Source organism: Methylosinus sp. PW1, assembly GCF_000745215.1.
Lineage (GTDB): Bacteria > Pseudomonadota > Alphaproteobacteria > Rhizobiales > Beijerinckiaceae > Methylosinus.
The window spans coordinates 1-56,542 of sequence record NZ_JQNK01000002.1 but is presented as its reverse complement, the minus strand read 5'-3'; the positions used below and the strand labels follow the sequence as shown (position 1 = coordinate 56,542).

Below are 56,542 nucleotides of genomic sequence, written 5' to 3'. Positions count from 1 at the left end.
ACGCCTCATCATATCGATCTCGAGCCTGCGCGCTTGGGCTGCGGTCGGTCCAGGTCCATGCGGAGAGATCGTCGGGCCACACCACCAGTTGAAGACGTTGAATCAATCCGTCGTCGCGCTCGCCGGTCATAGCGCCCTTGACGAGAGGCGCGATGCGCGCCGGCTGAACGCCGCCGATCATGGACAATGTGGCGCTTGCGATGTGGATCGTCCCGCGGCCGATGCGGTCATAGGTAAATGCGCCATCGCCGTTGAACGCCTCGAGGTAGAAGGCGCGTTCGGACTGGAATTCTTCCGACTCCATGCGGGCGAGGAAGCCCGGCAATTCGTCGCGGATCAGCAGCAGCCCGCGCGGGTTTTCGTTCAGCAGTTCGCCGAGCTTTTCGACCGTCGCATCATTGACGATCAGCCGCGGGCAAGGCGCATCCTCTTCGTCGCCTTTCGAATGTTCCGCCAGCAGGCGCTTGGCTTCTTCGCGGTCTCCGGCCTTGACCGCCTTCGCGGCTTTCTTGCGCGCATCGGCCGCGTCGAGATCGGACAGCGCATCCTCGATATCGGCCTCGCGCTGCGCCGTCTCCCATTCCTTGCGCAGAGTGTCCTGCAACGCATAGACCGGCGCGAGAGCCGAGCGCATCGCCGGGGACTTCATCGCGCTCGGCCGGCCGACGATCGCGCCCCACAAATTCGGGACGACTTCCCAGTCGTCATGCTGCTTCGGGCGGACGCGGGAGGCGTTGCCGATAATCGATGCGAGGCCGCATAGCGCCGCCACAGCCGCGAAGTCAGGCGGCGCCTGTTGGCGGTCGGCAACATCCGTCACATAGTCGCGGATCGCCTCGGGCAATAGATCAGGGTCGAGCGGTGCGACGCGCGGGAGAGACGATTCGATCGGCTTCGGCGCGGGCCAGGACGCGCTCGGCAACGTGGCCGGCCGTCCATCGGCCCGCGCCGCCGGCTTCGACAATTTGAAAGCTTCCGACGCGGCGCTCTTCTTCTTCTCCGCGTAGTTTCGATATTCCTCCGCCGACCATGCGTTTCGCTGCTCTTGCGTCCAGGTTTCGAATCCGACAGGTCCAGCCATCAAGCGGCCTCCCCATCGATGATGTCGCGAAAAGCAAGAGTCGCCGCGCGGGCGTGTGCGGCGAAGCGCTGGACGTGGTAGCGGCCGGCGATGATGTTCTTGTCGCAGATTGCATCCGCAGCAACCGCCGCCTCGCGCGCGGCCTCGTCGAGACTAACGACGATGAAGCTCAGCGATCCGATCAGTTCGGCGATCTCCATTTTATCCTTGCATTTGTTGGCATCCATGGTGATATGCAGATCGTGGTTATCGATGATTTCTGCGCCGCCGACTGTGCAAGAGTTGGCGGCGTTTTCGTGAATGTTCATGCACGCCCCCTGAAGGAAATGACGCGACGCTCGGCGCGGCGCTCGAGTTCAGCGATGATCCAGGCGCGGCCGCCGGCCGTGAGCCAGCTCGTCACAGTCTCGCGCTCGAACGTCGGAACAGGCTCGCGGTCACCAAAAATCTGCAACCAGACGAGCCCGCCGAAATAGGCCGTGAAGCGAGCGAGGTCGTTTTGCACACGTCGCCGAAGCCGATAGCGGTAGCGATATTTCGGCGCGACGAGATCGATCACCTGATACGCCGTCATCGGGGACGGCGACTCGGTCAGGAGCGAACCGATCGGGTAATAGGACGCGCCCGGCGGAAGCGACGGATCAGGCGCGCGTGTGAACGAATATTCCTCGCGCGATTCTGCGAACTGGCGTGCTTGCGCCTGCCGATGAAAGGCTGCGAGCAATTGCTCGAGGGCGCCATCTTTCTCGGCGCCTTCTTCGTCGAGGATTTGCGCGGCGACTTTTATCGCGGCGATGTGCCGGCTGCGGTCGACTTCGACGAGCAGCTTCAGCAGGTGGTCGAAGGTCTCGCTTTTCATTGCGCCGCGCCCTCCGTGTCGGACGTGCTGCTCTTCAGTTTGCCGAGGCGCGCGAGCGCCCATTCATCGGCGGTCTGCGTCGGATAGAGCGGCGTGCAACTCGGCTTGTAGAAAGGCGGCCCGCCGCCAACGCTGCGCCACTTCGCCAATGTCGCCGGCGCGACCTTCCATCCGAATTTTAGCGACAGATACTCGGACAACTCGGAGCCGGTGAGATTCGGCTTACGCAAACGCACGGGAAGGTCGACGGGCAGGCAAAAGCCTCCCGTTCCCGCCGAAGCGGGTTGAATTTCGTTCGCCATCTGTGTGGTCTCCTACGGAAAGGAAGTCGCCGTCTCACGACGGGCGATTAGGAGGTGTCGGAGGTGCGCCTCTCGATGTGGACGAGCGAGCGCGGCGAAGCCCGGCGCGCGAACTCGTGCCCGATCTCTTCGAGGACTAGGACTTTCACAGCTCCGTAGAGCTTTTCGGGCGTCGCAGACGGAATAGCGTCGGTCGCAGACGAGACGACCTCGGACGTTCCGTCGGCCCAGATTATTAGGTCTCCCCCTGCAATGACCCGCGAGCGGCTAAGGGCAATGCTTCGCGCGTAGGATGCGCCGTGCATCGCGAAATATTCCGCGTCATCTCCCTCGATTGCCCCCGGCCGGCTCAGGGCGTGCATGATGATCGCCGCAGGAACGAAGGGGACCCAGCTCTTGGCCGACTCGAGGCTCATGCCGGCGTCAGAGCACATTTTGAGAGTCAGCATGTCCGCGAGGTCATGCAGGTCGAAACGGGCGTGCCCGTCTCGCTTCGGCATAATTTCACGACGGCGCCAGTCGCGTTGCAGAGCGACCGAAACGCCTGTGATGTGTTCCGCCTCGGAGGGCGTGAAGACCGAGAAGGTCGAGTTGAAGGTGAAACTCATTTCGTGATATTCTCACGTTTTGTATGGCGTGTCAATCTCACGGTCTTCAGTGGGCGTGTCGAAGGGTGGCAACCCAAATTCCAGCGGCGCGCCTCGCAGCGCGTCCCCGATCCGGGACAACGTGCGGTAGCCGATCGTGGTCGAGTCCTGTCGATCGGCCGCACACCACGCTCGCAACCGGCCGTCTTGTTCAGCCGCCGTGAAATCATCGGCGTGAATCGCGAATTCGACTTTCGCGATCGGCCCTCCGACAGTGGATATTTCCAATATCGCGGAGGGGAGAGGGCGATTGAAGGTAAGCGCGAATTGAATCGTCAAGCCGGCCCTCAGCGCCAGCTGCGCCCTCTCGATGAGCGCATGAACGCGAGCCGGCTCGTCCGGATGCTCCCGATTCATCGCATCGAATTCGCGCTCATGGAGCGTCATCATCGCGCGCATGAGAAGGAATTTTTCCAGGTCTCCGCTAACGAAGCCATCGATGATCTTTTCGAGGGCTTCGCCGAGAGTCGCATAATCGCTCAGGAACGCGATCGGCTCGTCCTCGATCGCGAAATACTCGCGATTCACTCCCCGCGCCTCGACCTTCCGAAACCCGCCATTGGTCGCAAGCCGTCGATAGAGCGCGACCGCCTCGGGCGCCTGCCGCAGCACGCAGCCGCCGGCATTGGCGGCGATGATCAAATTCACAGCGTCGGTCACCGTGGCAGGAGGGGCGTTTCTCCCGCGCGCGCCCGTCGTCAGATAGCCCGCCTCTCTCGCATGGCGAGCAACCACGTCCATCGTCTCGGGGGGGATTCCCTCGACCTCCGCTATTGCCCTCACCAGATCGCTCACCAGCGCCATGATTCGCCCTCCTCACGATATCTGTATAGAACTCAGATAGGAGGGCGTCAATTCTAAATGTGCTGAACACTAATAGAAATCTTCCGCCGAGGCGCAAGGCCCCGGCGGCTCAGGTTCAAGATGTGATCCTCGCGAGATAGAGACGCCAGCGGGCCATCTTCACGCGGGCGAGAAGGCGCGCCAGTTGCCACAAGGTCGGCGGACGATCGGCCCGCTCAACCGCAGGAGCCGACAAATCGACACGGCGGGCGAGCCATAGGAGCGCGCGAGCGGCGAGAAGACGGGGGAGAGAGGAGCGAGTCGTCATTGGCTCGGCTCCTCGGCGCCGCTATGGGGCCGCGAGGCTCTTACCAAATCATGGATACCATTCGCGATTTTTTCCAAATCGTCGCAAAAGTGATCCATCAGCGCGGCGGTTCCCCGATTCAGACAGTCGTCGTGGTCGACGATGTGAGAGATCGCCGCGTTGATTCCGAAGGCGCGAGTGGACGCTTCCAGGAGCCGATTTGCGAGGCGGTCGAGTTCCGAAATAGTTTGCTCGCTCATGAGCGCGCCTCCTCTTCGGTCGGGACGGGACGAGCAGCGCGTCGGAGATCATCCTCGCGGTAGAGCGCGTAAAGGGTCGCACTGGCATGGTCGGAAACTGCGCCCGCCAATTCGTAGAGTGCCATTTTGTCCCGCTCGTCGATATCGCCATCTAGCCCTTCGATCGCATTCCATAGGGCGCGCGCGAGGCCGGCGGCTTGGCAGGCGTGTTGCTCGACGGATTGCAGGAAATGAGCGCGGCCGGGCCAGTGGAGCCGATCCGCGTTGGCGATGGTCGTATTCGGCATGTCTTTTCCTCCTTCAGGCAAGCCGGGAGCGCTCGCCGAGACTGGAATGTCCGGCGTGGTTGCGCTCTAAGCTGTCGAAAAACGACGGATTAGACGCTAATCGATGTTTTATGACGTTTCAAGCTTTTTTCGATGTTTCTGGTGTTTTGATATGGCTCATGATAAAAAGTCACCATGAATCCCGCCCAATGCCGCGCCGCGCGCGCTCTTCTCGATTGGTCACAGCAACAGCTCGCCGAAGCGGCGCGCGTCGGTGTGGTGACGGTGAGGCAGTTCGAAGCGAGCGCGTCTCAGCCAAGGAATGCGACGCTCGACGTGCTTCAACGCGCCCTCGAGGCCGCTGGCGTGATCTTCGTCGACGAGAACGGCGAGGGCGCGGGCGTGAGGTTGCGGAAGGGTCGGTAGGCTTTTGAGCGATTATGCGCAAAAGTGCGCGAAATCTCCGCATGAGGTTGGAAGGCGCTCGATCGAATGGCCCTACAGTTCCCGCCCAAAATTGGCATGATAGTTATTTGCGACTACACGACGGGATTTCGTGAACCAGAGATGGTGAAAGAAAGGCTTGCAGTCGTAATTTCCCCGCGGCTTCCATATCGAGACAGACTTTGCACTGTTGTCCCGCTAAGCATGACACCAGCGCGCGCGGGCATTCACTACCAATGCCGAATTGAATTGCCTGTCGACGCTCCTCCACCTTACGAAGGACGTATAAAATGGGCAAAAGCGGACATCCTTGCTACGGTCTCGTTTGACCGGCTCGGCCTGCCCTATACGGGCAGAGACAGAGCGACGGGCAAGCGCAAATATCTTCAAATCATTGTTTCAAATGAAGAATTAAAGCGAATTCACCGCGCTGTCCTCTTTGCGATCGGGCTCGATTCATTGACAAAAAGCATGTCTGAGCCTAGATAGACGACGATTGCGCTCGCGGAAACGTGGTGCGCCTCAAGTCCGCCTCCGGGTGGCGGGTCCACATTGACGATAACAAGTCCGCAGGACCGACAACCCCGCCTTCCGAGGCGGGGTTTTCTTCTTTCGCCAGCGCGTCCAGCTCTACGCCCTTGTCGAGCGATGTGCCTGCAATGGCTTTCATGTCAGGGCCGAGCGCGTCGCTGCGGCGTGAAGGCGGCGAAGGCCGGCGGCGGCGGATGTGCCAGTGGGGCGCTCGGTCGTATCCTCAACGTGTATATTATCCACATTGAGGCGGTTGCCCTTCGGAAGGAGCCGCCCGGTCTCCGGATCGCGGTTCGGATTGTTCGCCCCGCCCGCCGGCCTCCCGATCGCTACCTGCCACAGCGCCATCACGTCGGGCCGATCGCCGAAAGATCGCCGATGTTTTGGGGGGTTTGGGGGTATCGCCCCCGGCGCTTTCGCGGAAATTTTTCTGCCGCCGGGAGGTTTCGTCAGTTTTGTCAGTTCGCCGAAGTGGCGTTTTCAGAAAATTTTCGGCCTCGCGGATCGGCTCAAACCGTAGCAACTGTAGCAGGGGAGTGGCGCGAAAATGCGCCGCTCCGTGTTCCGATCGCGCCGGAACACTGGAACACGAACGGAACAGCTAAATCATTGAATAATAATATTTGTTCCGATGTTCCACTTCGCAGCCCCCTCCGGGCGAGGAATGTAACCGTAACCGGCCGGAGAAATCCGCCACTCCGCCGGTTACAGCAAAAGTTACGGCTACCACGCTGAATTTGAACGATTGTAACCGAGTAACCGACGAAACGCCCCTCCCGGCGAAAGAAGAGCGATCTCAGCCCGCGCCCTTCCTCCCCCGTTTCGGCAGTTCGACCACCTTCGCCTCGGCTCCCGTCATATAGCCATCGATCGCCCGCGCCACCTTGTCCGCCGCAGCGACCAGGACGCTATCGAGATGGTGGACATATCGGCTCGTCACGCTCCCGCCGGCATGGCCGAGCATGGCCTTGATAGTCGATTCAGAGAAGCCGAGATCGCCCGCCACGCTGGCGAAGGAATGGCGCATCGTGTGCCGCGTGACGCCCTCGAGCCCGGCTTTCTTGGCGAGCCGTTCAAATGCTCCCTCGAGGCCACCATATGAGCCATCGCTGCGCACCGCCGGGAGAACATAGGTCTCGCCATCCTCCCGCTCGAGGCCGGAAAGCAGGTCCAGCGCCGGCCGGCCGATCGGCCGTGTCGACGCCCCTTCCTTTGAATCCTCGAGACGAAAGCAGCCGCCCGCGTTGTCGACTTCAGTCCACTTCAGACTGACGATCTCCCCGAGCCTGCAACCCGTGAGCGCCAGCAACCGGGAGCCGGCGACGCCTTGCCATGTCTCGCGGGCGTCTTCGGCCTGCCGCAGCGCGTCGCCGAGCTTGCGATATTCCTCGGGAGTGAGCCGGCGGGTCCGCTGGCCATCGGATGGACGCTTCACTCCCCGCGCCGGATTGTGTTCGATAACCCCCTCGCTCGCTGCAAAAGATAGAATGCCGCCAAGCAGCCCGGCCGTCCGCGCCGCGGCTCCTCTCCCGCCCTCGACGACGGCTTTCCCACGAAGCTTCGTCTTTTCGACAACGGCCGTCTTGCCAGCGGTAACGTCCCGGATGAACTTCGCTACGTCGGCCCGCGTGAGATCGCGAACGAGCCTCTTGCCGAGTAGCGGGACGATATGGCGCTGGACACGGCCTCGGTCGGTCGCGAGCGTCGAAGCTTTCTTCGCCCTGCCGCCCTTCCCCATTATGAGGCCGTTCTCGGCCGCCTTCAGATAGTCGGCACAGAGTTCCGCGACCGTGAGCGAACTGCGGCGCGTCTGCCGCTCGGTTAGAGGATCATCGCCACTGAGCGCGACGCCGCCGAGCGTCTGCATGGCGAGCTTGCGCGCCTCTTCGCAGGTGATGACTCCATGCCGGCCGAGCGTCATCCGCTTCCGGCCGCCGTCCTTGTTCCGATAGTCGACGAAATAGGCCCTCTTCCCGCTTGGATACACGAAGACGCCGAAGCCCTTCAGGTCCGAGCACCATAAAGTGAACTTCTCCGCTCGAGGCTCGGCGGCCTCGACGATAGATTTCGTCAATCGCGTCATGGAACCGCTGCCTTTCAAATCCAGGTCACCACCAGGTCACCATAAAATCGGAAACGGGGGAATAGGCGGGAATAGGCGAGCAATGGGAACGGACCATGAAACATGCGGTAATTCAGACTATTAGAGTAGGACAGAATATTCTGGAAAAGCGGAGAATATTCCTTAGGTCAGCCCTCCGAAGGCAGAGGTCAGGGGTTCGAATCCCTTCGGGCGCGCCATTCCTGAACAGTAGTGGGCACCATGCCGCCGTCGAACGGCGAGCCGCCGGCGACGCGGGAACGCAGCCGGTCATTGCGGCCGCGGATCAGGGCGACTTCCTTCCCGACGCGGATTTCGTCGATGAGAAGGCGAAGATAGGTCTTCCGGAACGGAATCTCTCCCGCCGTAATGGCGTCGCGCATCACGGAGCCAAAAGCCACGACCTTGTCCGGCGTGATATCGATGCCATGGACGCGCCGGGCCAGAATGCGCTCTTTTGCCACGGCCGCGACGTCTCGGTCGGTCGTGGCCTTGGCGACACGAGACGCGAGCTGCGGGTCCGAAGCGTCCACGACTCCCCTTTCGATCGCCTCGTGAAGACGGTCGAGCCGCAGCTTGGCCTCTGCGAGTTCCGCTTCGACGCGAAACAGCTCGCCCCGATCCCGGCTGTCGACTTCCTGCATCCGATCGCCGATGTCCCGCAAAAGATTTTCGAGGCGGCTCGGCTCCAGCACGCGCTCGCACAACGCCGAAGTGACCGCCTCGTCGAGCCGCTCCATGCGGACGGAAAGCCCGGAGCACGCCGATTTGCCGCGCGCCTGGGCGTTCGCACAGGAATAATACCGATAGCGTCCCGACTTGCCCGTGCGGATCGTCATGGCGGCCCCGCACTCCGCGCAACGCGCGACACCGGTGAGAAGAATGGGCCCGCTCACCGTGTGCGGCGGACTGACCTTCGGGTTCTTCGAACGGAGGATTTCCTGAACGGCGCTCCACTGATCGACGGAGACGATCGGGGGGACGGCAACCTCCACGATCTCGTCCTCGCTGCGCTTGGCGCGGGTTCGCGAGTCGGACCGATTATATTGATGCACGCCCTTGTAGGTGGAGCGAATGAGGAGTTGGTGGAGGGGCCCGATATGCCAAAAATTGCCGTTTCGGGTTCGGAAGCCGTTGTCGTTCAGGTGCGAGACGATCTTCTTGACGCCGAGGGGGCCCGATTTGCCGACGCCCTTCGAGGCGAGATCGAATATGAGACGGACCACCGGCGCCTCGACTGCGTCCACCTCCAGCTTCTTCTTCTGCTTTTTTCCGCGGACCTCGGCGACGATGGTCTTGTAGCCATAGGGCGGGGCCGCGCCGTTCCAAAATCCTTCCTTCGCATTGGCGACCATGGTGCGACGGACGTGCTTCGCATTTTCCTTCGAGCCGTATTCGTCGAAAATGGCGAATACCTGCCTGACCATATCTCCGGCATCATCGTTTCCGGTCGGCTGCGTTATCGAACGATATTGGATTCCGTTCGCCCGCAGGTCCCGGACGGTGAGCTCGAGAACGGCCGCGTCACGGAAAAATCGTGAGAAAGAATGTACCGCGACGGCGTCGAATGGGCGTGGAATCGAATTCGCATCCGCGAGGAGCCGCTGGAGTTCGGCCCTCTCATCGGTCCGCCCGCTGACGCCTCGCTCTATATATTCCTCGACGATCACCTCTCCCCGGGCAGCGCAGTCCGCTCGAACGGCGCGTTGCTGGTCTTCGAGAGACAGCCCCTCCTTGGCTTGGCGCTGCGTCGACACTCGATAGTATGCGGCCACTCTCACCGTCATTTCCGATCAACCTCGTTTCTCGGCGAAACGTTCTTTACGTAGACCGCCGCGTCCTCGGCTTGCACCGACGTATTCGATATATGGTAGCTCCCCTGGAAGATCGCCCGAATTTCGCCAGCGAAGCCCATCATAATATAGTCAATCTCCTCCGTCGAAATCTCGAGGCGCGTTTCGGAAAACCATCTCGCTCGGGGCGGAGGTTGTCGCCGATCAGTGATTTTTCGGGGCGAGGACACGACGACGTTTTCCGGATTCGACAATTCCGGCTATCATCGTCGTCACGAGATCGAACGCTCCCCACTTAATTCGGAAATGGGCAGATTTTTCGTTCTGGACGCATAATGTCAGGCACGAGGCGACAAATGGCGATTATAGACCACAATGTGTCCATGCCGCGGTCGATATTTGAGGCAAAAAATTTAATTTCTAATCCACACATCCTCGCAATATTTATTACCGGAGATATTGATTACTTTAAGCGCATCAAACAGCCGGAACTACTCTGGCACATACGGCAAGCCTTGCGGCCCGGCGTCACATATATCGAGGCAATTTGGACGCCCGATTTTTTTAAAGGCTGGACGATCACGCCGCATTTTCCTGACAAAACCCCTGGATTGCTCGGTGGGGCGTCAAACGCGATCAAAATATTTGAAGGGAATTTGCAGGTGGGAATAACACTGCCGATGGCTCTGTTTCCAGCGGCTCCGAATCCGAGAGGGCGCCCTGGTATTGCAGATGTCGAGACGCAAATTTCCGACGCAATCGATGCAGAAGTCTATTTTCTTATGCGATATCTAAAGGCTTTCTACTTGGATCCGAAATTGGGCTTCGTTTCCGCTGAAAAAAGTGCAACGGCGACCCTCATGCGGCACATAGAACCGATCCGCACATTATTTTACGTAGATAGATCCAAGATCGATAAAGATCTACTCGACAAAGAGGATTTGGCACTAGCAAATTTAGACAAAATCGTCTGCGATATGCACGAACGAGGCTCAAAAGCGGCAGCGACCTTATGGGAGGCCGATCGCCGCGATATGGAAGCGAGAAGGCTCTCTCAACTAGGCGCGAACATAGCAAAGGCGCGTCAACGAGCAGTTCCGGAGGACGCTGCGGACTACCGGACTCGACTGGGGCAACTCGATTTGCTCGTAAAATTTCGTCTTGCGGCACATACGGTCGCGAACGCTCAGCGTTCGACTCGCCGCGAGATCGGAACAAAAACGCCTCCGACGTTTAAAGAGGCATTCGGAACACTTCGATTGCCAAAGGCCGACAGCGACCGGATGGCCAATCCCGAACTCGATGATATCTCCGTGAGGCCAACACACGCCGAGATCGTGCGACTCGCCCGACATAGCGCAGTGCTGCTGACAACACTGTGGGGATCATTGCAATATCTGAGCCCCCTCGCCGAGGCGGCCCGGGCAATCGGGGAGTTCGAACGTCGTGGGCGCCGGCCGGCCTCTGACAGAGGAGCAGCGGAGATCATCGCGCAATACGGTCTCCGCGCTATAGCGCATAGGTTCAATGACGTCGACGACCCGGCACTATCGGCTTGCCTGGAGCTTTTGCCTAGCAAAATCGTCAGCGAACTTGCGCCCGCTGACGATCAGATACTGCCGCAAATACCGCGGCTATTGACGCCGGGATCGACCCACGATCCTGGCTAATAGGCCCATCACGCCAGCGAAGAGCACAAGCCACGCCTCGCGTCGACCTTGCTGCCGCCCCTGCCGATAACCTTCTCGCCAGGCCGCCAGATCGATCCGTCGTTCCCGTATCCGCATGATTTCCGCCAGGATGACCGCGCGGTCATCGCCGACGAACCACGGAAGCATTGTCGCGAGCTGGTCACTTCTCGCCGTCGTCAGCGTCTCTGCGAGTTGGAGCCGATCTCGACCGACGCGCTGGAGCCGATCCAACTTCTGAAACGTCGCGAAAAGGAAGCACCTTTTGTAGCGAGGCCACCGAATCGTAGACATATTTCGCAATGTCGCCGCGGACGTGACGCGCGACGGCTCCCGGAAGGTGTGTGACGGCGAGCAGATCGGTGTCAGACAGGCGGGCAAATCCGAGCGGCGTCAAGGCCGATGCATCCAGTGCGGCCAGCGCCCGCGGCAAAAGCCGCGGCAAACGAAAAAATTCTCCGGCCGTAATGAGCGGTGACAGTTGCTCGTCGTAAGCCTTCCGTGCTTTCGAATTGGTGATTTCCTCCCAGGACGCGCCGTCCTGGCAGAGGCAGACCAACGCCCGAGCTCCTGGAAATGCTTCGCGCAACTGCCTGAGCGTCCTGCATCCCAGTGTGATCGCTTCCGGGTCGGTCGTCGTCGGCACGACGATCGTCACTTCTGTGCCTGACTGAGCCAGAAAAGTGCCCGTTTCCGCCGCGGCAATGCAGTCGGCGACGCGGGATGGGAGGTTAGCCCCGATTTCCACCAGGACGAGCCTCGATGCGGAATCGCGCAACGCGTCGTCCAAGGGCGCGAGCGCTACCGCATCTGCGAGATCGTCTTGGCGCAACGCCTCCGTGCTGGGCATCACGATCGTCTCGACCAGACCTGCAAAAAGGCCTGGCAACCGTCCCTGCCGATCAACCTGAAAAATTTGCACCGATAGCCCACTTGCGAGTGCGGCGTCAGCGATCACGGTAGTCACGGCGTGTTATTCGGCGTGCAAGTTTGACCCCCATACGAGGGGAATCGGCGTTGAAAATTGACCCCCTCTGGTGAAGTCCGGACAGTCCGCCCGTTTTGGTTGAAACGGCGGGTGGTGGGGGATGTTGATTGTGGAGACGATCGGACGAATCCGTCGCGAACATTTCGTCAAGGGCAAGACGATCAAGGAGATCGCTCGCGATCTGGGCATTTCACGGAACACGGTCCGCAAGGCGCTGCGGTCGGAGGCAACGTCCTTCGCTTACGAGCGCGACAATCAGCCGTTTCCCAAGCTCGGGCCTTGGTCGGACAAGCTCGATGAGGTTCTCGCGGAGAACGAGAAGAAGGCGCCGCGCGAGCGGCTAACCCTGATCCGTATTTTCGAAGATCTGAGCGGCCTGGGCTACGCGGGCGGCTATGACGCTGTGCGTCGCTACTCGCGCAAATGGCGCAGCGAGCAAGGCGCGGCGACGGCGGCCGCCTATGTGCCGTTGAGCTTCGAGCCGGGCGAAGCCTACCAGTTCGACTGGAGCCACGAGATCGTTGTGCTCGACGGCGTGACGACGACCGTGAAGGTGGCGCACATGCGTCTGTGCCACAGCCGCATGCCTTTCGTTCGCGCCTATCCGCGTGAGACGCAGGAGATGGTTTTCGACGCGCATGATCGCGCCTTTACCTTCTTCAGGGGCGCCTGCACGCGCGGCATCTACGACAATATGAAGACGGCGGTGGAGACGATCTTCGTCGGCAAGGAGCGCAAGTTCAATCGTCGCTTCGCGCAAATGTGCAGCCATCATCTCGTCGAGCCGGTCGCCTGCACGCCAGCGTCCGGCTGGGAGAAAGGCCAGGTCGAAAATCAAGTCGGCCTGGCGCGGGAGCGGTTCTTCACGCCGCGCCTGCGGTTCAAGACCTACGACGATATGAACGCCTGGCTTCTCGATAAATGCGTCACCTACGCCAAGGCTCATCCGCATCCGGAAATCGCGGACAAGACGGTCTGGGAGGCATTCGAAGAAGAGCGCCCGAAGCTCGTTCCGCTGCGCGGGCGGTTCGACGGATTCCACGAGCTGACCGCGTCGGTGTCGAAGACTTGCCTCGTGCGCTTCGACAACAATAAATACTCGGTCAATGCGAGCGCCGTCGGCGCCCCGGTCGAGATCCACGCCTACGCCGACCGCATCGTCTTCCGCCAAAAAGGGCGGGTGGTCGCCGAACATGCTCGGGCCTTCGGGCGCGGCGCGACGATCTTCGATCCCTGGCATTATGTGCCAGTTCTCGCGCGCAAGCCCGGCGCGCTACGGAACGGCGCGCCGTTCAAGGACTGGGTGTTGCCGGGAGCGATCGAGCGCGTGCGGCGCAAGCTCGCCGGCAGCAATGATGGCGATCGACAGATGGTCAAGGTTCTGGCCGCCGTCGTCGAGGACGGATTGACCGCGGTGGAAGCCGCCTGCGCGGAGGCGCTCGGCCAAGGCGTCCATTCCGCCGACGTCATTCTCAACATTCTCGCCCGCCGGCGCGAGCCGCCGCCCCCGCCGACGATCCCGACGCCCGAGTCGTTGATGCTGCTGCACATGCCGCTCGCCGACTGCGCCCGCTATGATCAATTGAGGAGAACAGGCTGATGGAACGCACCAAGCTCTTCGATCTCATGGGAGAGCTCAAGCTCTTCGGCATGAGGAACGCCTATGACGAGGTGATGTCGAGTGGCATAAAGAGGCAGCATGAGCCGCCACGCATCGTCGGCGATCTTCTCGAGGCGGAAATCGCCGAAAAGCACGCGCGCTCCATCAAATATCAGATGACGATCGCCAAATTGCCGCTGGCGAAGGACTTCGACGGCTTCCAGTTCAACGGTACGCCGATCAATGAAGGGTTGGTGCGCGATCTCTCGAACGGCGGCTTCCTCGACCAACAACGTAATTGTGTTTTCGTCGGTGGAACCGGTACGGGGAAGAGCCATCTTTCGATAGCGATTGCAAGAAATTGCATTCGCGCTGGAAAACGCGGCCGCTTCTTCAACACCGTCGAACTCGTCACCAGGCTCGAGACCGAAGCGCGAGGAGGTCGTCAGGGACGCTTCGCGGAATATCTCACGAGAATGGACTTCATCATACTCGACGAGCTCGGCTACTTGCCCTTCGCGCAATCTGGCGGACAATTGCTCTTCCATCTGATCAGCCGGCTCTACGAACGCACCTCTATCATCATCACTACCAATCTCGCATTCGGCGAATGGCCGAGCGTGTTCGGCGACGCGAAAATGACCAGCGCGCTGCTCGATCGCCTCACCCACCATTGCGACATCGTCGAGACCGGCAACGAAAGCTGGCGCTTCAAGAACCGCGCCTGACGCTTCCCGATCACATCGCGAACCGAAACGCACTCGCCCCGGCTGCGCAACCCCGCCAGCTCCGCCGGGGCGAGCGCTCGCGTTCCGCCCTACGCCAAAAGGGGGTCAATTTTGAACGCCGATCGGGGGTCAATTTTCGATGCCGATTGACAAAATCGCGCAAGCAGAAGCGGACGGTCAAGCAGTTGCACGCGGATCTGGTCGCCCTCGGCTACGACGGCTCCTACAATCGCGTGGCGGCGTTCGCGCGCGAGTGGAAGGCGGCGCGGCATCGGGAGCAGCAGACCTGCGGGCGCGGCGCGTTCGTGCCGCTGACGTTTCTGCCCGGCGAGGCGTTCCAGTTCGACTGGTCGGAGGATTGGGCGATCATCGCGGGCGAGCGGACGAAGTTGCAGGTCGCCCAGTTCAAGCTCTCCTACAGCCGTGCGTTCTTCCTTCGCGCCTACCCGCAGCAGACGCATGAGATGCTCTTCGACGCCCACAACCACGCCTTCCGCGTGCTGGGCGGCGTGCCCCGGCGAGGCGTCTACGACAACATGCGCACCGCGATCGACAAGATCGGGCGTGGCAAAGAACGCCAGGTCAACGCCCGCTTCGCCGCGATGGTCAGCCACTTCCTGTTCGAGGCCGCATTCTGCAATCCGGCCTCCGGCTGGGAAAAGGGGCAAATCGAGAAGAACGTTCAGGATGCTCGTCATCGCCTCTGGCAGCCAATCCCGAGCTTTCCGTCGCTGGCGGCGCTCAACGACTGGCTGGAGGCGCGATGCCGCGAGCTGTGGGCCGAGATTCCGCACAGCGCGCAGCCGGGGACGATCGCGGAGGCTTGGCGCGAGGAGGTTCCGCAACTGATGCAGCCTCCGCGGCCATTCGACGGCTTCGTCGAACACACCAAGCGGGTCACGCCGACGTGCCTGATCCATCTGGACCGCAATCGCTACAGCGTGCCGGCTTCATTCGCCAATCGCCCCGTCAGCGTGCGGGTCTACCCTGAGCGCGTCGTCGTCGCCGCCGAGGGGCAGATCGTGTGCGAGCACGCCCGCGTCTTCGCCCGGTCGCATGACGACAAGAGCGTGACGGTCTACGACTGGCGGCATTATCTCTCCGTCATCCAGCGCAAGCCGGGCGCGCTGCGCAATGGCGCGCCCTTCGCGGAACTGCCGGTCGCCTTACGGACGCTGCAACAGCGCATGCTCGAGAAGCCGGGAGGCGACCGTGAGATGGTCGAGATTTTGGCTCTGGTCCTACAGCACGACGAGCAGGCCGTGCTGACCGCCGTCCAATTGGCGCTGGAGGCCGGCGCGCCGACCAAGACGCACATCTTGAACCTGTTGCATCGCTTGGTGGACGGCAAGCCGGTCGACGCGCCGCCCGTGAAACCGCCCAACGCGCTGACGCTCACCACCGAGCCGCAGGCCAATGTCGAGCGTTACGACGCGCTGCGCAAGGGTCGGGAGGCGCGCCATGCGTCATAATCCCGCCGCCGGCGCCATCGTCATCATGCTGCGCAGTCTCAAAATGCACGGCATGGCGCAAGCCGTCAGCGAGCTGACCGAGCAAGGCTCCCCGGCCTTCGAGGCCGCGCTGCCGATCCTGTCGCAACTCTTGAAGGCGGAAACCGCCGACCGGGAGGTGAGATCGATCGCCTACCAGCTCAAGTCCGCGCGGTTCCCGAACTATCGCGATCTCGCCGGCTTCGACTTCGCCAGCAGTGAGGTCAACGAGGCGCTCGCGCGCCAGCTTCATCGCTGCGAGTTCCTCGAGGATGCGCATAACGCCGTCCTGGTCGGGGGACCTGGCACGGGCAAGACGCATCTGGCGACAGCGATCGGCGTCCAGGCGATCGAGCATCACAGAAAGCGTGTGCGGTTCTTCTCCACCGTCGAGCTCGTAAACGCGCTCGAAGCCGAAAAGCACCAAGGCAAGTCGGGCCAAGTCGCGGCGCGGCTCGTTCATTCCGATCTCGTCATCCTCGATGAGCTCGGCTACCTGCCGTTCAGCGGCTCCGGCGGGGCGTTGCTGTTCCATCTGCTGAGCAAGCTCTACGAGCGAACCAGCGTCATCATCACGACGAATCTGAGCTTCGGCGAATGGGCCGCCGTCTTCGGGGACGCCAAGATGACGACGGCTCTGCTCGATCGCCTCACTCACCGCTGCCATATCCTCGAAACTGGAAACGACAGCTTCCGGTTCAAGGACAGCTCGGCGAAGGCGGACAAACCTGCAAAGGAAAAGACCAAAACTTGACGACCGACTGAGCCGCAAGCCATCTTCAACCCGGGTCACTTCTCAATGGAAATCCCGGGTCAAATCTCGACGGAAATCTACACGCCGTCGCCCATGAGGGCGTGCCGGCGAGCGTTCGCGCCCTGTTCGAGGAGTTGCGTCGCCGCTTGCTCGCGGCGCGCCGGCCGAAGGCGACCGACAGCGAGGCCGACGCCGAGCTCGCGCGCGTTCTGCAACGCATCCAGGCGCTGCGCGCCAAGACGGTCGAGCAAGGTTGCACCGAGCAGGAGGCGCTGGCCTTGGCGCGCAAGGTGGCAAAGCTGCTCGACCGCTACGGCCTCACGCTGGGCGAGATCGAAATTCGCGAGCGCCCCTGCGAGGGCGTCGGCGTCGACACTGGCCGCAAGCGTCGCGCGCCGATCAACGAATGCGCACCGACCGTCGCGCATTTCTGCGACTGCAAAATGTGGTTCGAGAAAAGCGCGTCGGGCTCGCTGCGCTTCGTGTTCTTCGGTCTGCCGGCGGATGTCGCCGCGGCGCATCTCCTCCACGATCTAATCGTCCTCGCATTCGAGGCCGAAACCGCCGCCTACAAGAAGCGCCAGCCGGGCGCATCCGTCCGCTCGTTTCAGATCGGGCTGGCGCATGGCATTCGTCACAAGCTCCACGCGATGAAGACGGAGCGCGACGCCACGAACCGGGCCTCCGGCACCCGCGAACTCGTGCCGATCAAGCACAATGTCATAGAGGAAGAATTGGCGAAGCTCGGACTCTCTTTTCATGCGAAGCCGCAAGGGCGTCGACGCAAGGTGACGCTCGACGACTATGAAGCCGGCGTCGACGCCGGACGCCAATTCGAGCCGCATTGCAGCGTCGAAGGGACGTGAAGCAGCAGGCGATTTCGCCGAGACGATCCAGCGAAGCGCCTTCGTCCTCTCGCGGCCTTCGCCGAAGGCTCGGCGCCTCGCTCTGCAATCGGCAATGCGTCACGCGGCGGCGCCGAGCCGACCGAACGATAATTTGAACGTCGCGCCGCCGCCCGGCGTTTCTTCCAGCCAGATGCGGCCATTGAGCTTGGCGATCAGATCCTTGGCGATGGCGAGCCCCAGCCCGGCGCCGGGCGTCGCTTCGCTCTTTCGCCAGAATGGCTCGAAAATCATCTCCCGCTCATCCTCCGGCACGCCCGGACCATGATCGATGATCGAGATAATCGCCTCGTCATCGACGCACACGGTGATCTCGCCGCCCTCCGGCTCGGCGCGGAGCGCATTGTCGATGAGATTGCCGATGACCGCCGTGATCGCCGCGCCATTGCCGCGCACATCGACAACGACGGAAGGACCGACGAACTCTATATGCCGGCGATCACGAATGGCGAGCAGCGCGGCGTCGTCGACAACGGCGCGCGTCACCGCGCCGAGATCGACGGTCTCTTCGAGCAGCGTCGGCTGCTCGCCGGCTCGAAGCGTCGCCAGCAATTGCTCGACGATATATTTGATGCGATAGGCGTCGCGCTTCAGATCGATCTTGAAGCTCGCCTCCTCCGGCGCGTCGAGCCTCGCCGCGAGCACGGCGATGGGCGTGCGCAGCTCATGCGCAGCATTCGCGGTGAAGCGGCGCTGGCGCTGCGTTCCGCGGTCCAGCCGTTCGAGCGCCTCGTTCATCGCGCCGACGAGCGGCGTGATTTCGGTCGGCACGATGCTGGAGGTCAGCCGCTGATCGAGCGAATCCATATCCACGCGCGCCGCCTCCTCCGCGACGGCCCGCAATGGCCGCAGCCCGCGCCGCATCGCGAACCATGCGGTCGCGGTCGAAAGCGATACGGCCATCACCACATAGATGTTGAGCCAACGAAACTCCCGCTGCCAGGCGTCGAAAAGGTCGTCCCACCGAAACTTCTGGCCGTAGACGGCGATGTGAAACCGCCCATAGGGCGTCCATTTCTGCTCCATCAAGCCGAGAGGCGCCGACTCCTCGTCGCCCGGCAGGATGAAATGCGTATGCGTCGGACTGACGCCGATCAGATTGCGGAGCACCTCGACCAGCTCCGGCGACGAGCCGGCGAGCGCCCGTCGCTGCAAGTCGAAAGCGGCGATCTTCATTTTCGGCGCACGATCGAGCTCCGCCCGCAATTCTGTGGTCGGCGCGAGGACGGCGGCTCCGTCCGCGCCAATGGCGACAGAGGCGACGACCTGCTTTTCGGCGCGCGCCTTGGCGAGTTCGTCCCAGGTCGTCGCAAACAGCTCGACGCCGGCCATGCCGAGCCCCAGGGTAAAGACCCAGCCGAGCAGAAAGGCGGCGAGCTGCGCTACGACCAGATAGAGGACGATGCGATGCGCTAGCGACTTGGTGATCAACGCGCCTGCTCCGTCAGCAGATATCCCCGCCCTTTCACCGTGTGAATCTCGATCTGCGCGTCCAGCGTCGCGAGCTGGCGGCGAAGGCGCGATACGACCGTGTCCAACGCATTCGCCTGAACCTCCTCGTCGAGGCCATAGATCTCCTGAATGAGAATCTCTCGCGCGGCGACTCGGCTCGCGCGCTGCATCAAGGAACGCAGCAGCATCATCTCGCGCCGGTTGAGCGCGACTGGCGCGCCGCCCACCATGACCTCGTTGTTCTCGAGATCGAAGGCGACGGCGCCGACGACGATCGGCGGCAGCACGCTTCCGCCGGGACGACGCATGCAGGCGCGAATGCGGGCGATCAGCTCCTCTCCTTGGAAGGGCTTGGTGAGATAATCGTCGGCGCCCGCCTCGAGGCCCGAAATCTTATCGCCGAGCGCGTCCAGAGCGGTGATCATCATCACTCTTATGCCCGGCCGCATGGCGCGCGCGCGAGATAGGAGCGATATGCCGTCTCCATCCGGCAAGCGGCGGTCCAGCAGCAGAAGATCATAGGCATGCACGCGCAAGGCCGCGAGCGCATCGGCCAGAGTCGACGCCCTATCGATGATGAAGCCGGCGTGCGAGACGAGCGACGCGATGAGGCGCGCCATATCCCGCTCGTCCTCGATGAGCAATATCCGCATCGAACGACGCTCCCTCATCGTGGCAGACATGAACCGTGCGTCGTGATTGGTGGCGCAGATCGATTGTCGAATCAAGCGGCTTACGGCTTTCATGTCGAAGGTGTGGCGCCGCGGACACAGCTCCACGAATTCGCCCGCCGCGCGCCCCCTGCCAGACACTCGACAGGTTGCGCGCTTAAGACAGAGCTCGATGCGGCGGTGTGCCGAAGCCGGGATGCGAGCGAATCTCGCCGCGCCCCGCGTTCGAGCGGAAGGCGAATGCCACAACGAGACGTAGGCCGGGATGGCGCTCGGCGCATGATTTCGACGGCGCGCTCCCTGGTCGCGCTCGTTCTCATATTGCTGTTTGCCGCCAATCCGCTTTGTGCGCATATCCCGGCGACGGCGCAACGGCATATGGCCGACGGCTTCCCGCTCGCGACAGGCCTCTCGTTCGCCGACTGCGCTCGGCCGGCGCGCGGCGCCGCCGATCCCGTCGCTCCGAGCGAGCGGCATGGCCTCGCCTGCGCGATCATATGCGGCGGCTTTGCCCCCGTCGGAGTCGGCCTCGTCGAAGCACCCGCCGCGCCGGCGATAATCGTCGCTGACACGCCGCTGCTGCACAAAGGCGCGCGACGGACCGACAGTTTTGGACGATCCTGGTCCTCCCGCGCGCCTCCACTTTCCTTCTCCTGAACCGATCGAGCGCCGCTCGACCAAGAAGAGCCAGCAGAAATCGCCACCAACGCGCGCCAGCGGCCGCGTCAGGAGAATTTTCATGTTTCGCAACAGCCTCTCGCGCGGCGCCTCCGCCGTCGCGCTCCTATTCGTCATCGATGCGTCCGCCGCCTTTTCTCAGGAATCCCTGCCGACGATCGATATCGGCTCCGCCGGAACCGGGGCTGGCGATCGCGCGCCGAGACGCGCCGAGCCCCGCGCTCCGCTCGACACGGTGGCGCCGGCTGCGAGCCGTCTCGATCTGACGCCGCGACAGACGCCGGCCTCGGTCCATGTGATGACGAGCGATGAGATGCGCGAGCGCGGCTTCGATCAGGCGCAAGACGCCGTCGCCGCCTTTCCGGGCGTCATCGTCGGCAATAATCCGATCAGCCCGACTAGCTATTCCATGCGCGGATTCACGGGCAATCAGATCACCGTGCTACGCGACGGCGTCTTTCTCGGTCCGGCCAATTTCATCAATCGCCCGGCCAATAGCTTCAACGTCGAGAGCGTCGAGGTGCTGAAGGGCGCGGCCTCGCTGCTGCACGGACAGGGCGCGATCGGCGGCGTCGTCGATATTCGCACCAAGGAGCCGAGCTTCGGACCGACGCGATTCGACGCTTTCGTGAATGGCGGCAGCTTCGGGACGGTCAATCTCGGCGTCGGCGTCGGCGCGCAGCTTTCCGACGACATTGCGGCGCGGCTCGACGTCAGCCGCAGCCGCTCATCGGGCTTCGTGAAGAATGCGCCCTCCGATTCGCTCAATCTCACTGCAAGCATGCTGTGGAAGCCGCAGGAGAATTTCAGCGTCAAGCTGGGCATGGATTTTCTCGACGACAATATGTCGCCCTATTACGGCACGCCCCTCGTCCCGCTGCCCTATGCGCGCTCGCCCATGACCGGGGTCGTCACCTCGTCGACGGGCCTCGCGCTCGATCAGGCGATGCGCTTCAACAATTACAATGTCGGCGACGCGCTGCTGGCGACAACGCAATTCATGCCGACGGCGCATGTCGTCTACAAGCCGACGAGCGAGGTCACCTTCACCGACGACGCCTATTATTTCTTTGCCGACCGCAAATGGCAGAACGCCGAGACCTACACATTCCTCGGCCCGAACAATGGCAGAACGGACGCTCTCGGCAACCCCATTCCCGCCGGAACGATCGCTCGCGATCGCTTCTATGTCTATCACGATCAGCACAAGCTCGGGAACACGCTGACGATGACGGTCGATCGCCCGATCCTCGACTTCGACAATAAATTCCTGCTCGGCGCCGACGTCAATTCGACGCATTTCGTCCGCGACCGCGGCTTTCCGAGCGCTTCGATCGCCGATTATGTCGACGCTTGGAATCCGAATCAGGGCGCATGGGGCCTCTACGCCGGCGAATGGCCGATCCGCCGCTCGCCGACGCGCATAGACGATTACGCGGCGCTCTTCGAGGATGTGCTCACTCTGCGTCCCGACCTGAAGCTCGTGACAGGCGCCCGCTATGAGTTCGAGCGATTGGACCGCGTCAACTATAATCAGAACGGCACATTCTCCAATACGACGAGCTTCCGGCGCAATTTCCACCCGTTCAATTTTCGCGTCGGCATGATCTATGACGTGACGAAGGATATCTCGCTCTATGGGCAATATACGACCGCGAAAGACCCGATCGGCTCGGCGATCTATGTCGTCAACGCCGCGCAGAATTTCAATTTGAGCAGCTCGCGCCAGTATGAGGTCGGCGCCAAGGCCTCGTTCCAGGACGGCAAGGGCGAAGCGACTCTCGCGCTCTATGAAATTCATCGCGCCAATATTCTGACGCAGACGACGCAGAACTCGGCGAGCAGCATCGGCAGCCAAATGTCGCGCGGCGTCGAGGCCTCGGCGAACTTTCTCATAACGCCGCAATGGAAAGTGTCGGTCAACGCCGCCTATACGTATGCGCGCTACGGCTTCTTCGTCGATCCGGCGACGCTGGTGATCGGTACGGGCAATCGGCCGCCGAATGTGCCGACCTGGACCGCCAATCTCTGGACCTCCTATTCCAACATCGCCGACCTTCCCTTCGATGCGGGCTTCGGCCTGCGCTTCGTCGACTCGCGCGCCGGCAACAACGCCAACACGCTTTTTCTCGAAGGCTATGTGCTCGCCGATATCGGCCTCACCTATCATGTCACACCGGGAGTCGACGCGACCTTCCGCGTCAATAATCTCTTCGACAAGACCTATGTGAACTGGGCGGAAGTGTCCTATCCGGGCGAGGTGATATTGGGCGCGCCGCGCAGCGCCACCTTCGGGCTCACGATGAAATTTTGAAGTCCGGGTTGCGACCGCGGGAGAACAGAACACGGCAAGGCGGTGGGTTATGGAAGCTCGCATCAGAGCTCACCGCCGAGTCTTGGCGGCGATATTGATCATTAGTCTCTGGGTAAAATACGACGCCGATGGCGATTTCCGCGGGCCGAGCCTCGGCGCGGGCGTTCAGGCGGTCGCGCGGCAGGGCGACAACAACAGCAGCTTCCGGGTGCCCGGCTATGCAATGGCGATGTATCGCTTCCCGCCGGCGCATCTGCCCATGGTGAAAAATCCGAGCTTTCATGAACGTGCGCAATTTGCTCGACGAGACCTATTATACGGGCGCGACCAGTCGCAACGCCATCATACCCGGCGCGCCTCGGACGTTCATTTCCTCGATGCGGGCGGAGTTCTAGAAATACGAGAGGAAGAGATGCGGCAAATCACGACTGGGCTACAGCCCCTTTCTTCCGGCGCGGTCGACGCGCCGGCCACTTCGGCGCGAAGCGCCGCCGACACACGGACGCGCGCCGACGCGCGTCGCCTCTTCGTTTGGCTCCACCGCTGGGTCGGCCTCGTCACGGCGGGCTTCCTGATCCTGGTCGGGCTGACCGGGGCGCTGCTCGCCTTCTATGGGGAACTGAGCCATTGGATCGCCCCGGAGGCCTATCCGGGGCCGCATGGCGAGACGCTCCCGCTCGCCGCCCTCGCGCGCCGCGCCGAGAGCCTCGTTCCGCAGGGGCGCGCGGTCGCTGTCTATCTCGGCGGCGAATCCGGCGCGGCCCGCGTAACGATGCAGGCGGCGACAGGCGCCGAGCCGCTCGGCTTCGGCGCTGTGACGCTCGACGCCGTGACAGGCGAGGATCTCGGCCGCCGCGGCAGTCCCGGCGCGCTGCCCAGCCGCGCCGCCGACATCATGCCTTTCGTCTACAGCCTGCACTACCAATTGGCGACGGGCTCCACCGGCGCCTGGATTCTCGGAATCGTCGCGCTCTTATGGACGATCGATTGCTTCGTCGCCTTCTATCTGACGCTACCGCGCGCGAGCCCCGGCAATTCGCGCAGCTATCTCACGCGCTGGAAGCCGGCTTTTCTCGTCAAGCTCTCCGGCTCCTTCTATCGCATCAATTTCGATCTGCATCGCGCCGGCGGATTGTGGCTGTGGGCGATGCTGCTCGTGTTCGCCTGGTCCAGCGTCTTCTTCAATCTGAACAGCGTCTATGCCGGTGTGACCAAGCTCGTCTTCGACTACTCGCCCCCGCCCTGGGAATGGCCCGCGCAGCCGCCGCGCACGGACGCGCGCAAAATGCTGGAATGGGAGGAGGCGCAGGCCGTCGGTCAGCGGCTGATGGCCGCTGAGGCGCGCGAGCGCGGCTTTTCCATCGAGCGCGCCGATGCGCTCTACTACAAGCCGGCCAAGGGCCTCATCCAATATCGCGTGCGGTCGAGCCGGGATATCGGCGAGCGTACTGCGACGACTTCCGTTCTCTTCGACGCCTATACGGGCGAGCTGGTGACGCTGAGCCTGCCGTCGGGGCTGCGCAGCGGCGACACCGTCACCAATTGGCTCACCGCCCTGCATATGGCGCGCGTCTTCGGCCTACCCTATCGCATCTTCGTCTGCATCCTGGGGCTGGTCATCGCCATGCTCTCCGTGACGGGAGTGTATATCTGGTGGAAGAAGAGAGCGGCCAAATCGGCGCCTTCCGGCCGGCGCAAGCCCTGCCCGGGCGAGCCGTAGCGGCGGGCACTCGACCTCCGATCGCGCGCCCCCGAGCCGAGCTGCCGAGCACGATCGTTATAAGTCCACGCCGAATGTTCAAGACCAAGGCGCCGGCCGGACTTAGTCTTTCAAGCAGGCGACCAGGAAAGCATCGCCAGAACGGCTCGTGCATTTCTCTGAATGAGGTGCACGATGAGCCGCAATGCGCCTCCGATCACGGCAGCCGAGGAGTCGAGAGCATGAGCTACTTCACCGCATCCGACGGCGTAGAAATTTTTTACAAGAGCTTCGGCGACGGCCAGCCGATCGTGTTCTCGCATGGCTGGCCGCTGACGGCCGACGCATGGGAAGGGCAAATGCTGTTCTTCGGCATGCGCGGCTATCGCGTCGTGGCGCACGACCGTCGCAGCCATGGCCGCTCCCAGCAGGTCTGGGACGGCAATACGATGGACCGCTACGCGGACGATCTCGCCGAGCTGCTCGAGATCCTCGATCTGCGCGACGCCGTTCTCGTCGGGCATTCGACCGGCGGCGGCGAGGTCGCACGCTACGTCGGACGCCATGGCGTCGGTCGCGTCGCAAAAGCGGTGCTCGTCGGCGCCGTGCCGCCGATCATGCTCGCCTCGTCCTCCAATCCGGAAGGTCTGCCGATGGACGTGTTCGACAGCACGCGCGCTGGCGTCGCGAGCAATCGATCGCAATTTTTCAAGGATCTCGCCGTTCCTTTCTATGGCCATAACCGAGATGACGCGAAGCGAAGCGTCGGGCTCGAGGACGCCTTCTGGCTGCAAGGAATGGAGGGTGGGCTCAAGGGGCTCTACGATTGCATCCGCGAGTTTTCCGAGCTCGACTATTCGGCCGATCTCGCGAAGATGACGATCCCCACATTGTTCATCCACGGCGATGACGATCAGATCGTCCCCCTTGCCGCCTCGGCGCAGAAGGCGGTTCGGCTGACGCCGCAGGGCGAGCTTCTGGTCTATCCCGGCGGATCGCACGGCCTCGCCCAAACCGACCCAGAGAAATTCAATCACGACGTGCTCGCGTTCATCAAGCGCTGACGCGCGAGGCGCCGCCCAAATCCGCAATCCACAATTGGAGAACGACATGACCGCTAAGCTCGAATTGCTGACGCCGCAGAACAGCCAGCTGATCTTCATCGACCACCAGCCGCAAATGGCCTTTGGGGTTCAGTCGATCGATCGGCAGGCGCTCAAGAACAATGCCGTGGCCCTCGCCAAATCGGCGAAGGTGTTCGCGATTCCGACGACGATCACCACCGTCGAGACGGAAAGCTTCTCCGGCCACACCTACCCAGAGCTGCTCGCCGTATTCCCTGAGGCGCCGCTCCTCGAGCGCACCTCGATGAACTCCTGGGACGATAAGAAGGTCCGCGACGCGCTGGCCGCGAATGGACGCAAGAAGGTCGTTGTCTCGGGCCTGTGGACCGAGGTCTGCAACAATTCTTTCGCCCTCTGCGCCATGCTGGAAGGCGGCTATGAAATCTACATGGTCGCCGACGCCTCCGGAGGCACGTCGAAGGAAGCGCATGACTACGCCATGCAGCGCATGATTCAGGCGGGCGTCATACCCGTGACCTGGCAGCAGGTCCTGCTCGAATGGCAGCGCGACTGGGCGCGGCGCGAAACCTATGACGCCGTCATGTCGATCGTGAAGGAGCATTCCGGTGCCTACGGAATGGGCGTCGATTACGCCTATACGATGGTGCACAAGGCGCCGGAGCGCGTCTCGCATGGTCCCACGCTCGCGCCCGTCCCGGCGGTCTAGCATGGACGCGCTCGGCGGCTCTGACGAGATCGCGGCAGAGCGTCTCGGCCGCGGCTTGCTGCTCACGCTCGCCGCGGCCACCGGGCTCGCGGTCGCCAATATTTATTACAACCAGCCGATGCTCGGCCTGATCGAGGCGTCGCTGGGCCCTGGCGCGGCGACGAGCGTTCCGGTGCTGACGCAGCTCGGCTATGCGTCGGGATTGTTCCTGCTCACGCCGCTCGGCGACGTCACGCGGCGCAAGCAGCTGATCGTCGCTGAATTCGTGCTGCTCGCGTTCGCGCTGGTCTTGGCTGGCGCGGCGCCCGATGCGCTCACGCTGGCCATCGCGTCGGCGCTCGTCGGTTTCGCTGCGAGCGTCGCGCAGCAGCTCGTTCCACTCACCGCGGAGCTCGCGCAGCCACAGCGGCGGGGCGCCGCCATCGGCGCGGTGATGTCGGGACTATTGCTCGGCGTGCTGCTGAGCCGCACGCTCGCCGGATTCGTCGCCGCACAATTCGGCTGGCGCACCATGTTCCTCGCCGCATCTCCGGCGATGCTGCTGGTGGCGCTCGCTCTCCAGGCGATTCTCCCGGATGTGCGCGGCGAGCTGCGGCTGCCCTATCCCGAGCTGATGGGCTCTCTGCGGCGCCTCTGGCGCGATCTGCCGGCGCTTCGGCGCGCCGCATTCACGCAAGCTTTCCTGTTCGCGGCTTTTTCCGCCTTTTGGACAGTGCTGGCGTTACGGCTCGCAGCGCCGCCTCTCGGGCTCGGAGCCGGCGCCGCCGGCTTGTTCGGCGTGGTCGGAACAATAGGCGTAATCGCCGCGCCGCTCGCCGGACGCCTAGCCGACGCGCGCGGACCGTCCACGATCGTTCGCCTGGGCGCGGCTCTCGCGCTGGCTTCCTGGGCGGGGATGGCTCTCTGGAGCGATCTTGCAGGACTCGTCGCCGGCGTTCTGGCGCTCGATCTGGCGATGCAGGCGGCGCTCGTGTCCAATCAGCATGTGATCTACGCGCTGCGCGCCGAAGCGCGCGGACGGCTCAACACTCTGTTCATGACGACCATGTTCCTCGGCGGCGCGGCGGGCTCGTTCAGCGCGATGATCGCTTGGCGACTCGGCGAATGGCCGGCGGTCGCCGTATTGGGGGCAGCGTTCAGTGGCGCGGCGCTCGTTATTCAGCTTCGCGCCCCGCCGCGCCCGTCACTCTCTCGAGAAGCAGGAAGTGAAACGCGATGAGCTCTTATCTCCTATCCCTCGGCGCCGGACTTTTGATCGGCGTCATCTACAGCCTGCTCGGCGTCCGTTCCCCCGCGCCGCCGGTCGTCGCGCTCGTCGGGCTCGCCGGTATATTGCTCGGCGAGCAGATCGTTCCGATCGCCAAACGGATCGCCGACCGAGCCGAGCTCACCCGCTTCATTCGCCATGATTGCTCGCAACATGTTCTGGGGCCGCTCCCCGCGAATAGGGACCGCGACGGCTGACGCGGCCGCGGCGATATCCTCAATGACACGCTCGCGCCACCGGAGGCTCGAAATGAAAGCCAAGGACCTGATTATCGTCAACGCCGAGGTGACGACGCTCGATCGCGCCAATCCCGTCGCCCGCGCCGTCGCGATCCGTGACGGCAAATTTCTCGCCGTCGGCTCCGAGGCGGAGATACGCGCGGCCGCGCCCGATGCGGATGTGATCGACGCTGGCGGCAGGCGGCTCGTGCCCGGCCTCATCGACAGCCATATTCATGTGATTCGCGGCGGGCTCAACTATAATATGGAGCTACGCTGGGATGGTGTGCCGACTCTCGCCGATGCGATGGCGATGCTGAGAAAGCAGGCGGAGATGACGCCGCCGCCGCAATGGGTGCGCGTCGTCGGCGGCTTCACCGAACATCAGTTTGCCGAGAAGCGCCTGCCGACTCTGGACGAGATCAACGCCGCGGCGCCCGAGACGCCGGTGTTCATTCTGCATCTCTATGACCGAGCCCTGCTGAACGCGGCGGCGTTGCGCGTCGTCGGCTACACGAAGGACACGCCGAATCCGCCGGGCGGCGAGATCGTTCGTGACGCCGCCGGCAATCCGACCGGCCTGCTGCTCGCCCAGCCCAACGCAACGATCCTCTATTCGACGCTGGCCAAGGGTCCGAAGCTGCCGCAAGAATTTCAGCTGAATTCGACTCGGCATTTCATGCGCGAGCTGAATTCGCTCGGCGTCACCAGCGTCATCGACGCCGGCGGCGGATTCCAGAATTATCCCGATGACTATCAGATCATCGAGAAGCTGCATCAGGACGGCGAGCTGACGCTGCGCATCGCCTATAATCTCTTCACGCAAAAGCCGCGGGAAGAGCTCGCCGACTTTGCGAATTGGTCGACGAAGGTGAAGCCGGGCGACGGCGACGATCTCTATCGCCACAATGGCGCCGGCGAGATGCTGGTCTATTCCGCCGCCGATTTCGAGGATTTCCGCGTCGAGCGTCCCGACATGCCGGCAAACATGGAAGCCGATCTCGAGCCGGTCGTGCGCCTGCTCGCCGAACGCAAATGGCCCTGGCGGCTCCATGCGACCTATGACGAGACAATCGGCCGCGCGCTCGATGTATTCGAGAAGGTCGACAAGGACATTCCGCTCGCGGGCTTGAATTGGTTTTTCGACCATGCCGAGACAATCAGTGAGCGCAACATCGACCGCATAGCGGCGTTGGGCGGCGGCGTCGCCGTGCAACATCGCATGGCGTTTCAGGGCGAATATTTCGTCGAGCGCTATGGCGCCAAAGCCGCGGAGGCGACGCCGCCGATTACACGCATGATGGAGGCGGGACTGAAGGTCGGCGCGGGCACCGATGCGACGCGCGTCGCAAGCTATAATCCATGGGTCTCGCTCTCCTGGCTCGTCACCGGCAGGACGCTCGGCGGCCTCACGCTCTATCCGGCGCGCAACCGTTTCGATCGCGAGACGGCGCTGCGCCTCTGGACCGAAGCCAACACTTGGTTCTCGAACGAAGAAGGCAAGAAGGGCGAAATCAAAGTTGGGCAGCTAGCCGATCTCGCGCTTCTGTCCGATGATTATTTCAAAGTCGCCGAAAGCGAGATCGTCCACATACGCTCCGTGCTGACGCTGCTCGGCGGCAAGATCGTTCACGGCGAAGGCGACTACGCCACGCTCGCGCCGGCGCTGCCGAAAGCCATGCCCGATTGGTCGCCTGTCGCCTCTTTCGGCGGCTATCACCACGCGCCCGACGCCACGCGAAGGCTGGCCTCCGCCTGTGGCTGCGTTTCCGCCTGCGCCGTGCATGGGCACGACCATGCGGCCGCGCTCGCCGCGCAAGTTCCGACAGCCGATGCTCGGAGCTTTTGGGGCGCTTTCGGCTGCGGCTGCTGGGCGGTTTGAATCTCGATCTGAAATTGGAGACGAATATGCGCCGAACCAAATTCCTCGTCGCGGCCGCCGCATTCGGCCTCGGCGCCGCCATCGCCACAGCGGCTCCCGCCGCCGCCAAGCCGCGCGCCGCGACCGACTTCGCCGTGGGGCCGCAATATAACACGACTCATGTCTATGTCGCGGCGGCGGACTTCGACAAATTCGTCGCGAGCTTCGTCGCGACATTCGGCGGCGAGACCAGCAAGCAGGGCCAATTCCAGGTCACGCCGACATCCAGCCTCACCAAATCGCAGCTCGTGCTGACGCCTGCGGGGACGATCTCCGTATTTGGCTTTCTCACGCCCGTTCCCTATCCTTTCGGGGCCGAGCGCACCGGCTATCTCGTCACCGACATCGACGCCGCGGTGAAGGCGGCGCGACGCAATGGGGCGATACGGCTGATCGAAACCTTCCCCGACCCCATCGGCCGCGATGTCGTCGTGCAATGGCCGGGCGGCGTGAACATGCAGCTCTATTGGCATACAGCCAAGCCGAATTATGCGCCGCTGACGAGCGTCCCCGAAAACCGCATCTATCTCACCGCCGACGCCGCCGATGAGTTCATCCGTCGCTGGACCGGCTTCGCGCATGGACGCATCCTCTCCGATGAGAAGTCGGCGCCCGGAAGCGAAGCGGGCCAGCCGGACAAGACCATCCGCCGCGTCCGCATCACCTCCGGCTATGGCAAGCTTACGCTTCTGGTTTCCAACGGACAATTGCCCTGGCCCTGGGGCCGCGACCTCACCGGCTATGAGGTGAGCGACCTCCAAGCGACGCTCGCCAAGGCGGAGACAGCCGGGGCAAGAGTCGTCGCGCGACCTTATGACGCCGGCGATCGACGTGCGGCGCTCGTCGAATTTCCAGGCGGCTATATCGCCGAAATCCATCAGGCGCGCGCGCAGTGAGTGCGACCTCCAAGCCCATCGCGGCGATTCTCTCGTCGCGATGGGCGAGCTTCCTCATTCGCCTGCTGCTCGTCGCGGCCTATCTGCTCGGCGGCGTGAGCAAGCTTTTGGATTGGCAAGGCGCCGTGGCGGAACAGGCGCATTTCGGACTGCATCCTCCCACCCTCTTCGCCGCGTTGACGATCGCGGTCGAGCTCATCGGTCCAGCGCTCATTCTTCTCGATCGATTGGCGTGGCTCGGAGCGGCGGCGCTCGGGATTTTCACCTTGCTCGCCGCTTTCATCGCCAACCCCTTCTGGACGATGCCGGGGCCGGAGCGCATAGCTGCGGCAAACGCCTTTTTCGAGCATCTCGGGCTCGTCGCGGGCTTCGCTCTCATCGCCATGCTCGACCTCGGCAAGCGCGACCGAAAGCCGCTCATGGGCGCTCCCTCGCAGTCTCCGCTGCCATGGCTGCTCTTGTTGCTCTCGGTCACGACCGGCCTCGTCGATGCGATCAGCGTGCTCGGCCTCGGCAAGGTCTTCACCGCGAATATGACCGGCAATATCGTCTTCCTCGGCCTAGCCGCGACAGGGGCGCCGGGCTTCGAGGTGACGCCTTATCTCGTCGCGCTCTCCGCCTTTCTGCTAGGCGCGCTCGGCGCCGGGCGCATCGGTCGTGCGCATGTCGGCCTGCCGCTGCGTCGCTGGCTGACGGCGGCCGCGATCATCGAGGCGTTATTGATTTGGGCGAGCGCGGTCATGGCCTTCGGCGTGGAAGCCACGAGCCCGCGCTCGGCGATGACGATCTACGCGATCATAGCCTTCACCGCCGTCGCCATGGGCTTTCGCAACGCGACCATTCGGCAGCTGAAGATTCCCGATCTGACCACGACCGTTCTGACCTTGACGCTGACCGGCCTCGCCGCGGATTCGCCGCTCGCCGGCGGCGCCAACGCCAATTGGCCGCGGCGCCTGGGCAGTGTCGCGGCAATCTTTCTCGGCGCGGGAATCGGCGCGTTTCTCGTCGTCCATAGTGGTCTCGCGGCGCCGCTGTTCGTGGCCGGAGCGCTGATCCTGCTTGGAACCATCGTCTGCGCGCTTCATCCCTCATCGAGCGAGCCGGCAAAGGGTTGACGAGGTTTTCTCGAGAATGAGGTCCCACTCAAACGTCGCTCAGCCCTTCGGCCGGCAAATCCTCCGCGCCCAGCGCGACGAAGCGATCGACCAGCCAGGAGGCGGCCGGCCCCGGCGGAGCCTCGCGCCGCCAAATGCACGAGAAGCGATAAATTCCGCCCCGATGATCCGTCATGGCCAGCCGCACGAGCGCGCCCGACGCCAGATCGTCCGCGACCATTTGCAGAGGCATGTTGCCCCAGCCGACGCCCTCGCGCAGCAGGGCGTGCTTCGCGCCGAGATCGGCGAGCCGCCAGCTGCGCGGGCTGACCACCGAGAAATCGCGCCCCTCGGTGAAGCGCGAGCGATCCGTGAGCACGAGCTGCGTATGCTCGCGCGCGGCGCCGGGCGGGATGCGCGCCATGCGCCCCAGAGGATGATCGGGAGCCGCCACCGGGATCAGCGCGACCGATCCGGCCGCTATGCTCTCTATCCCCTCGACTCCGAGCGCGAGCGGACCGGACACGCCGATCATCGCCGCGCCGCCCTGCACCATCGCCGTGACCGCGCCGAGCGCCTCCACATGCAGCCGCAGCTGCACGGTCGGGAATCGCCCCGCGAATTCCCGCAGCACGGCGCCCACCCGCTCCGTCGGCAGCATCACATCGACGGCGAGATCGACCTCCGCCTCCAGCCCCTCGAGCAGGCCCTTGACCTTGGCGCGCAAATCCTCGACGCCGCGCGAGATCGCCCGCGCCTCCGCCAGCAGCGCGCGCCCGGCCACGGTGAGCCGCGGCTTGCGCGTTCCCTCGCGCTCGAACAGCTCTATGCCGAGCTGCGCCTCGAGATTGGCGATCCCATAGCTGATCACCGAGACGGCGCGATTCAGCCGCCGCGCCGCGCCGGCGAAGCTGCCGGCGTCGACAATGGCCAAGAAAATGGTCAGCTGGTCGAGGCTGGGCGCGCCCGGATTGCTCACTTTTCAACTTTCTCGAACAGTTCGACCAAAATTATCCGACTGAACAGAAGGGCGCGCAACTCTTAAATCCGTCTCCATCGACAGCGACCGATGTCGCGACAGGAGATTTACGATGATCGAACTGAGACCTTTCGACAGCCTCGGCGGCGCCGATCACGGCTGGCTCGACGCCAAGCATCATTTCTCATTCGCCGACTATCACGACGCCAGACGGATGCATTGGGGCAATCTGCGCGTCTGGAACGACGACACGATCGCGCCGCACACGGGCTTTCCGACGCATCCGCATCGCGACATGGAGATCGTCACCTATGTCCGCGAGGGCGCGATCACGCATCAGGACAGCCTGGGCAACAAGGGCCGCACCGAGGCAGGCGACGTGCAGGTGATGAGCGCAGGCTCCGGCATCGCGCATTCCGAATATAATCTCGAGAATGGCCCGACCCGGATCTTTCAGATCTGGATCCTGCCGACGACGCGCGGCGGCGCCCCCTCCTGGGGCTCCCGTCCCTTCCCCAAGGGAGATCGTTCGGGCCGCTTCGTCACCCTCGCGTCCGGCTTCGACAATGACGGCGACGCGCTGCCGATCCGCACCGCCGCGCGCGTCGTCGGCGCGACGCTGCGGGCCGGCGAGACGGCGGAATACAGACTCGGCCGCGAGCGCAAAGCCTATCTCGTGCCGGCGAGCGGCGCTGTGCAGATCGACGATCTGCGCGTGAATGCCCGCGACGGCGCCGCGATCAGCGACGTCGACATCCTGCGCGTCACCGCGCTGGAGGACAGCGAGATCGTTCTCGTCGACGCAGCGTGACCATTGGCCGGCGCCGACGCGCCGGCCGCCTTCGCAAACATGACAAAAGGATCGAGACAATGACCAATGTTCGCAATGCGGATTACGCCGCTCTGCTGCTGCGCGTGAGCCTCGGCGCGCTGTTTCTCGCGCATGTGAGTGTGATCACGGTTTCTGATGTCGTGCTCATCAGGCTTTTTGATGGGCTTCCCACTTCCGCTTCCCGCACGCTGTAGGGGTGGTGGGAAGCGGAAGTGGGAAGTCAACGTCTGAGTGACTTGAGAGGGCATGCGGCCACAGCGGGGCTGATTTGGTTGCGGCCGTTTATCGCGGCGTATCACTCAGCCCGTGGCGAGGCGATAGCCGTCCGTCGATTTGACGATGCGGCCCGCGGCGGCCATGGCGGCCAGACGCTGATAGAGCGTGGTGGTGCGCACGCGGCACAAGGCGCGCAGATCGGCAAAGGGCTGCGGCGCGCCGGCTTCCGCGAGGGCCGCGACGATGCGCTCGTCGATCGAGCGTGCTTCTGCGCCCTGTGCGGGTTGTGGCCTGCCGTCCACGACCTCGAGGGCGAGCGCGTCGGCGCGCTCGGTGAGCTCGAGCCTGATGGCGGGCATGGCCGACGCGGCGCGGTGCTCGACGGTCAGGGTGAGCGCGTCGCCGTCTCGGCGGAGATAGAGGTTGGAGTCGCCCCAGGCATGGAACTCTGAGGAACCACGTAGGCCTTGGCCCGCACGCATGCTGCTCGCGTTCTTTCTCGCGTGGTGGACGAGGATCACGGCGAGGCCGTGACGGCGTTGGAGCTGACGCAGGAACGCCAGCAGCGGCGCCACTTCGCCGCTGATGTTTTCGTCGATGCGATGCAGGCGCACGAAGGGGTCGAGGATGAGCAGGCGCGGCTCCAGCCGCGCGATGGTTTCCTCGAGGCTGGCGCGATCGGCGTCGAGATCGAGGCGCAGCGACGGGGCGGTGATGACCTGGATGTCGAGATCAAAGATGGAGAGGCCGGCCGCAGCGCCGATGCCCTCGATCCGGCGCCGGACGATGTGCGCCGCGTCCTCGGCGGCGTATAGCAGGACGCGGCCGGGCTTGGGTACGCCAAATCGCCTCAGGCAGGGCGCGCCGCCGGCGACGGCGACGGCCAGATCTAGCGCGAGGAAGGATTTGCAGCATTTGGGCTCGCCGCCGATGATGCCGACCGCTTCTTGGGACCACAACCCCGTGACCAGCCAGTCCTTGTCTGGAGGGCGATCGGCGAGCTGATGGGCGGGCGTGACGGGAAGCGGCGTCATCGTCTACGCCGAGTTCCGGCCGCAGTCGAGAGCGGGGCGGGCGGAGGGGCCATGGCGCAAGTCTCGAAAAACAGCTTCTCGTCGATCTGTCGGGCGTCACGCTCGGCGGCCGTCGCGAGCAGCTCGCCCGCAAGCGTCATGAGCGCGCGCAGATTGCCCTGGGAGTGATCGCAGAGGGTCACGATCAGCTCCGGGGTCATCAGCGTCGTCGCGCCGGCCTGCTGCAAGGCGTGTCTGAGACAATCCTGCAGCTCCTGCGGCGTCGCCCGGTCGATAGCGAGGCGAACTCGGATGCGGCTGCCGAGCGGGAGAAGCTCGTCGGACCGCAGACGCTCCACGAGCCGTCCGTCTCCCGCCAGAACGACGGTCAACAGAATATGGGAATCGAGTTTTGCCGAGGACAGCAAGCGCAGCTCGCTCAGGACGAGCGGCAGCATCTCCTGGGCCTCGTCGACGATCAGGACGGGCCTATTGAGAGAGTCGTCGATATGAGCCTGCCAACGCTGTCGCAGGTTCTTGGCTCCGCCCCAGCGGTTGTTCGGGCGAAGCTCGACGCCGAAGAGATCGCCCATCTCGCGATAGAAGTCGCCGATGCCGGCCTGGGGACGGCTGATCACGCCGACCTTGACGTCGCGCTGCGTCGCCAGATGCTCGGCCAGGATGCGCAGGGCGGCGGACTTGCCGGCGCCGGGCGAGCCGGTGACGAGGGCGAAGCCGCCCTCCTCGGCGAGTTGCGCCACGCGCCAGCAGAAGGAGCGCAGGCGCGGCGTGGCGAACAACGCTTCGGTCGGCGCGCCCGGCGCGAAGGGGTTCCACTTGAGGCCGTAGAGCGCCAATAGTTTGGGGTTCAAGACTCTTCTCCTTCGTCCTTGGGCAGGTAGGCGGGCGGCAACCCCGTTGCAGCCCGCTGCTCCATGAGCTTGGCGAGCAGTGGCGCCATGCCACCGGCAGGCTTGATGGCGATGGGCTCCGCCGCGATCGGCTCCAGCGACCGGCGGCGCCCATCGGCGTTCTTGGTCTTGTCCTGCGGGAACAGCCGGCACAGCACCGCGCCGGTTTGCGCGTCGACGAGATGGACCCAGCCGAGGTCCCAGCTGGCGAAGCGGACCTCCAGGCGCGTGAGGTGGCGGTAGCGGTTCGGGGCCTCGAAGCGGCGGCCCTCGATCAGGAGGCTGCCGTCGCTCTTGCGCAGCGTCCGCTGCTCGGTCCTCGTGAAGGCCAGCTTGAGGCTCGCGCTGTCGGGGCTCGGCCGCGTCACCTCGGGGCCGGCGAGAAAACGCGTGACGGGCGCCTCGCCGATCTCCGAATGGATGTTGCGGTTGTACTCGTACTCGACCCAGGCCTGCGTCGCCTCGTTGAGCGTCGCCAAGCTGAGGTCCTGCACATCCTCCAACATGGCCATCAGCCGGCCTTCGACTGGACCCCAAAACGCCTCCTGCTTGGCGTTCTGATAGGGGCTATAGGGGAGCGTCGTCTGGTGCAGGACTGCGAGCCGGCCGAGGCCCTCGCGGATCTCCGCCGCAGTCATCGCCGCGCCATTGTCGCTCATCGCGGCGCGCGGCAGGCCGCGCTTCTGGATCGCCTGTGACAGACCATGCGCGACGTTCTCGGCCGTCTCCGCCAAATACCATTGCAGATGACAGGCGAGTCGCGAACGGTCGTCGAGAATGCCGAGCAACATTGGCGTGCGCCACTCGCCACGCGGCGTCAGCACCTTGCGCGAGCCGTGATGGAAATCCCAATGCCACAGGCCGTTGACATATTCGGCCTCGTAGCTGCGGACCTCGCGTTGCTCGAGGCGCGCCTCGGCCCGCAATGCGCCCGCCGTCAGCCGCGAGGTGAGCGGCCGGCGTTTGTCCAGACCATTGGCCCTGAGGAAGCGAAGGACGGTCGCATAAGACGGCACGGGTTGAAGCTCGGGCCGACTCGAAGCCAAGGCGACCAGATTGTCCCAGTGCAGCCTGACGCTCCAGCTCTTGTGCGCAGCGTATTGGGCGAGCAGCGCCTGGCGCAGCGGCACGCCGAGCGCTGTCTGCTGGCCGGCGTCCTGGCGACGTTTGCGGCGCAGGACGGCGATAGGGTCCTGACGCTCTCCGAGCGCCCGATAATACCAGCGCTCGATCGTGGAGGCGCCAAAGCGCACCGGCGCGCCGGTCGTTGGATGGCGCCATTCGCGCGCCGCAAGCTCAACGAGCGCCGAACGGAGCGCGCCCTTCTCGGGCGGCGCAGCGAGAAGCTGCCCGATCACCGAAAAGCGCAGCTGCGCCCATTGCTCGTGCACCCGCCCTTTCGCCATGCCGACGCTCCTTGGAGTGGACTGGCGGACGGTAACGGCGGGGCCGTCGACCCGCGACGGGCGTCTTCTGCGGGCCGACGAAAACCCTCATGCAGCGAGCATCGGCGCGGCCCCTCCGGTGATCGGCAAAAGCAATCGCAGCAGCGCGGTCAGTCGTTCGGCGGTGGCGCCGGAAAAGCGATCCAGGAGCGCCGTCGGCAGCTCCTCTCGGGCGACGGGCGGCATGAAGGCGGCCGCGGCCACCCTCCAGAACGGGCTTGCGGCGAAGACATCGCGCCACCATTGGCGCCAGCGCTGAATCGTGTTGCGGCTTGCGCCGACAAGGTTGGAGAGCTCGCGAACCGACGCCGCCGCGCCATTGCGTATCGCCGAAACCAGCACGACGACCGCGCTGAGAAACACCTTGCGCCCGAGAAACCGGAACGACGAGGGCGTCGCGCGCTTGCGGCAGTCCTGCACAGCGCAGCAGAAGCTGAAGCGCAAATTGTGGTCTGCGCCGAGCCCGGCGGGACCGCCTCTGGGCTTGCGCAGGAAATTGCCTGAATGAAGCGCGCCGCCGCAGCGCGCGCATCTCACCTCGCGCGCCCTCGCCGCAAGATCGCGGTCGAAGGCGAGGAGAAGCTCGTGGAATCTGGCGTCCGCCAGCAGGGACCGATACAAGGGATGCCTCGTTCTTGTTCGAGAGTGAAAGCCGCGATGGCCAAGATCGGACGCAATGACGCCTGCCCCTGCGGCAGCGGCAAGAAGTACAAGCACTGCTGCCTCGCCAAGGATGAAGACGCCGAGCGCGCCGCCCACGCGGCACGCGACGCGGCCGACCGCGCGGCCCGTGTCGCGGCCGCCGAATTATGGAGCTTCGACAGCGACGAGGATATGGACGATGAGCTGACCGTGGCGTCGAACGCCGTTGTCGATCTCGTGCACGCGGGCGCGCTCGATGAGGCCGAGCGCGCCGCCCGCGAACTCCTCCAGCGCTTTCCTGACATGCATGACGGTTATGATCGCCTGGGCATGGTCTATCAGGCCAGAGGCGAGGATCGGCAAGCGGCCGACTGCTACCGGAAGGTCATCGACATCATCCGCTCGCACAAAGAACAATACGACGCCGAGTTCGAAACCGTCTTCCACAAGCTCATAGAGCAGCTCGACCCGCCAATCGCGCCTCCACACGAGAGTCAGTCTTCCTGAAATCACGATGAGTGAAGGGCTCGACTCGCAGCCCATCACGTATCCTGCTCAAAAAACCGGGTTCATGCCCTCATTTTGTCCGCGCACGCTCACATGGGCTGCTCAAAGTTTTCGTATTCACCCTGCCTGGAACAGTGAAATTCTTCGAGCAGCTCGGCTATCCGTCGCTGCTCGCCTATGTGGTCGTGGCCGCGGAAATCGGCGGCGGCCTCGCATTGATCTTCGGCGCGCTCACACGCATCGTGTCCGTCGCGCTCATTCCCGTGATGATCGGCGCGCTGCTCGTGCATCTTCCCAACGGCTGGCTGTTCTCGAATGCGAATGGCGGATGGGAGTTTCCGGCGCTGTGGACGGCGCTCCTGATCGTGCAGGCCCTGCTCGGCCCCGGCGCCTTCGCCGTCGGGCTCCCTCATGCAGAAGAACAGGCGCTCGGGACCTCAGCGCGAGGCTGAAGCAAGCAATCAGCGTCCCACGACAGTGATTGCGCAGGGTGAATAGAGCGCTCATCGAAGTTCTATTCACCCTGCGCGCACACGGACCTCCGCCAAACCGCTCTGAACGACCCTGCCGGGAAACGACCGATGATCGATCTCAAATCTCATGAGCCGAACGATCTATCCGCCAGCCAATCCTTTTGGTCCGCGTTCCGCCATCGTACTTTCGCAATCATATGGACCGCGACGGTCGTCTCGAACATCGGAACCTGGATGTACAACGCCGCATCCGGCTGGCTGATGACCGGCCTGGACGCTAGCCCGATGACAGTATCGCTGATCCAGGTCGCGTCGAGCCTGCCCATGTTTCTCTTCGCGCTGCCGGCTGGCGCGCTCGCCGACATCGTCGACAGACGCCGTTTCCTCATCTACGCGGAAATTTCTGTCACGATCGTCGCCGCAGCGAGCGCCGTGCTCGTCAGGCTCGATATCATCACTCCTTTCCTCTTGCTGCTCTGCACCTTCCTCCTGAGCATCGGAGCAGCCCTCACCGCACCCGCCTGGCAATCGATCGTTCCGCAGTTGGTCCCTCGCCGCGATCTCCCCGCAGCGGTCGCGGGCAATGGCGTCGGCATCAACATCAGCCGCGCCGTCGGTCCAGCCCTCGCTGGCGTCGTCATCGGAGTATTCGGAAACGCGGCTCCATTCTGGCTCAACGCCGCGAGCAATTTCGCCGTAATCGGCGCGCTGCTCTGGTGGCGTCCGCCGGCGAAAACGGAGCATGCTCTGCCGGCCGAGCGGCTGATGAGCGCATTGATCATCGGATTTCGCCATGCCCGCTATAATCGGCCATTGCGGGCCGCTCTGATGAGAGCGGCTTTCTTCTTCTTTTTCGCGAGCGCCTATTGGGCTCTCCTTCCACTGATCGCCAGCAGCCAGATCGACAGCGGCCCTGCCGTCTATGGACTTCTTCTCGGCGCCATCGGCCTCGGCGCCGTCGTCGGCGCCTTCGCGCTGCCGCGCCTGAGGCGCGTGCTCGACGCGGACCGGCTCGTCATTCTGGGCTCCTGCGGCACAGCGGCCACGTTGGTGACGCTCGGGCTCGCGCGCTCGCCGACGCCTGCCTTAGCCGCATGCGTTCTCGCCGGCTTCTCCTGGATCCCCGTGATCGCGACGCTCAATGTTTCGGCGCAGATTTCGTTGCCGGACTGGGTGCGGGGACGGGGACTCGCCATGTTCGTGACCGCTTTCTTCGGCGCGATGACCCTCGGCAGCGCCGTCTGGGGGCAAATGGCCACGATGCTCGATCTTTCGACGACGAATTACGTCGCAGCGGCAGGACTTCTGTTCGGCATTCTGCCGAGCCGCCGATGGAAGCTCTCGGCAGGCGCCGGCCCCGATCTCACTCCGTCCATGCATTGGCCGAACCCGGTGATCTCGATCGATGCGGAGGCGGATCGCGGCCCCGTCATGATCAGCGTCGAATATTCCGTCGACTCCGGGCATCGCGACGCGTTTCTACGAGCTGTCCGCCAGCTCGGCGAAGGACGACGCCGCGACGGAGCCTATGCCTGGGATATTTTCGAAGACGTCGCCCAAGAGGGACGCTTCGTCGAAATCTTCTACGTCGCTTCTTGGCTCGAGCATTTGCGGCAGCATCGTCGCGTGACCAACGCCGATCGCATCCTTCAGGAAATGGTTCGCCAATTCGGGGCCAACCAGGAGCCTAAAGTCACCCATCTCATCGCCGCATCCTCGAGCGCCTCCGGCGCCGAGCGCGTCGCCTCATAGGTTCGTTCACCACAGAAATTTGACTTCCGCGCCGAGATAATCGGCGTCATGTCCGCCGGCGCGACGAATTGTGTCACCGGCCGCGAAATGCACGCATTCGAGCGCGGCGGAAAGATTGGCCGTTACAGACCAATCCACGCGCAATTGCTCATAGGCGCCTGTCCAACGGCCGGGCGATCCTGCGGTGCCGGCGACGGCGATATTCGGAAACACATAGATCGCATCCGCTGTGGTTTCGCGCCATTGCAGGCCGACGCCCGCGAGCACAGTTACCTTGTCGCTCGCCGCGAGAGTGAGGGACGGTTTGAGGTGAATGAGATTCGCATAGCCCGTGAATCCCGCCAGCGTGAAGTAATAGCCATTGGGAAACAGCGGATCGAAGGTCTCGATCCGTCCATCTCCCCTGCGCCGGTCCCCTGAGGCTCCGTCCGCTTGAATTCCGATGCGCGGCCTCAGCGGCAGCATCGAGAAGCGATAGCCTGCGCGCGCCCCGACAGCCCATGCGCGAATGCTCTTGGCGCCGACGTTTCCCGACTGCGCCATTCCCTCGACATCCCAATCAAATCCGTCTTTCTCTCCGGCGAAGCGAATATCGAAAATATGTCGCCGCTCGTTTCCCGAAGCATCCAGATAGGAAGCATTCCTATTGCCGAAAAAGGAATAATAAGCGGAGAGCTCGTTCTGGCCGAAGACATGCCGCTCCATGCGCAGCGTATGGAATTGAATATCTCTCGTCGATCTATCGTCGAAAGCCTGTTCCCGGTAATATTGAACCGGGCGGCTTACGAAGCCGAGAATGCGCCAAGGCTCCGCCTCGAAATCGAGCCACGCCGCGTCGAAGGCTTGCCTGACGTTCGGACCGTCTCGATTCGAGACGAAGCGCTGGAGATCGAAAGCGAACTCCTGGCGACCGATGCGCGCCTTCAGCACGCCATCGGGGAACGCATGGCCATATTCCAAAAAGGCCAAACGAAGATCGGGGGGATTCTGATCGGCCTTTCCCAGATTTTTTTTGTCGAAAGCGCGCGCATCCTCGATCTGCGCAAAGATTCGCGAATCCTCACTCAAATGCAAATCGGCGTGCAGCTGAATGCGCTGAAGCAGATAGCTGTCGTTCCGATTGGTCTTGCCGACGCCGAAGGACGGCGCATTGGCAAGCTCGAAGCGCTCACGCAGAGTCGCGCCGAAGGAGAGATAGAAATTCGGTTCGCTCGGCGACAGCGGGATGAGTTTGAGCTCGTCTCCGGGCTCTGTGCGGAGGCCGGGATCGGCGAGCGCGGACCAATTCTCCTGCCAACGATTGGACATGAGTCGCGGTCGGCTCGGCGCGACGCTCGCGGCTTCATCCGCATGCGCGCCGCAAGCCGAGACGATCACGATCAACGCCAATGCGTTTCTGCCGCCTCGCCACGACATGATGCTCACCCTCTACGCCGAACGCTCCCTGCGCGATCTCGAGCCATCGTCCAAGACGGCCGGAGAATGCTCTCGCGTCCGAGTTTCGCTCAGTCGCGCTTCAACGCCGCGCGCACTCCCGAACCATAGCCCGGATCGACGGCGTCGAAATGCGCCAATTGGCGCTCGACGATCTCCGCTGGAACGCCAGCCATCGCAGCCGCGATATTCGAAAAGAGCCGCGCTTTCTCGCCCTCGTCGAATAATGCGAAGAGCGCGCGTGGCTGGCTGTAGTAATCATCGTCACTGCGCTGGTCCCAATGTGCGGCGTCCCCCTCGATCGGCATCGGCGGCTCGCGAAACTCCGGGCTCTCGGCCGGGCCGCCGAAACTGTTCGGCTCATAATAGGCGTCGACCACTCCGGTCTGCTGACCGACGAAGTTCATCGCACCGTCCTTATGGTAGACTCTCACAGGCGATCGAGGGCGATTCACCGGCAACGACTCGTAATGCGTCCCGAGCCGATATCTATGCGCATCGGCGTAGCTGAAAATTCGCGCCTGGAGCATTTTGTCGGGGCTCGCGCCTATGCCCGGCACGAAATTGGATGGGCTGAACGCCGCCTGTTCGATCTCGGCGAAATAATTATCGGCGTTGCGATTCAGCTCCATCTCGCCGACTTCGATCAGAGGGAAGTCGGCGTGCGGCCAGACTTTCGTCACATCGAAGGGGTTGAAAGCGCAGGCGCGCGCTTGCGCTTCGCTCATGATCTGGATGAACAGAGTCCAGCGTGGGAACGCCCCTGCCTCGATCGCGCCGAACAGAGCCTCCTGATAGGTCTCGCGGCTCTGACCGACGATGTGGGACGCCTCCTCATTGGTGAAATGCTTGTGTCCTTGCCGGGTCTTGAAATGGAACTTCACCCAGCAGCATTCGTCGGCGGCGTTCCAAAGTCGGTAGGTGTGGCTGCCATACCCATTCATATGCATAGGCGTCTGCGGCAAGCCGCGGTCCGACATCAATATCGTGACCTGATGCAGGCTTTCCGGCGTCAGGCTCCAAAAGTCCCACATCGCCGTCGCGGAACGGAGATTGGTCCGCGGGTGCCGCTTCTGCGTTCGGATGAAATCGGGAAATTTGAGCGGATCTCGCACAAAAAACACCGGCGTGTTATTGCCGACCAAATCCCAGTTTCCCTCATCCGTGTAGAACTTCAAGGCAAATCCGCGAACGTCGCGCTCGGCGTCGGCGGCCCCGAGCTCGCCGGCGACCGTCGAAAAGCGTGCGATCAGCGGCGTGGTCTTGCCGACGCCGGAGAACAGCGAAGCGCATGTATAGCCGCTGATGTCATGCGTTACCGTGAATTGGCCATGCGCGCCCCAGCCTTTGGCGTGAACGACGCGCTCTGGAATGCGTTCGCGATTTTGATGCGCCAGCTTTTCGAGCAGACGCCAATCCTGCAACAGCAACGGCCCGCGCGGCCCGGCCGAGAGGCTATTCTGATTGTCGGCGACAGGCGCGCCGGCCGTGGTCGTCAATCTGGACCAAGTCATCATCGATCCTCACGATTCTTTCATGACGATCGAATACGCCGGCTGCTGCGAAACGTCTTGCATGTTCGTATGCGCTATTTCACAATCGTCCCGTGACGGCTGCGCGTCCTGCTATCGCACGCGCTGCCGCCAAACCTTCGGCGTCACTCCGACATCCCGGCTGAAAATTCGCGTGAAATGACTTTGGTCGGAAAAGCCGCAGTGAAGCGCGATTTCCGACAAGGGGAGGTTCGTCGTGCGCAACAAGCGCTGCGCATTATCGATCCGCTGTTTCAGCAGCCATTGATAGGGGCTGATACCCGTCGACTCGCGAAAAGCCCTGAAAAAGTGGCTGCGAGACATATTCAAGGCCTCAGCGATCACGGCGATCGACGTCCCATCCTCCTCGTCGGTGGAGACGAGCATCTCCTTCGCCTTCCGAACCATCACGGAACCCAGTCCGCGATCGAAGCCCGTCGCTTCGCTTCGCCGATCGCCATGACGCTTCAACAGATGCGCGCCGATCGTAGTCGCCATCTGCTCGACCAGGATCGGATCGAGGAGTTCCGGATCCTCGAGGAGTGGGAGAACGGCGTTTGCGAGGTGATATAAGGTTATGTCTCGCTTCGCGAGCTGGCGGGCCAGTCCGACGTCCGGTGAAACGCCTGCGACTTTCTCTGCATCCCGCCAAAACTCCGGCATCAATTCGATGAGAAAGAAATCAAAGCTTCCATCCATCTCGGCTTTGTAGTTCTCTTCGAAGTCTCGGAGATAGATGTCGCCATGATCGAATAGGCAATCATGCGCGGCCCGGCCTTCTCGAAGGCTGCGCCGGTGTCCGTCGGCCAGGGAAATCCCGATCAGAACGCCGCGATCCTGCGCCGGCGTGGCGACTTGTGCACGATGCCGCCCGCTGGCGGCCTTGCGGCGAAAAACCATATGGCCCGCGTCCAAAGCCTGATCCTTGCTCAGCTCGGTCAGCGAGCAGCCGAGAGAGTCCTTTATGGCGCCCGCTTTCGGGCTCGCGCCTTTTGCCGCTGCATCCATTTTCTTTTTCCTTCAGCATGTTGCGAAAAGGATTCTGCGCCGTATCCGCCTCGATAGGCCCGCGCGCTCGACGGACGGGAGACAATTCGCCCGTCCCGGACAGAGACAATTATGTGTATTTAATTCATGTTACAAATCTGATTTTGTTAGTTTATGTTAGCTGGGAAGATCGCGGCGGGGATCGTCGCAGATGAGCCCGTCTCGGGGGATGTTATGGAGGGCGTCTACACCTTTGGGGATTTCCGGCTGGAAACGCGCTCCCGTCGCCTATCCCGCGGCGATCAGACCGTGCCGATCGGAGATCGGGCGCTCGACATCCTGCTTCTCTTGATCCGGACACCGGGCGAGACGGTCAAGCGAGCCGACATCGTCGCGGAGGTCTGGGGAGCATCGCAGATTTCGGACGGAGCTTTGAGATTTCAGATCAATGAATTGAGAAGCGCGCTGAAATCGGATGGAGCTCGGCTGATCGGGACAGTCGCTCGAACCGGCTATTATTTCAGCGGAACGGCGAGCTTTCGTTCAGAGCCTCGGTTTATCGAAAGAGCGGTCGAGGGACCAACGCAGAGCGCGGAACGTCGAAAGCACTTCGAAACGGGCGCGATCGTCGGTCGGGACGACACGATACGCGAAACCATCGATTCTCTCGGGCCGAATGTCTGCCTCACCATCACTGGGCCGGGCGGCATCGGCAAGACCACCGTTGCAAGATGCGTCGCGCGTGCGCTCCTTGCGGAGGGGCGTCCTGATCCGATCTGGCTCGACCTATCGAATGCATCGGAAGACGAAGATATTTGGCCCGCGCTCGCGCGGGAGCTCGGCGTCGGCCCGGGCGCGCAAAACATCGCTCAGGCGGCGCTGTCCGCCCTGCCGAAGAACACGCCTCTGTTCGCTCTCGATTGCTGCAAGCATGTTCTCGACAGCGTCGGGCGTTTCATTAACGACATCCGAAGGATGGGTCTCGCGACGCCGATCCTCGCGACCTCGCGCGAGACTTTGCGTGTTCGTGACGAGCGGATCATTCGGCTCGCGCCGCTCGGCTTGCCCAGTGCGAACGAGCATCTCGATCTTGCGAGCGCCGGCGCCTATGGCGCTCTCGAACTGTTCATTCGACGCGCGCGAGACATGGCGGGCGAATATACGCTCGCCGAGACCGATGTGGATGCGATCCGAAATATCGTTCGGCGTCTCGACGGCATTCCTCTCGCCATCGAGCTCGCGGTCGCACATCTGTCCAGCTTCAGCCCGCAAGATCTCGATCGGCTCCTGCAAAAGGATTTCGATCTCGTCGGTCTTCTGCCGCGCGACACGCCGGATAGGCATCAGACGCTCCGTAACATGATCGACTGGAGCTATGATCGGTTGGACGCACGCGATAAGATTGTGCTCGACCAATTGTCGATTTTCGTCGGCGGCGCAGACCTCGACGCCTGCCTGCATGTTATCTCTGAAGAGGGCGTTTCCCAAAATGGATTGATCGAGTCGCTGGCGCGATTGGTCGAGAAATCGCTCGTGATTCGAGAATGCGCAAATGGGCGCGCGCTCTATCGGTTGTTCGTCTGGCCCAGGAGTCGGCGCCGCCTCCCGGACCTGCTGGAGGCGAAGGCCGCGGTCGACGCGCGTAAGCCTGTAAGCTCTGCGTGTCGTGGGTATAGATTGGCTGGAATCGGTCACGGGTTTCTCCATTTGCAATAAACTAGCGAGCGATATTAAAATAAGCCCTCGCATCCTCGCAAGAGCTTTTTATAATGGTCACTATGAAACCCATCGCAAAGCGGCCGCGCGGCCGGCCGCGAGCGCTCGACCGGGACGACGCGCTGGAGACGGCGCTCCGGCTGTTCTGGCGTCATGGCTATGAGGGGACTTCGATCGCTGACCTGACCGCAGCCATGGGGGTGACGCCGCCGAGTCTCTACACCGTCTTCGGCAGCAAGGAGCAACTCTACCGGGAGGCGCTCGACCGCTACGGCGCCACCTACGGCTCCTTCGCCCAGCGCGCCCTAGCCGAAGAGCCGAGCGCCCGGCGCGCGGTCGAACGCATTCTGCGTGGGGCGATCGAGGTCTACGCGGAGGGGCCGGCGCCGGCAGGCTGCATGTTGGCGAGCGGCGCGGTAGCGTGCGCGCCCGAGCACGCTTCGGTGGCGGCGGATGTTGCAAGGCGAAGGCTCGCGACGATCGCGGCGATCAAGGCGCGCTTCGATCGCGCCGCCAGCGCGGGCGAACTCGCGCCGTCGACCGATACGCAGGCCCTCGCCTCTTACTATGCCGCCGTCGTGCAGGGGCTGTCGATCCAGGCCCGCGATGGCGTCAGCCGGAAGATCCTCGACGCATTGGCCGACGTCGCTCTCTCGGCATGGCCGGGCTCGCGGGCGGATCAACCAGCGCAAAGTCCATGAGGGACCGGCAGCGCCCGACTATGGCAATTGATCGAAATCGAAGTCCCCGAACTGGCCGCATAGTCGTCCCAAAACCGGTTGCGAGGGTCGTCTCGAGCGGCGCAATGCCGGCGCCCTCACGTCGGCGAGAAGACGGTTCTCAGCGGCGGATCGAGTTTCGAACGGAGGCGCGGTCTCGGCGGCGGCGTTTCGTCGTCATGAGATCGAACGCCGCAAGAAACGCATCCACCATGGCGTTCAGCCGATCCGCGCCGACGCCGTCCCGCGCCTGCACCGACAGGCCATGAAGCATCGTGGCGCAACAGTCACCGAGCGCCGACTCGTCGACATCATCGGGAATCTCGCCGGACTGTTTCGCCTCCCGCAATCGATCGATGATCGATTGCGTTCTCGCTCTGCGATGTTCGGACAACCAGGCGCCCACGGCGGCGTTCTCTTGCGCGCAATTCGTCCCGGCCGATACGACCATGCAACCTCTGCGCCCCGGCGTATAGAGTTCGATCGCCGCCCGGAACATGTCCCCGAGGGCGGAATGAATGTCCTTGGCCCCGGATAGGGCGCGGTCGGCGAAGCCGCCTTCCTTTGCTTCGTAGAGTTCGATCGCCTCGCGGAACAACGCCTCCTTCGACCCGAAGGCCGCATAGATGCGCGCCGACGCGATCCCGAGAACTGCCACGAGGTCGGACATCGACACGCCCTCGTAACCGCGCGCCCAAAAGAGGTCGCGAGCCTTCTCGAGGGCGACGCTTCTGTCGAACTCTCTGGGTCTGCCGGCCATGTGATCGCGCCATTGTTGATCGCGGCATTCTTGATCGACCCACAAATAATCGGCTTGACATCCGTCTGCAAGGACGCATTCTTTGTCGGTCAACAAATAATGGTGGCGCGATGAAGACGATCAAGGGTCCGAGCATTCATCTGGCGCAGTTCAGCGATGCGCGAAAGCCTTTCGACACTCTCGCCGCCATCGCCGGCTGGGCGAGCGAGTTCGGCTTCGAGGCCCTGCAGATTCCAGCCTGGGATCCGCGCCTGTTCGACGTCGGCAAGGCTGCCGAGAGCCAGGCCTATTGCGACGAGATCTCGGGAATTCTGGCCGATCGCGGACTCGTCGTCAGCGAGCTGACGACGCATATCTTCGGACAGCTCGTCGCCGTGCATCCCGCCTATGACGCGATGTGCGACGCCTTCGCTCCCGAGCAGATTCGCGGAAACGCCGCCGCGCGAAGCGAATGGGCGCTGCGACAAATCGAACTCGCGGCCGTGGCCTCGCGCCGGCTCGGACTGACCGCGCTGGGAACATTCTCGGGCTCGTTCCTCTGGCCCTATTTCTTCCCCTTCCCGCAGCGCCCGGAAGGTTTGATCGACGCCGCTTTCGACGAGCTGGCTCGGCGATGGAAGCCCATTCTCGACGCCTGCGACGAGCAGGGAATCGACCTCTGCTTCGAGCTTCACCCCAGCGAGGATCTGCATGACGGCGTCAGTTTCGAGATGCTGCTCGCGCGTGTCGGCGGGCATCGCCGGTGCCGGATTCTCTACGATCCCAGCCATTTCGTCCTGCAGCAGCTCAAATATCTCGACTTCATCGACATCTACCACGACCGGATCGGCATGTTCCACGTCAAGGACGCCGAGTTCAATCCTACCGGACGCCAAGGCGTCTATGGCGGCTATCGGTCATGGCTCGAACGCGCGGGACGCTTCCGGTCGTTGGGCGATGGGCAGATCGAGTTTCGTTCGATCTTCTCGAAGCTCGCGCAATATGATTTCGACGGCTGGGCCACGCTCGAATGGGAATGCTGCCTGAAAGACAGCGAAGACGGCGCGCGCGAAGGCGCAGCCTTCATTCGAGACCACACGATCAGGGTCACGGAAAAAATCTTCGACGATTTCGCGGGCACGCCCCTGAGCGCGGCTCAGACGAACGCGATCCTCGGCATCTCCTGAGCCTGTTCGAGGACATTCATCATGACAAACGTGATCGAGCCGGACACTGCGTCCGATGGCTTTGCGCATCACTATGCGCGCATCGACGGGCAGAGAATTCACTGCTCCATTCTCGGCGACGGCGAGCCGGTTCTCTTGATCCCGGGCTGGCCGCAGACCTGGTACGCCTGGCGTCACACCATGACGGCGCTGGCCGGGAACGGCTTTCGGGCCATCGCCGTCGACCCGGTCGGCGCGGGATATTCCGCGCGGCCGGATCATGGCTATGACACGGGCTCCGCGGCGCGCGCCCTGCACCTGCTCATGATCCAGCTCGGCTATGACCGCTACCGCGTCGCCGGACATGATGTGGGAATGTGGGTCGGATATGCGCTGGCGAGCGATTACCCCGAGGCGGTGGAGAGGATCGCGCTGACCGAGGCTGTCATTCCGGGCCTCGCCCCTGCCCCGCCGATCTTCGTTCCGCCGTCGGACAATATTTTCCTCTGGCATTTCATGTTCAACCAGGTCCTGGACCTGCCGGAGTTCCTCACCTCCGGTCGCGAGAAGGAATATCTGAATTTCATGTTCGACAAATGGTCCCACCGACGGGATCGCGTCGCCGCGGACGTCTATGCCGCCGCCTATGGAACGCCGGGCGGCATGCGAGCGGGCTTCGCCTATTACCGCGCCATTCCCGAAACGATTCGTCAAAATCGCGAGCGCGCGAACAGAGCGCTGACCATGCCGGTCCTCGCGATCGGCTCCGAATATGCGACGGCGGATGCGCCGCTGGAGACGCTTCGCCCGCATGCGAGAAATCTGCGGGGCGACATCGTGCGCGACTGCGGTCATTTCATCATGGAAGAGCGCCCGGACGAATTCAATGCGCAGATCGTTCCGTTCTTCCTCGAGGAGCTCGCCTGATGGCCATCGACCCAGACATCGCCGCATTGCTGGCGCGCCTACCCGCGGTGCAAGCGGCCTCTCTCGACAGTCTTCGTTCCGAAGTCGATCGCGCGCTGATATCGATGCAAGGCGCGCTCGAAGCCGTCGATCGAATCGACGATCTCATTGTCGAAGGGGGCGACCCCTCTGTCGTCGTCCCAGTCCGGGCCTATCGGCCCGCAGGAGCGAAGAAAGACGAAAAGGCGCCGGCGATCGTCTTTGCTCATGCCGGCGGATGGCGGCTCTGTTCCCTCGACGCCTATGACAATCCATGCCGCGCCCTCGCCAATGCGACGGGCTGCGTCGTCTTTTCGGTCGGCTACCGGCTGGCTCCGGAGCATCCCTATCCTATTCCTCTCGAAGATTTCTATCGCGCTTTTTGCTGGATCGCGGACCGCGCGGAGCAATTGGAAATCGACCGACATCGCATCGCCGTCGCCGGCGACAGCGCCGGCGGAAATCTTGCCGCCGCCGCCGCGCTATTGGCGAGAGATCGCCATGGTCCGCCGATCGCGCATCAGCTTCTCATCTATCCGGCCGTGGACACCGATCTCGACACGCCTTCATACGAGGAATTCGCCGACGGATATTATCTGACACGCGATATGATGAGGCTTTGCTGGGAGGACTATCTCGGAGGCCGACTGTCGGCGCCCCCCGATTACGCGGCGCCGTTGCGGGCGGACCTGTCCGGCCTGCCCTCGGCGACGATCATTGTAAACGAATTTGATCCGCTGCGCAGCGAAGGCGAAGCCTATGCGCGCGAGCTCCGAGACAATGGCGTTCCCACCAGACTCGTTCTGCTCGAGGGAATGATCCATGCCTGCATGCACATGCTCGGCGTGGTGCCGGCGGCAGGGGCTCTTTTTGTCCAAGCCGGTCGGGCAATCCGCAAAAGATTCGGCCTCGATCCGCGTTGAGCGGCCGTTTCGATCAACGACGTCGGCGCAAGCACATTCGAAAGCAAGAAACGGATGGCGGAAGGCGCTCGAGCATGTTCGAAACGATCGATGCCTCACTGCGAGTCCGAACATGAAAACAATATCGGCGTTGACCGCCTTTGCGCTGGCCATACCCATGGGAGGATTGTCGGCGATGGAATCCTCGCTCTTGCAAGGCGGACGTTACGAAGTCGCCGTGGCTCTCGAGCTCCCGCATCTCGTCGACGCCGCCGCGCGAAAAACGGCGACGATCTGCATCGACCCCGATAATACGGCTTCGTACGGGCTCGAGGCTCTGAGCGACAGCAATCCGCTGGCGAAATGTTCGCCGAGAAATTCCCGCCTCGTCGACAAGACGCGGACCTTCGACATCGTCTGCGCGGGACCGGACGCGGCTCGCGCTCTGGCGACCTATCGATTTACGTCCGATCGCCAAGTCTTCGGAGGCCAAATCGCAATGACGATGGGCGGCAAGAACATGACCATGACCGAGACGCAGTTCGGCCGCCGGATCGGCGATTGCATCGCCTCTGACGTTCCTCGTCGATGAAGGTCATCGCGCGCTTCGAACGAGTCCGCGCATCGTGTCGCAATCTCGCGGCCGGCTCGAGCATCCCAATCTTTTGAAAGCAATGACCGGGATGCGGGAGGGTGAGGGAAAGACTAAATCATGCGCCGAAACCAATTCCAGGACTCTCGGAAATGACCTCGACGCTTCGAATGCCCCGACACGACAAAGACGCCGCGGCCGAGGACGCACGATGGAAAGCCGTCACGGCGCGAGATCGCAGCTATGACGGCGCATTCTTCTATTCTGTCGCGTCGACCGGCGTATATTGCCGGCCGTCCTGTCCCGCGCGTCTCGCTAAGCGCGCCAATGTGCGGTTCCACGACACGCCGGCCGAGGCCGAGGCCGCCGGCTATCGGCCCTGCAAGCGCTGCCGTCCGAACGAGGCTTCGCTCGAGGCGCGACAAGCCGACAGCATAGCACACGCCTGCCGCCTGATCGAAGCGGCCGAGGAGCCGCCGAAACTCGACGATTTGGCGCGCAGCGTCGGCCTCAGCGCCTATCACTTTCACCGGCTCTTCAAGGCCGTCGCCGGCCTCACTCCGAAGGCCTATGCGGTCGCCCATCGGAACAAGCGCATTCGTGAGACGCTCGGAACGAGCGCATCCGTGACTGAAGCCATCTATGATTGCGGCTTCAACTCCAGCGGCCGCTTCTACGCAGAGTCCGTCCGCGCGCTCGGCATGACGCCGAGCGCTTTCCGAAACGGCGGAGCGGACGCCGCGATCAAATTTGCGGTCGGCGAATGCTCCTTCGGCGCCATTCTGGTCGCCGCTAGCGACAAGGGCGTCTGCGCCATTTCGTTCGGCGACGACCCGGACGCACTCGCGCGCGACCTGCAAGACAGATTTCCGCGGGCGCGGCTGATCGGCGGCGACGTCGATTTCGAGCAGATGGTCGCGAAGGTCGTCGGCTTCGTGGAAGAACCGAGACTCGGGTTGGACCTGCCTCTCGATATTCGGGGAACGGCGTTCCAGCATCGCGTATGGGCGGCGCTGCGCGATATTCCGCCGGGCGCCACGATCAGCTACGCCGAGCTCGCCGCACGCATCGGCGCGCCGAGTGTCAATCGGCATCGAAAATTGACCCCCGATCGGCGTTCAAAATTGACCCCCTTTTGGCGTAGGGCGGAACGCGAGCGCTCGCCCCGGCGGAGCTGGCGGGGTTGCGCAGCCGGGGCGAGTGCGTTTCGGTTCGCGATGTGATCGGGAAGCGTCAGGCGCGGTTCTTGAAGCGCCAGCTTTCGTTGCCGGTCTCGACGATGTCGCAATGGTGGGTGAGGCGATCGAGCAGCGCGCTGGTCATTTTCGCGTCGCCGAACACGCTCGGCCATTCGCCGAATGCGAGATTGGTAGTGATGATGATAGAGGTGCGTTCGTAGAGCCGGCTGATCAGATGGAAGAGCAATTGTCCGCCAGATTGCGCGAAGGGCAAGTAGCCGAGCTCGTCGAGTATGATGAAGTCCATTCTCGTGAGATATTCCGCGAAGCGTCCCTGACGACCTCCTCGCGCTTCGGTCTCGAGCCTGGTGACGAGTTCGACGGTGTTGAAGAAGCGGCCGCGTTTTCCAGCGCGAATGCAATTTCTTGCAATCGCTATCGAAAGATGGCTCTTCCCCGTACCGGTTCCACCGACGAAAACACAATTACGTTGTTGGTCGAGGAAGCCGCCGTTCGAGAGATCGCGCACCAACCCTTCATTGATCGGCGTACCGTTGAACTGGAAGCCGTCGAAGTCCTTCGCCAGCGGCAATTTGGCGATCGTCATCTGATATTTGATGGAGCGCGCGTGCTTTTCGGCGATTTCCGCCTCGAGAAGATCGCCGACGATGCGTGGCGGCTCATGCTGCCTCTTTATGCCACTCGACATCACCTCGTCATAGGCGTTCCTCATGCCGAAGAGCTTGAGCTCTCCCATGAGATCGAAGAGCTTGGTGCGTTCCATCAGCCTGTTCTCCTCAATTGATCATAGCGGGCGCAGTCGGCGAGCGGCATGTGCAGCAGCATCAACGACTCGGGCGTCGGGATCGTCGGCGGGGGCGGCGGCTCGCGCCGGCGGGCGAGAATGTTGAGAATGACGTCGGCGGAATGGACGCCTTGGCCGAGCGCCTCCGCGCAGGCGGCTTCCACCGCGGTCAATCCGTCCTCGACGACGGCGGCCAGAACCTTGACCATCTGTCGATCGCCATCATTGCTGCCGGCGAGCTTGCGCCGCACGCGCTCGATCGCTCCCGGCAACACCCAGTCCTTGAACGGCGCGCCGTTCCGTAGCGCGCCGGGCTTGCGCGCGAGAACTGGCACATAATGCCAGGGATCGAAGATCGTCGCGCCGCGCCCGAAGGCCCGAGCATGTTCGGCGACCACCCGCCCTTTTTGGCGGAAGACGATGCGGTCGGCGTAGGCGTGGATCTCGACCGGGGCGCCGACGGCGCTCGCATTGACCGAGTATTTATTGTTGTCGAAGCGCACGAGGCAAGTCTTCGACACCGACGCGGTCAGCTCGTGGAATCCGTCGAACCGCCCGCGCAGCGGAACGAGCTTCGGGCGCTCTTCTTCGAATGCCTCCCAGACCGTCTTGTCCGCGATTTCCGGATGCGGATGAGCCTTGGCGTAGGTGACGCATTTATCGAGAAGCCAGGCGTTCATATCGTCGTAGGTCTTGAACCGCAGGCGCGGCGTGAAGAACCGCTCCCGCGCCAGGCCGACTTGATTTTCGACCTGGCCTTTCTCCCAGCCGGACGCTGGCGTGCAGGCGACCGGCTCGACGAGATGATGGCTGCACATTTGCGCGAAGCGACGATTGAACTTGCGCTCCTTGCCGACGAAGATCGTCTCCACCGCCGTCTTCATATTGTCGTAGATGCCGCGCGTGCAGGCGCCCCTGAAGAAGGTAAAGGCGCGATCATGCGCGTCGAAAACCATCTCCTGCGTCTCACGCGGATAGGCGCGAACGAAAGGCATGCGGCTGTGGCACAGACGCATGTGCGCCACCTTCACGGTCGTCGTCACGCCGTCGAGCACAACGATCTCGTGGCTCCAGTCGAACTGGTAGGCTTCGCCCGGCTCGAAGCTCAACGGCACATAGGCGGCCGCCGTCGCCGCGCCTTGCTCGCTGCGCCATTTGCGCGAGTAGCGACGCACAGCGTCATAGCCGCCCGCGTAGCCCAGGCCGCTCAGATCTTCGAAAATACGGATCAGGGTTAGCCGCTCGCGCGGCGCCTTCTTCTCGTTCTCCGCGAGAACCTCATCGAGCTTGTCCGACCAAGGCCCGAGCTTGGGAAACGGCTGATTGTCGCGCTCGTAAGCGAAGGACGTTGCCTCCGACCGCAGCGCCTTGCGGACCGTGTTCCGTGAAATGCCCAGATCGCGAGCGATCTCCTTGATCGTCTTGCCCTTGACGAAATGTTCGCGACGGATTCGTCCGATCGTCTCCACAATCAACATCCCCCACCACCCGCCGTTTCAACCAAAACGGGCGGACTGTCCGGACTTCACCAGAGGGGGTCAATTTTCAACGCCGATTCCCCTCGTATGGGGGTCAAACTTGCACGCCGAATAACAAATAGGCTTCGGAGCGAGCGAGGGGCCGATCTGGAGGCGCGCAAACGCGAATTGGAGCGCGTGGACCGCGAGCTCGACAAAGCGATCCAGGCGATCCTCGACGGCGTGCCCGGCGCCAAGTTGAAGGATCGGATCGGAGCGCTCGAAACCCGCAAGGCCGAGTTGATCGACCTGCTTGCGAACGCTGAGGAGCCGCCGCCGCTTCTGCATCCGAACATGGCCGAGATTTTCCGACGACGCATTTCCGCGCTCCACGAGAGCCTGCAGGGCGAGGAGGGGAAGGCCGAGGCGGCGGAACTGTTCCGCACGCTCGTCGATCAGGTGACGCTCGTGCCGGACGCAGACAAGCTGGCGATCATAATTCGTGGGGACTTGGCCGCGATGCTTCGATTTGCTGCGGGCAAGAAAAACCCCGCCCTGAGCGAGGGCGGGGTTTTGGGTGCCTTGCTATCGCAAGAATCGTTGGTTGCGGGGACAGGATTTGAACCTGTGACCTTCAGGTTATGAGCCTGACGAGCTACCGGGCTGCTCCACCCCGCGCCAAGGACGTCGGCCCTCTTATGGGAGAGGGCTGGAAGACGAGAAAGGGGAGTGGGGAAAGGCGAATAGAGATCGTCTACTCGCTTTTCGCCACTCCCCATTCGCACATCGTGGAAAAGGAAACTTTTGCCCTTTGCAGGCCTGGCGACGACCTACTCTCCCAGGTCTTGAGACATAGTACCATTGGCGCTGAAGCGTTTGACGGCCGAGTTCGGGATGGGATCGGGTCTGATCGCTCCGCCGAGGCCACCAGGCCGGCAAAGGGCAAGAATGAAGCAAACTGTGATTGGTCTTTCGATCGCGTCCATCTTTGGGGAGATGGGCATGGATTAATGAGAACGATCAAGCCGATCGAGCTATTAGTACCGGTAAGCTCCGCGCGTCGCCGCGCTTCCACACCCGGCCTATCGACGTGGTCGTCTTCCACGGCTCTCGAGGGAGAACTCGTTTCGAGGTGGGTTTCCCGCTTAGATGCATTCAGCGGTTATCCCGTCCATACATAGCTACCCTGCACTGCGGCTGGCGCCACAACAGGTCCACCAGAGGTATGTTCATCCCGGTCCTCTCGTACTAGGGACAAATCCTCTCAATTCTCCGACACCCACGGCAGATAGGGACCGAACTGTCTCACGACGTTCTGAACCCAGCTCACGTACCACTTTAATCGGCGAACAGCCGAACCCTTGGGACCTTCTCCAGCCCCAGGATGTGATGAGCCGACATCGAGGTGCCAAACAACCCCGTCGATATGGACTCTTGGGGGTTATCAGCCTGTTATCCCCGGCGTACCTTTTATCCGTTGAGCGATGGCCCTTCCACGAGGGACCACCGGATCACTATGACCGACTTTCGTCTCTGCTCGACTTGTCTGTCTCGCAGTCAGGCAGGCTTATGCCATTGCACTCGACGAGCGATTTCCGACCGCTCTGAGCCCACCATCGCGCGCCTCCGTTACTCTTTGGGAGGCGACCGCCCCAGTCAAACTGCCTACCATGCACTGTCCCGGCCCCGGATGACGGAGCGCGGTTAGACATCCATGACGATAAGGGTGGTATTTCAAGGGTGGCTCCACACGAGCTGGCGCCCATGCTTCAACGCCTACCACCTATCCTACACATGCCGACACGAATGCCAGTGCAAAGTTACAGTAAAGGTGCACGGGGTCTTTCCGTCTGACCGCAGGAACCCCGCATCTTCACGGGGAATTCAATTTCACTGAGCTGACGCTGGAGACAGCGGGGAAGTCATTACGCCATTCGTGCAGGTCGGAACTTACCCGACAAGGAATTTCGCTACCTTAGGACCGTTATATTTACGGCCGCCGTTTACCGGGGCTTCAATTCAGAGCTTGCACTCCTCCTCTTAACCTTCCGGCACCGGGCAGGCGTCAGACC

53 protein-coding genes, 1 tRNA gene, 2 rRNA genes and 3 pseudogenes (1 of these 59 cut by a window edge) are annotated in these 56,542 nt (G+C 62.9%); 30 read left to right on the top strand and 29 right to left on the bottom strand.

Features of this window, described 5'->3' with window-relative positions:
• The 8 genes from K369_RS00685 to K369_RS00645 all read right to left on the bottom strand — a co-directional run.
• Positions 1-1,081 carry the 5' portion of a YfjI family protein gene (locus K369_RS00685; RefSeq protein ID WP_245278041.1) on the bottom strand. The gene continues 551 nt to the left of window position 1, outside the view, so the window shows 1,081 of its 1,632 coding nt (coding positions 1-1,081); it begins with the start codon at positions 1,079-1,081; the stop codon falls past the left edge of the window.
• Complete coding sequence (locus K369_RS00680; protein WP_036286413.1) at positions 1,081-1,389, bottom strand: hypothetical protein; 309 nt, start codon at positions 1,387-1,389, stop codon at positions 1,081-1,083. The genes K369_RS00685 and K369_RS00680 overlap by 1 nt, the downstream gene beginning before the upstream one ends.
• Positions 1,386-2,003, bottom strand: coding sequence for a hypothetical protein (locus K369_RS00675; RefSeq protein ID WP_156967623.1), 618 nt, complete (start codon positions 2,001-2,003; stop codon positions 1,386-1,388). The genes K369_RS00680 and K369_RS00675 overlap by 4 nt, the downstream gene beginning before the upstream one ends.
• The gene (locus K369_RS00670; RefSeq protein ID WP_036286408.1) at positions 1,937-2,242 is read right to left on the bottom strand and encodes a hypothetical protein; all 306 of its coding nucleotides are present in this window, start codon (positions 2,240-2,242) and stop codon (positions 1,937-1,939) included. The genes K369_RS00675 and K369_RS00670 overlap by 67 nt, the downstream gene beginning before the upstream one ends.
• A 47-nt stretch (positions 2,243-2,289) precedes the next feature.
• On the bottom strand, positions 2,290-2,850 hold the full coding sequence (locus K369_RS00665; protein WP_036286405.1) for a MerR family transcriptional regulator: 561 nt from the start codon (positions 2,848-2,850) through the stop codon (positions 2,290-2,292).
• 12 nt (positions 2,851-2,862) lie between these two features.
• Complete coding sequence (locus K369_RS00660; RefSeq protein WP_036286402.1) at positions 2,863-3,693, bottom strand: hypothetical protein; 831 nt, start codon at positions 3,691-3,693, stop codon at positions 2,863-2,865.
• A 303-nt stretch (positions 3,694-3,996) separates the two neighbouring features.
• Positions 3,997-4,239, bottom strand: coding sequence for a hypothetical protein (locus K369_RS00650; protein ID WP_036286396.1), 243 nt, complete (start codon positions 4,237-4,239; stop codon positions 3,997-3,999).
• Positions 4,236-4,526 (bottom strand): hypothetical protein, encoded by a 291-nt coding sequence (locus tag K369_RS00645; protein ID WP_036286394.1) that lies wholly within the window; start codon positions 4,524-4,526, stop codon positions 4,236-4,238. Before K369_RS00645 ends, K369_RS00650 begins: the two co-directional genes overlap by 4 nt.
• Positions 4,527-4,700: 174 nt before the next feature.
• Here K369_RS00645 and K369_RS00640 point away from each other — a divergent pair, with 174 nt between their 5' ends.
• On the top strand, positions 4,701-4,931 hold the full coding sequence (locus tag K369_RS00640; RefSeq protein WP_036286391.1) for a DNA-binding transcriptional regulator: 231 nt from the start codon (positions 4,701-4,703) through the stop codon (positions 4,929-4,931).
• Positions 4,932-4,997: 66 nt separating this feature from the next.
• Entirely contained in the window at positions 4,998-5,438 is a 441-nt protein-coding gene (locus K369_RS28080) for a type II toxin-antitoxin system PemK/MazF family toxin (RefSeq protein WP_084570371.1), read from the top strand.
• A gap of 838 nt (positions 5,439-6,276) precedes the next feature.
• Here the strand turns inward: K369_RS28080 and K369_RS00630 are convergent.
• The gene (locus tag K369_RS00630) at positions 6,277-7,563 is read right to left on the bottom strand and encodes a site-specific integrase (protein WP_036287407.1); all 1,287 of its coding nucleotides are present in this window, start codon (positions 7,561-7,563) and stop codon (positions 6,277-6,279) included.
• A 188-nt stretch (positions 7,564-7,751) separates the two neighbouring features.
• Positions 7,752-9,368 carry a recombinase family protein gene (locus K369_RS00625; RefSeq protein WP_036286373.1) on the bottom strand — a complete coding sequence of 539 codons (1,617 nt, stop codon included), beginning with the start codon at positions 9,366-9,368 and terminating at the stop codon, positions 7,752-7,754.
• 362 nt (positions 9,369-9,730) lie between these two features.
• Between K369_RS00625 and K369_RS25925 the strand changes: the two genes are divergently transcribed.
• Positions 9,731-11,044: a hypothetical protein gene (locus K369_RS25925; RefSeq protein WP_156967622.1), complete on the top strand. Its 1,314-nt coding sequence runs from the start codon at positions 9,731-9,733 to the stop codon at positions 11,042-11,044.
• A gap of 181 nt (positions 11,045-11,225) precedes the next feature.
• Here the strand turns inward: K369_RS25925 and K369_RS00615 are convergent, their stop codons facing one another.
• On the bottom strand, positions 11,226-12,029 hold the full coding sequence (locus K369_RS00615; RefSeq protein WP_156967621.1) for a hypothetical protein: 804 nt from the start codon (positions 12,027-12,029) through the stop codon (positions 11,226-11,228).
• Positions 12,030-12,150: 121 nt separating this feature from the next.
• On the opposite strand from K369_RS00615, the pseudogene istA (K369_RS00610) reads away from it, so the two are divergent.
• The 5 genes and pseudogenes from istA (K369_RS00610) to K369_RS00590 all read left to right on the top strand — a co-directional run bounded on the left by istA (K369_RS00610) (position 12,151) and on the right by K369_RS00590 (position 17,488).
• Positions 12,151-13,717, top strand: a pseudogene (gene istA / locus K369_RS00610) (IS21 family transposase).
• The gene (gene istB, locus K369_RS00605) at positions 13,650-14,378 is read left to right on the top strand and encodes an IS21-like element helper ATPase IstB (RefSeq protein WP_024882319.1); all 729 of its coding nucleotides are present in this window, start codon (positions 13,650-13,652) and stop codon (positions 14,376-14,378) included. The pseudogene istA (K369_RS00610) and the gene istB (K369_RS00605) overlap by 68 nt, the downstream one beginning before the upstream one ends.
• Entirely contained in the window at positions 14,324-15,850 is a 1,527-nt protein-coding gene (gene istA / locus K369_RS00600) for an IS21 family transposase (protein WP_036286366.1), read from the top strand. Before istB (K369_RS00605) ends, istA (K369_RS00600) begins: the two co-directional genes overlap by 55 nt.
• Positions 15,840-16,622 carry an IS21-like element helper ATPase IstB gene (gene istB / locus K369_RS00595; protein WP_036286363.1) on the top strand — a complete coding sequence of 261 codons (783 nt, stop codon included), beginning with the start codon at positions 15,840-15,842 and terminating at the stop codon, positions 16,620-16,622. The genes istA (K369_RS00600) and istB (K369_RS00595) overlap by 11 nt, the downstream gene beginning before the upstream one ends.
• Before the next feature lie 101 nt (positions 16,623-16,723).
• The gene (locus K369_RS00590) at positions 16,724-17,488 is read left to right on the top strand and encodes a DUF2786 domain-containing protein (protein ID WP_084570370.1); all 765 of its coding nucleotides are present in this window, start codon (positions 16,724-16,726) and stop codon (positions 17,486-17,488) included.
• A 99-nt stretch (positions 17,489-17,587) separates the two neighbouring features.
• On the opposite strand, the gene K369_RS00585 is transcribed toward K369_RS00590, so the two are convergent.
• Both K369_RS00585 and K369_RS00580 read right to left on the bottom strand, forming a co-directional pair.
• Positions 17,588-18,958 carry a HAMP domain-containing sensor histidine kinase gene (locus K369_RS00585; RefSeq protein ID WP_036286360.1) on the bottom strand — a complete coding sequence of 457 codons (1,371 nt, stop codon included), beginning with the start codon at positions 18,956-18,958 and terminating at the stop codon, positions 17,588-17,590.
• Entirely contained in the window at positions 18,955-19,632 is a 678-nt protein-coding gene (locus K369_RS00580) for a response regulator transcription factor (RefSeq protein WP_036287401.1), read from the bottom strand. The genes K369_RS00585 and K369_RS00580 overlap by 4 nt, the downstream gene beginning before the upstream one ends.
• A gap of 297 nt (positions 19,633-19,929) precedes the next feature.
• Between K369_RS00580 and K369_RS00575 the strand changes: the two genes are divergently transcribed.
• The 10 genes from K369_RS00575 (at position 19,930) to K369_RS26910 (ending at position 31,549) form a co-directional block, all read left to right on the top strand.
• Positions 19,930-20,307, top strand: a complete 378-nt coding sequence (locus K369_RS00575) for a hypothetical protein (protein WP_036286357.1) — start codon at positions 19,930-19,932, stop codon at positions 20,305-20,307.
• Between the two features lie 82 nt (positions 20,308-20,389).
• Positions 20,390-22,642: a TonB-dependent siderophore receptor gene (locus tag K369_RS00570; protein ID WP_084570369.1), complete on the top strand. Its 2,253-nt coding sequence runs from the start codon at positions 20,390-20,392 to the stop codon at positions 22,640-22,642.
• Positions 22,643-23,054: 412 nt separating this feature from the next.
• Complete coding sequence (locus tag K369_RS00565; RefSeq protein WP_084570406.1) at positions 23,055-24,362, top strand: PepSY domain-containing protein; 1,308 nt, start codon at positions 23,055-23,057, stop codon at positions 24,360-24,362.
• 221 nt (positions 24,363-24,583) lie between these two features.
• A complete protein-coding gene (locus K369_RS00560) occupies positions 24,584-25,405 on the top strand; it encodes an alpha/beta fold hydrolase (protein ID WP_036286354.1) in 822 nt (273 codons plus the stop codon).
• A 46-nt stretch (positions 25,406-25,451) separates the two neighbouring features.
• Positions 25,452-26,132, top strand: a complete 681-nt coding sequence (locus K369_RS00555) for a hydrolase (protein ID WP_036287394.1) — start codon at positions 25,452-25,454, stop codon at positions 26,130-26,132.
• Position 26,133: 1 nt separating this feature from the next.
• Positions 26,134-27,351, top strand: a complete 1,218-nt coding sequence (locus K369_RS00550; RefSeq protein WP_051948644.1) for an MFS transporter — start codon at positions 26,134-26,136, stop codon at positions 27,349-27,351.
• Positions 27,348-27,596, top strand: coding sequence for a XapX domain-containing protein (locus tag K369_RS00545; protein ID WP_036286351.1), 249 nt, complete (start codon positions 27,348-27,350; stop codon positions 27,594-27,596). The genes K369_RS00550 and K369_RS00545 overlap by 4 nt, the downstream gene beginning before the upstream one ends.
• Before the next feature lie 52 nt (positions 27,597-27,648).
• Positions 27,649-29,499 carry an amidohydrolase gene (locus K369_RS00540; protein WP_198032982.1) on the top strand — a complete coding sequence of 617 codons (1,851 nt, stop codon included), beginning with the start codon at positions 27,649-27,651 and terminating at the stop codon, positions 29,497-29,499.
• Positions 29,500-29,525: 26 nt separating this feature from the next.
• Positions 29,526-30,434 (top strand): VOC family protein, encoded by a 909-nt coding sequence (locus tag K369_RS00535; RefSeq protein ID WP_036287388.1) that lies wholly within the window; start codon positions 29,526-29,528, stop codon positions 30,432-30,434.
• Positions 30,431-31,549, top strand: a complete 1,119-nt coding sequence (locus K369_RS26910; RefSeq protein WP_198032981.1) for a DUF1275 family protein — start codon at positions 30,431-30,433, stop codon at positions 31,547-31,549. The genes K369_RS00535 and K369_RS26910 overlap by 4 nt, the downstream gene beginning before the upstream one ends.
• A 28-nt stretch (positions 31,550-31,577) precedes the next feature.
• On the opposite strand, the gene K369_RS00525 is transcribed toward K369_RS26910, so the two are convergent.
• Entirely contained in the window at positions 31,578-32,507 is a 930-nt protein-coding gene (locus K369_RS00525; RefSeq protein ID WP_036286344.1) for a LysR family transcriptional regulator, read from the bottom strand.
• 112 nt (positions 32,508-32,619) lie between these two features.
• Here K369_RS00525 and K369_RS00520 point away from each other — a divergent pair, with 112 nt between their 5' ends.
• Complete coding sequence (locus tag K369_RS00520) at positions 32,620-33,318, top strand: pirin family protein (protein WP_036286341.1); 699 nt, start codon at positions 32,620-32,622, stop codon at positions 33,316-33,318.
• Positions 33,319-33,377: 59 nt separating this feature from the next.
• Entirely contained in the window at positions 33,378-33,533 is a 156-nt protein-coding gene (locus K369_RS00515) for a hypothetical protein (protein ID WP_156967619.1), read from the top strand.
• A gap of 105 nt (positions 33,534-33,638) precedes the next feature.
• Here the strand turns inward: K369_RS00515 and K369_RS00510 are convergent, their stop codons facing one another.
• The 4 genes from K369_RS00510 to K369_RS00495 all read right to left on the bottom strand — a co-directional run bounded on the left by K369_RS00510 (position 33,639) and on the right by K369_RS00495 (position 37,545).
• On the bottom strand, positions 33,639-34,589 hold the full coding sequence (locus tag K369_RS00510; protein ID WP_036286335.1) for an AAA family ATPase: 951 nt from the start codon (positions 34,587-34,589) through the stop codon (positions 33,639-33,641).
• Positions 34,586-35,440 carry an ExeA family protein gene (locus K369_RS00505; protein WP_051948640.1) on the bottom strand — a complete coding sequence of 285 codons (855 nt, stop codon included), beginning with the start codon at positions 35,438-35,440 and terminating at the stop codon, positions 34,586-34,588. Before K369_RS00505 ends, K369_RS00510 begins: the two co-directional genes overlap by 4 nt.
• A complete protein-coding gene (locus tag K369_RS00500; RefSeq protein ID WP_036286332.1) occupies positions 35,437-36,885 on the bottom strand; it encodes a DDE-type integrase/transposase/recombinase in 1,449 nt (482 codons plus the stop codon). The genes K369_RS00505 and K369_RS00500 overlap by 4 nt, the downstream gene beginning before the upstream one ends.
• An 87-nt stretch (positions 36,886-36,972) precedes the next feature.
• Positions 36,973-37,545, bottom strand: a complete 573-nt coding sequence (locus tag K369_RS00495) for a hypothetical protein (protein ID WP_036286329.1) — start codon at positions 37,543-37,545, stop codon at positions 36,973-36,975.
• 36 nt (positions 37,546-37,581) lie between these two features.
• On the opposite strand from K369_RS00495, the gene K369_RS26905 reads away from it, so the two are divergent.
• The 3 genes from K369_RS26905 (at position 37,582) to K369_RS00480 (ending at position 40,298) form a co-directional block, all read left to right on the top strand.
• On the top strand, positions 37,582-38,073 hold the full coding sequence (locus tag K369_RS26905; RefSeq protein ID WP_036286326.1) for an SEC-C metal-binding domain-containing protein: 492 nt from the start codon (positions 37,582-37,584) through the stop codon (positions 38,071-38,073).
• A 41-nt stretch (positions 38,074-38,114) separates the two neighbouring features.
• The gene (locus K369_RS00485; protein ID WP_051948859.1) at positions 38,115-38,525 is read left to right on the top strand and encodes a DoxX family protein; all 411 of its coding nucleotides are present in this window, start codon (positions 38,115-38,117) and stop codon (positions 38,523-38,525) included.
• A gap of 129 nt (positions 38,526-38,654) precedes the next feature.
• Positions 38,655-40,298, top strand: a complete 1,644-nt coding sequence (locus tag K369_RS00480; RefSeq protein ID WP_051948638.1) for an MFS transporter — start codon at positions 38,655-38,657, stop codon at positions 40,296-40,298.
• A 6-nt stretch (positions 40,299-40,304) separates the two neighbouring features.
• On the opposite strand, the gene K369_RS00475 is transcribed toward K369_RS00480, so the two are convergent.
• From K369_RS00475 to K369_RS00465, 3 genes are all read right to left on the bottom strand, one after another.
• Entirely contained in the window at positions 40,305-41,714 is a 1,410-nt protein-coding gene (locus tag K369_RS00475) for an alginate export family protein (protein ID WP_036286323.1), read from the bottom strand.
• An 89-nt stretch (positions 41,715-41,803) separates the two neighbouring features.
• The gene (locus K369_RS00470) at positions 41,804-43,246 is read right to left on the bottom strand and encodes a catalase (RefSeq protein WP_036287373.1); all 1,443 of its coding nucleotides are present in this window, start codon (positions 43,244-43,246) and stop codon (positions 41,804-41,806) included.
• Positions 43,247-43,357: 111 nt separating this feature from the next.
• Positions 43,358-44,272 carry a helix-turn-helix transcriptional regulator gene (locus K369_RS00465; protein ID WP_051948636.1) on the bottom strand — a complete coding sequence of 305 codons (915 nt, stop codon included), beginning with the start codon at positions 44,270-44,272 and terminating at the stop codon, positions 43,358-43,360.
• Positions 44,273-44,425: 153 nt separating this feature from the next.
• Here K369_RS00465 and K369_RS28075 point away from each other — a divergent pair.
• Positions 44,426-44,761: pseudogene (locus K369_RS28075) on the top strand (transcriptional regulator); the annotation flags it as partial.
• Between the two features lie 276 nt (positions 44,762-45,037).
• On the opposite strand, the gene K369_RS27440 reads toward K369_RS28075, so the two are convergent.
• The gene (locus K369_RS27440) at positions 45,038-45,712 is read right to left on the bottom strand and encodes a hypothetical protein (RefSeq protein WP_245278038.1); all 675 of its coding nucleotides are present in this window, start codon (positions 45,710-45,712) and stop codon (positions 45,038-45,040) included.
• 317 nt (positions 45,713-46,029) lie between these two features.
• Here K369_RS27440 and K369_RS00455 point away from each other — a divergent pair, with 317 nt between their 5' ends.
• Positions 46,030-46,668, top strand: a complete 639-nt coding sequence (locus K369_RS00455; protein WP_036286318.1) for a TetR/AcrR family transcriptional regulator — start codon at positions 46,030-46,032, stop codon at positions 46,666-46,668.
• 139 nt (positions 46,669-46,807) lie between these two features.
• Here the strand turns inward: K369_RS00455 and K369_RS00450 are convergent, their stop codons facing one another.
• Entirely contained in the window at positions 46,808-47,446 is a 639-nt protein-coding gene (locus K369_RS00450) for a TetR/AcrR family transcriptional regulator (protein WP_051948631.1), read from the bottom strand.
• Positions 47,447-47,556: 110 nt separating this feature from the next.
• Between K369_RS00450 and K369_RS00445 the strand changes: the two genes are divergently transcribed.
• The 5 genes from K369_RS00445 to ada all read left to right on the top strand — a co-directional run bounded on the left by K369_RS00445 (position 47,557) and on the right by ada (position 52,253).
• Positions 47,557-48,612, top strand: a complete 1,056-nt coding sequence (locus K369_RS00445) for a sugar phosphate isomerase/epimerase (RefSeq protein WP_036286315.1) — start codon at positions 47,557-47,559, stop codon at positions 48,610-48,612.
• A gap of 21 nt (positions 48,613-48,633) precedes the next feature.
• Positions 48,634-49,518 (top strand): alpha/beta fold hydrolase, encoded by an 885-nt coding sequence (locus K369_RS00440; protein ID WP_036286312.1) that lies wholly within the window; start codon positions 48,634-48,636, stop codon positions 49,516-49,518.
• A complete protein-coding gene (locus tag K369_RS00435) occupies positions 49,518-50,459 on the top strand; it encodes an alpha/beta hydrolase (protein ID WP_036286309.1) in 942 nt (313 codons plus the stop codon). Before K369_RS00440 ends, K369_RS00435 begins: the two co-directional genes overlap by 1 nt.
• A gap of 112 nt (positions 50,460-50,571) precedes the next feature.
• On the top strand, positions 50,572-51,030 hold the full coding sequence (locus tag K369_RS00430; protein ID WP_245278036.1) for a DUF3617 family protein: 459 nt from the start codon (positions 50,572-50,574) through the stop codon (positions 51,028-51,030).
• A 152-nt stretch (positions 51,031-51,182) separates the two neighbouring features.
• Positions 51,183-52,253: a bifunctional DNA-binding transcriptional regulator/O6-methylguanine-DNA methyltransferase Ada gene (gene ada, locus K369_RS00425; RefSeq protein ID WP_084570367.1), complete on the top strand. Its 1,071-nt coding sequence runs from the start codon at positions 51,183-51,185 to the stop codon at positions 52,251-52,253.
• 10 nt (positions 52,254-52,263) lie between these two features.
• Here the strand turns inward: ada and istB (K369_RS00420) are convergent, their stop codons facing one another.
• The 6 genes and pseudogenes from istB (K369_RS00420) to K369_RS00395 form a co-directional block, all read right to left on the bottom strand.
• Entirely contained in the window at positions 52,264-52,992 is a 729-nt protein-coding gene (gene istB / locus K369_RS00420) for an IS21-like element helper ATPase IstB (protein ID WP_024882319.1), read from the bottom strand.
• A pseudogene (gene istA / locus K369_RS00415) lies at positions 52,925-54,491 on the bottom strand (IS21 family transposase). The gene istB (K369_RS00420) and the pseudogene istA (K369_RS00415) overlap by 68 nt, the downstream one beginning before the upstream one ends.
• Positions 54,492-54,551: 60 nt before the next feature.
• A complete protein-coding gene (locus K369_RS26900; protein WP_036286306.1) occupies positions 54,552-54,818 on the bottom strand; it encodes a hypothetical protein in 267 nt (88 codons plus the stop codon).
• A gap of 253 nt (positions 54,819-55,071) precedes the next feature.
• Positions 55,072-55,148, bottom strand: a tRNA-Met gene (locus K369_RS00405).
• A gap of 139 nt (positions 55,149-55,287) precedes the next feature.
• Positions 55,288-55,402 (bottom strand): 5S ribosomal RNA (rrf, locus tag K369_RS00400).
• Positions 55,403-55,486: 84 nt separating this feature from the next.
• Positions 55,487-56,542 (bottom strand): 23S ribosomal RNA (locus K369_RS00395); the annotation flags it as partial.

What these genes read in the sequence shown, in the direction of transcription:
- K369_RS00680 (WP_036286413.1), bottom strand. Translation starts at nt 1,389, where the DNA reads ATGAACATTCACGAAAACGCCGCCAACTCTTGCACAGTCGGCGGCGCA.
- K369_RS00675 (WP_156967623.1), bottom strand. Translation starts at nt 2,003, where the DNA reads ATGGGCGCTCGCGCGCCTCGGCAAACTGAAGAGCAGCACGTCCGACAC.
- K369_RS00670 (WP_036286408.1), bottom strand. Translation starts at nt 2,242, where the DNA reads ATGGCGAACGAAATTCAACCCGCTTCGGCGGGAACGGGAGGCTTTTGC.
- K369_RS00665 (WP_036286405.1), bottom strand. Translation starts at nt 2,850, where the DNA reads ATGAGTTTCACCTTCAACTCGACCTTCTCGGTCTTCACGCCCTCCGAG.
- K369_RS00660 (WP_036286402.1), bottom strand. Translation starts at nt 3,693, where the DNA reads ATGGCGCTGGTGAGCGATCTGGTGAGGGCAATAGCGGAGGTCGAGGGA.
- K369_RS00650 (WP_036286396.1), bottom strand. Translation starts at nt 4,239, where the DNA reads ATGAGCGAGCAAACTATTTCGGAACTCGACCGCCTCGCAAATCGGCTC.
- K369_RS00645 (WP_036286394.1), bottom strand. Translation starts at nt 4,526, where the DNA reads ATGCCGAATACGACCATCGCCAACGCGGATCGGCTCCACTGGCCCGGC.
- K369_RS00640 (WP_036286391.1), top strand. Translation starts at nt 4,701, where the DNA reads ATGAATCCCGCCCAATGCCGCGCCGCGCGCGCTCTTCTCGATTGGTCA.
- K369_RS28080 (WP_084570371.1), top strand. Translation starts at nt 4,998, where the DNA reads ATGGCCCTACAGTTCCCGCCCAAAATTGGCATGATAGTTATTTGCGAC.
- K369_RS00630 (WP_036287407.1), bottom strand. Translation starts at nt 7,563, where the DNA reads ATGACGCGATTGACGAAATCTATCGTCGAGGCCGCCGAGCCTCGAGCG.
- K369_RS00625 (WP_036286373.1), bottom strand. Translation starts at nt 9,368, where the DNA reads ATGACGGTGAGAGTGGCCGCATACTATCGAGTGTCGACGCAGCGCCAA.
- K369_RS25925 (WP_156967622.1), top strand. Translation starts at nt 9,731, where the DNA reads ATGGCGATTATAGACCACAATGTGTCCATGCCGCGGTCGATATTTGAG.
- istB (WP_024882319.1), top strand. Translation starts at nt 13,650, where the DNA reads ATGGAACGCACCAAGCTCTTCGATCTCATGGGAGAGCTCAAGCTCTTC.
- istB (WP_036286363.1), top strand. Translation starts at nt 15,840, where the DNA reads ATGCGTCATAATCCCGCCGCCGGCGCCATCGTCATCATGCTGCGCAGT.
- K369_RS00580 (WP_036287401.1), bottom strand. Translation starts at nt 19,632, where the DNA reads ATGCGGATATTGCTCATCGAGGACGAGCGGGATATGGCGCGCCTCATC.
- K369_RS00575 (WP_036286357.1), top strand. Translation starts at nt 19,930, where the DNA reads ATGATTTCGACGGCGCGCTCCCTGGTCGCGCTCGTTCTCATATTGCTG.
- K369_RS00570 (WP_084570369.1), top strand. Translation starts at nt 20,390, where the DNA reads ATGTTTCGCAACAGCCTCTCGCGCGGCGCCTCCGCCGTCGCGCTCCTA.
- K369_RS00565 (WP_084570406.1), top strand. Translation starts at nt 23,055, where the DNA reads ATGCGGCAAATCACGACTGGGCTACAGCCCCTTTCTTCCGGCGCGGTC.
- K369_RS00560 (WP_036286354.1), top strand. Translation starts at nt 24,584, where the DNA reads ATGAGCTACTTCACCGCATCCGACGGCGTAGAAATTTTTTACAAGAGC.
- K369_RS00555 (WP_036287394.1), top strand. Translation starts at nt 25,452, where the DNA reads ATGACCGCTAAGCTCGAATTGCTGACGCCGCAGAACAGCCAGCTGATC.
- K369_RS00550 (WP_051948644.1), top strand. Translation starts at nt 26,134, where the DNA reads ATGGACGCGCTCGGCGGCTCTGACGAGATCGCGGCAGAGCGTCTCGGC.
- K369_RS00545 (WP_036286351.1), top strand. Translation starts at nt 27,348, where the DNA reads ATGAGCTCTTATCTCCTATCCCTCGGCGCCGGACTTTTGATCGGCGTC.
- K369_RS00540 (WP_198032982.1), top strand. Translation starts at nt 27,649, where the DNA reads ATGAAAGCCAAGGACCTGATTATCGTCAACGCCGAGGTGACGACGCTC.
- K369_RS00535 (WP_036287388.1), top strand. Translation starts at nt 29,526, where the DNA reads ATGCGCCGAACCAAATTCCTCGTCGCGGCCGCCGCATTCGGCCTCGGC.
- K369_RS00520 (WP_036286341.1), top strand. Translation starts at nt 32,620, where the DNA reads ATGATCGAACTGAGACCTTTCGACAGCCTCGGCGGCGCCGATCACGGC.
- K369_RS00515 (WP_156967619.1), top strand. Translation starts at nt 33,378, where the DNA reads ATGACCAATGTTCGCAATGCGGATTACGCCGCTCTGCTGCTGCGCGTG.
- K369_RS00510 (WP_036286335.1), bottom strand. Translation starts at nt 34,589, where the DNA reads ATGACGCCGCTTCCCGTCACGCCCGCCCATCAGCTCGCCGATCGCCCT.
- K369_RS00500 (WP_036286332.1), bottom strand. Translation starts at nt 36,885, where the DNA reads ATGGCGAAAGGGCGGGTGCACGAGCAATGGGCGCAGCTGCGCTTTTCG.
- K369_RS26905 (WP_036286326.1), top strand. Translation starts at nt 37,582, where the DNA reads ATGGCCAAGATCGGACGCAATGACGCCTGCCCCTGCGGCAGCGGCAAG.
- K369_RS00480 (WP_051948638.1), top strand. Translation starts at nt 38,655, where the DNA reads ATGATCGATCTCAAATCTCATGAGCCGAACGATCTATCCGCCAGCCAA.
- K369_RS00475 (WP_036286323.1), bottom strand. Translation starts at nt 41,714, where the DNA reads ATGTCGTGGCGAGGCGGCAGAAACGCATTGGCGTTGATCGTGATCGTC.
- K369_RS00470 (WP_036287373.1), bottom strand. Translation starts at nt 43,246, where the DNA reads ATGACTTGGTCCAGATTGACGACCACGGCCGGCGCGCCTGTCGCCGAC.
- K369_RS00465 (WP_051948636.1), bottom strand. Translation starts at nt 44,272, where the DNA reads ATGGATGCAGCGGCAAAAGGCGCGAGCCCGAAAGCGGGCGCCATAAAG.
- K369_RS27440 (WP_245278038.1), bottom strand. Translation starts at nt 45,712, where the DNA reads ATGCAGGCAGGCGTCGAGGTCTGCGCCGCCGACGAAAATCGACAATTG.
- K369_RS00455 (WP_036286318.1), top strand. Translation starts at nt 46,030, where the DNA reads ATGAAACCCATCGCAAAGCGGCCGCGCGGCCGGCCGCGAGCGCTCGAC.
- K369_RS00450 (WP_051948631.1), bottom strand. Translation starts at nt 47,446, where the DNA reads ATGGCCGGCAGACCCAGAGAGTTCGACAGAAGCGTCGCCCTCGAGAAG.
- K369_RS00445 (WP_036286315.1), top strand. Translation starts at nt 47,557, where the DNA reads ATGAAGACGATCAAGGGTCCGAGCATTCATCTGGCGCAGTTCAGCGAT.
- K369_RS00440 (WP_036286312.1), top strand. Translation starts at nt 48,634, where the DNA reads ATGACAAACGTGATCGAGCCGGACACTGCGTCCGATGGCTTTGCGCAT.
- K369_RS00435 (WP_036286309.1), top strand. Translation starts at nt 49,518, where the DNA reads ATGGCCATCGACCCAGACATCGCCGCATTGCTGGCGCGCCTACCCGCG.
- K369_RS00430 (WP_245278036.1), top strand. Translation starts at nt 50,572, where the DNA reads ATGAAAACAATATCGGCGTTGACCGCCTTTGCGCTGGCCATACCCATG.
- ada (WP_084570367.1), top strand. Translation starts at nt 51,183, where the DNA reads ATGACCTCGACGCTTCGAATGCCCCGACACGACAAAGACGCCGCGGCC.
- istB (WP_024882319.1), bottom strand. Translation starts at nt 52,992, where the DNA reads ATGGAACGCACCAAGCTCTTCGATCTCATGGGAGAGCTCAAGCTCTTC.
- K369_RS26900 (WP_036286306.1), bottom strand. Translation starts at nt 54,818, where the DNA reads ATGCAGAAGCGGCGGCGGCTCCTCAGCGTTCGCAAGCAGGTCGATCAA.